Origin of the sequence: Microbacterium sp. NPDC076895 (assembly GCF_040687115.1) — a bacterium.
Classification (GTDB): Bacteria; Actinomycetota; Actinomycetes; order Actinomycetales; family Microbacteriaceae; genus Microbacterium.
The window spans coordinates 1-57,671 of sequence record NZ_JBFBMQ010000015.1; the positions used below are offsets into that span (position 1 = coordinate 1).

Genomic DNA, 57,671 nt, shown 5'->3' on the forward strand with positions numbered 1-57,671 from the left:
GCGGTTGAACTCAACAGCTCCACTTCACAACCGGAGGTCTTCGCCTTTCAACAGGTCAGGGCCGTGTCGCCGAAACAACGTCCCTGGACATCACAGCTAGGTGTCTCGCACGCCCCGCTCGGGCAGCCCGCTGCGAGGGTTCCTCCATCGAAACCGCCAGCGCTTTGGCTGTGCGCACAGTAGGCCGAGCCGACTACTAGGCTGTAGGGGCAGCCCGGGCACCGACGCGTGCTTGGACGGCTCCGCGAGGCGGCGAACCCGTCCCGGTGCCGACGACAGCCCCAGACAATGCAAGGAGGCGCCGTGGACGACGCGCAGACCCCGCAGCAGAAGGCCATCCTGACCGTCGGTGATCGGACCGCCGAATTCCCCGTGCTCCACGGCACAGACGGGGTGCCGAGCATCGACGTCGCAACACTCACCCGGCAGACCGGGTTCACGGCTTTGGACTACGGGTTCGTCAACACGGCATCGACGAAGTCGGCGATCACCTACATCGACGGGGATGCCGGCATCCTGCGCTACCGCGGGTATCCGATCGAGCAGCTCGCGACTCACAGCACGTACCTTGAGGTCGCATGGCTGCTCATCTACGGGGAGCTGCCCACCGCTGATGAGCTCGCGGAGTTCGATAACCGCATCCGTCGCCACACGCTGCTGCACGAGGACCTCAAGCGCTTCTTCGGCTCGCTGCCCCCGACGGCGCACCCGATGTCGGTGCTGTCCGCGGCGACTGCGGCCCTGTCCACCTATTACGAAGACGAGTCCGACCCCCACAACCCCGAGCACGTCGAGGTCAACACGATCCGGCTTCTCGCGAAGCTCCCGGTCATCGCCGCATACGCGCACAAGAAGAGCATCGGTCAGGCGTTCCTCTACCCCGACAACTCGATGAGCTTCGTCGACAACTTCCTCAAGCTCAACTTCGGCGTCCTGTCCGAGCTGTACGAGGTCAACCCCGTCATCTCCCGCGCACTCGAGCGGTTGCTGATCCTGCACGAGGACCACGAGCAGAACGCGTCGACCTCGACGGTGCGCCTGGTCGGCTCGACTGGCGCTAACCAGTTCTCGTCGATCTCGGCCGGCATCAACGCGCTCTACGGTCCACTGCACGGCGGCGCGAACGAGGCGGTCCTCTCGATGCTTGCCCGCATCCGCGACTCGGGCGAGAGCGTCGAGCGTTTCGTCGAGCGCGTCAAGAACAAAGAAGACGGCGTCAAGCTCATGGGCTTCGGCCACCGGGTCTACAAGAACTACGACCCGCGGGCCAAGCTCGTGAAGGAGTCAGCCGACGAGGTGCTCTCGGAGCTCGGTGTGCACGACCCGCTGTTGGATCTTGCCAAGCAGCTCGAAGAGATCGCCCTCAACGACGACTACTTCAAGGAGCGCCGCCTCTACCCGAACGTCGACTTCTACACCGGCGTCATGTACAAGGCGATGGGCTTCCCGACGCGCATGTTCACCGTGCTGTTCGCGATCGGTCGCCTTCCGGGGTGGCTCGCACATTGGCGAGAGATGAACGGCGACCCGCAGACCAAGATCGGCCGCCCGCAACAGCTGTACACGGGCGCACCCGAGCGCATGTACCCGGGCGTCTGAGACAGTTCCCGCGCCAGCTTGTGGCGGGGGAATCTGGCATTCTGAACGGATGCCGAAACTCCTCGTCCGCGTACCGTCCCCGCTCCTGGCTCAGGGGGAGCTGACACACCTCGACCGGGTCGAGGCTGATGCCGACCTCGCCGTGTCGCAGTGGCGCGAGTACGTCTCGGTGTACCGAGATCGGGGGTGGCAGATCGTCGACGTCGAGCCGGCGCCGGACCAGCCCGACGGTGTCTTCATCGAGGATGCCCTCGTCGTGTTCGACGACATCGTGGTGATCGGTCGGCCCGGCGCCGAATCTCGACGTGGCGAAATCGCAACGGCCCGGGCGGCGGCAGACACGCTCGGCCTCCCTGTCCACGAAATCGAGGCTCCCGGCACGCTCGACGGCGGTGACGTGCTCAAGATCGGGCGTACGGTCTATGTCGGGGCGTCATCCCGGACCAACGATGACGGCATCCGTCAACTGGAGGCTCTGCTGAGCCCCCGGGGATGGAAGATCGTCGCCGTGCCGGTGACTCGGGTCCTGCATCTGAAGAGCGCGGTGACGGCGCTTCCTGACGGCACGGTCATCGGCTACGAGCCGCTCGTCGACGATCCCTCAGCCTTCCCGCGGTTCCTCCCTGTACCCGAAGAGCACGGCACTGCGGTGGTCGTCCTCGATGAGGCGACGGTTCTGATGTCGGCGGATGCCCCGCAGACCGCCGCATTGCTCCGGTCGCGCGGACTGACGGTCATCCAGACGCCCGTGACCGAGTTCGAAAAACTCGAGGGGTGCGTCACGTGCCTCTCGGTTCGCGTTCGTCGCTGAATCGCGTCGTCGCGACCGTTTTCAGGCGTGCAGCGCCTCGTTGAGGGTCACCCCGACACCGGCGCGCCTCACTGCCTCGATCGCGCCCGTGAGGGAGTTGCGGCGGAACAGGATTCCGTCGCGTCCAGAGAGCTCACCGCCCTTGACGGTCGGGTGCGTGCCGTCGGCGCCGACTGGCTCGTCGGCAAGCACGATCTTCGACCCGGCGGTCACATACAGCCCTGCCTCGACGACGCAATCGTCTCCCAACGAAATGCCGATGCCGGCGTTCGCGCCCAGGAGCGTCCGCTCACCGATCGACACACGGTGGGCGCCACCGCCCGACAGTGTGCCCATGATCGAGGCCCCACCGCCGATGTCGCTGCCGTCACCGACGATCACGCCCTGCGAAATGCGCCCCTCGACCATGCTCTGACCGAGCGTCCCGGCGTTGAAGTTCACGAAGCCTTCGTGCATCACAGTGGTGCCCGGCGACAGATAGGCGCCCAGCCGCACGCGTGATGCGTCGGCGATGCGGACCCCGGCGGGCACGACGTAATCGGTCAGGCGCGGAAACTTGTCGAGACCCTGCACCTGGATGCCGGCGCGCTGCAGTCGCGGACGGCGCTGGTCGAGCCCCCGAGGGTCGACGGGGCCGGCATTGGTCCAGGCAACGTTCGGGAGCGCGCCGAAGATACCGTCGAGATTCAGATCGTTCGGAGCGACGAGTCGGTATGACAGCGCGTGGAGGCGGAGGTAGGCATCCGGAGTACCCGAGGGTGCCGCGTCGAGATCGATCTCGATCTCGACCTGCGCGATGCTGACGCCGCGCGTGTCATCCGCACCCACAGCCTCGGCCACAAGAGCTCGCGCAGCATCGTGAGCGTCCTGGTTGTCGGACAGCGCACCGGACTGGGGGGAGGGGTACCAGGTGTCCAAGACCATGCCGTCTGCCGCGACAGTCGCCGCCCCGATACCGCTGATCATCCGCTGTGCCGTCATCGTTCCAGGGTATCGACTCGCGCCCACTCGGGCGGTTCCTGTGACGCCTCGCCCATCGCACTATGGAGGGCCCTGGCTAGACTCGAGGGGTGCTGGACCTGACCTCGAATTCTGTCGATCTCACCCGCGCGATCTGCGACATCCCCAGCGTCTCTGGCGACGAAGGACATCTCGCAGACCTGATCGAGGAGGCAGTGCGTGCTCTGCCCCACCTCGAGGTCATCCGGGATGGCGACACGATCATCGCTCGTACGAACCTCGGAAGAGCTCGTAGGGTCGCGATCGCCGGACATATCGACACGGTGCCGATCAACCGAAACGTTCCCACCCGAACTGTCGACATCGACGGCGAAGAGTTCATCTGGGGGCGCGGCACCGTCGACATGAAGGCCGGCGTTGCTGTTCAGCTCAAGCTCGCCGCCGACCTCGTCGCCCCCAAGGCTGACATCACGTGGATCTGGTACGACCACGAGGAGGTCGCTGCAGCCCTCAACGCCCTCACTCGCATCGCCGCGACCCGTACTGACCTGCTCGCCGCAGACTTCGCCATTCTCGGAGAACCCTCCAACGGGCAGGTCGAGGGAGGCTGCAACGGCCACATGCGCGCGATTATCCGAACGCACGGTGTGCGCTCGCACAGTGCACGTTCGTGGATCGGGGAGAACGCCATCCACAAGGCGGCGCCGATTCTCGAGCGCCTGGCCTCCTACACGGCGCGTGAGGTTCCCGTGGATGGGCTCGTCTACCGTGAAGGCCTCAACGCCGTGCGGATCACCGGCGGTGTGGCAGGAAACGTCATTCCCGACCTCTGCGAGGTTGAGGTCAACTATCGCTTTGCTCCCTCGCGCAGCGGCGCCGAGGCTGAGGCTCACGTCCGAGAGGTCTTCGAGGGCTTCGAGGTCGAGGTCATCGATATGGCCGAAGGTGCCCGGCCGGGGCTAGACGATCCGCTGGCGCAAGAATTCGTGGCTGCTGTGGGCGGCACAGCTCAACCCAAGTACGGCTGGACCGATGTTGCCCGCTTCTCGGCCCTCGGCATCCCCGCCGTCAACTACGGTCCGGGGGACCCGCAGCTGGCCCACCACGACGAAGAGCGCGTTGCCGTCGCCCAGATCCGGGATGTCGAGCGCGGGCTGCGTGCGTGGCTGACCTGACGACATCGGCGCCGGCGCCGCTCTCCCGGCGGTCGATCCCGCCGGCGCTGACGATTGCGCTCATCTATCTCGCTGCGCGGGCCGTCACGTTCGGTTTCCTCATCCTGGCTGCCGCGCTCTCGGCCGAGGGAACGCGGTTCGGCGCTGGAGCAACCGTCCAAGACCTCGTGGTGGGCTGGGACGCCCAGTGGTACTGGTATCTGGCCGTCAACGGGTATCCGGCTGAGCTGCCGCTCACTGACGCCGGTGCAGTGGCCGAGAACCAGTGGGCATTCATGCCGATCTACGCCTACCTCGCTGCCGCGATGGCGCCGCTCGTGGGCGGGTGGTGGGGTGTCGCTGCCGTGGTGATCTCCCTGGTAGCCGGGTACGGGGCAACCTACGTGCTTTACCGGATGCTGCGGGGTCGGATCGGAGGAACGGCTGCTATCTGGGCCGCCGCCTTCTTTGCAGCCGGACCCTTGGCGGCGCTGTTCCAGGTGGGCTACGCGGAAGCTCTCTTTCTCTTGTGGCTCTTCTTGGCGCTGTGGGCAGTCACAGCACGGCGCTTCGTGTGGGTGTACCCGCTGGTGATCCTCATGGGCTACACGCGGCCCGGCGTTCTCGCCTTCGCCCTGTTCATGGGGCTCTTCGGCATCTGGCGCTTCTTCTCACGCCGGGCGGAGCCCCTTCGCACACGTGAGGTCGTACACATCGTCGCGCTGGGGTCGCTCGCCACCGTTGTCGGATTCTCGTGGCAGATCATCGCTGCGGTGGTCACCGGGAATCCGGGCGCATACCTTGCGACAGAACTCGCGTGGCGGCGCAACTGGCTCCCGGGCGATGAGGGACGCTTCCTCCCCTTCGATGCTTTCGTTCGCGGTGCAGCCTTCTGGGGAGAGGTCTGGGGCTGGGGGGCAGCAGGGGGCGTCATCCTGCTCGTGCTGATTCTGGCCGGGGTGACGGCGGCGCTCCTGTGGGCACCTCAGGTTCGGGCCATGGGACCCGAGATTCGCCTGTGGGCTGTCAGCTACCTCGTCTACTTGCTGGCGGTGTTTTTCCCCCAGTCCAGCATCTTCCGACTGCTGGTGCCGCTCTCGCCCCTGTGGGGTGCGTTCGCGGTACCGCGGTCCCTCGTCTGGCGCGTCGGCGTGCTCATCGCGTGCCTTGCCGGACAGTGGTGGTGGATTTACAACATGTATGCCCTCGGCAACCGCTTCTGGCAGATCCCCTAAGCTTGGTTGGTAGACCACGACGAAAGGGAGCCGCCATGGCAGCCATGAAGCCGCGAACCGGAGACGGACCGATGGAGGCCGTGAAGGAAGGCCGTCTCATCATCGTGCGAGTACCTCTTGAAGGCGGTGGCCGCCTTGTCGTCTCGGTGAACGACGCCGAGGCCAAGGAACTGTACGACGTGCTCGGCGGAGTTGTCGGAGCCGCGTAACGCGCGATCATCTCACGAACGAAGCGGCCGGTCAGGTGACCGGCCGCTTTCGTGTTTCCGCGTCTCCTAAACCGATGCGAGAGTCGTCAGCTGAAGGAGTCCTTCGCGCGCGGTGTTGAGTGCGCCGAGGACGGCGGGGGACTGCGCCACCTCTTGAATGAGCGAGCGGTAGGCGGTCGTGACCTCATCGCGCTTGACCGGATCGGCGACCGCGCCCCCCGCGAGGACCCGCGGGACCAGGACCGTGCCCCCCGGGCGCACGAGGCGCAGCCCGTGCTCCACATACTCGATGACGCCCTCGGGCTCGGCATCGACCAGAACGATGTCGTACGAGGCCTCGTTCATGCGAGGAAGTACTTCGGCCGCGCGGCCCGTGATGAATCGGGCGCGTGCCGGCGGGACCTTGGCCTGAGCGAACGCGTGACGTGCTGCCCCCAGATGCTCAGGCTCGACGTCGATGGTGGTGAGAGTCGCCTGCGGCGCTCCGCGCAGCAGCCAGAGCCCGGAGACTCCGCCGCCCGTGCCGATCTCAACGATGTTCAGCGCGCGTCCGACGGCGGCGATCGTGGCACACTGCACGCCGACCGCGGCGCTGATCGGTTCGGCGCCGAGTTCGAGTGCGGCCTCGCGAGCGCGGGCGATCGCATCGGGTTCGACCGTGACCTCTTCGACGAATCGATTGACCGCGTGATCTCCCATGCACTGCCCTTTCTCTGAGGGGCAAGCCTACGGGCGCGCGCCCGGAATCTCGCTGAGGCGCGAGGGGTAATCTTGACCCATGTTCAACGGGATCACGATCGAGAAGCTTTTGCTGATCGCTCTGATTGCCGGAATGATCATCGGCCCGCAGCGGCTGCCCCGCTACGCAGCGGCTCTCGGACAGTTCGTGCGCCGAGCTCGTGACTTCGCCCGCTCCGCCGGCTCCCGCGTCAAAGAAGAGATGGGTGAGGACTTCGACGACGTGGATTGGCGCACGCTCGATCCGCGCCAGTACGACCCGCGTCGCATCATCCGGGAGGCACTGCTGGATGACCCTCCGACGCCGCCCGTCAAGCCGCAGTCCGCGACGATGGCCGCGGCCGGAGCCGCTGCTGCTGCTGGAGCGACCACGACGTCGACGAAGGCACCGCCGCTGGCGGTGGGGGAGATTCCGCCGTTCGACGCGGAAGCTACCTGACCCGCATCGGGAGGGGGCGGCCCGACAGTCCGCGCCCGGAGGCCAAAACCGCCTCCGCAACAGCCTCGATCGCCACTGCGGCGGGGTCAGCGGCATCCGTCACGAGGTGCACGTCGCCGGCGTCGCCGGATGCCCGCACGCCCTGACTCAGCGGTATCGAGCCGAGGAGCGGGACGGGTTCAGCATCCGTCTGCAGGGCCTGGGCGACAAGCTCTCCGCCGCCGGAGCCGAACAGATCGAGCACCGTGCCGTCGGGAAGAGTGAGCGGCGCCATGTTCTCGACGACTCCCAGCACGCGCTGACCCGTCTGCCGGGCCACGAGACCCGAGCGGATCGCGACGTCGGCGGCGGCGCGCTGGGGCGTGGTCACCACGATGACCTCGGCGTGGGGCAGGAGCTGCCCGACAGAGATCGCGACATCGCCCGTTCCCGGTGGCATGTCCAGCAGCAGGATGTCGAGATCACCGAAGTGGACGTCGGTAAGGAACTGCTGCACGGTGCGGTGCAGCATCGGACCACGCCACGCCACGGCGCCAAGCGGCTCTTCCCCCGAACCGCGCCGCAGGAACATCCCGATCGAGATCACCTTCACCCCGTGCGCGACGGGAGGAAGCATGAGGTCATCGATCCGGGTCGGTTGCGGGGGTGCCCCGTCGGGTCCGACAAGACCCAGGATGCCGGGAATCGAGAATCCGTGGACGTCGGCGTCGATGAGCCCGACGCGAAGACCGCGCGCTGCCAGGGTCGTCGCCAGGAGCGCGGTCAGCGTCGACTTGCCGACACCGCCCTTACCGCTCGTAACCGCGATCACGCGGGTCAGGGAGTCAGGCCCGAACGGCATCGACCGGGCCGGGCGTCCGCCGCGCAGCATCTCGGTGAGGCGAGCCCGCTCGTCGGCATCCATGACCCCGACCGCGATCTCCGCTGACGCCACCCCGGGCACTGACAGGGCCGCGGCGCGAACATCGGATTCGATGCGCGCGGCGGCGGGGCATCCGGCGACGGTGAGGGCGATGTCGACCCACGCCGTGCCATCGTCAACGCGCGTGCCGCGTACCATCCCGAGCTCACCGATAGGGCGGCGCAACTCCGGATCGATCACGGCTCCGACGGCGCGCGTGACCTCGTCTGCGGCAGTCACCGCACGTCTCCGCTGGTCACACCGAACCACCTTCGCGAGGGAGAGTTGCGCCTGCGGAGGGCTCACCCTCGGTGTGGTGCGGCTCCGCGCGTTCGTCGAGCTTTCTCAGCAGCGACTTCAGCTCGGCGCGCAGCGTGTCACGGGTTACGACCTCGGAGGTGACCTCGGTGAGGGCAATGCGCAGGGCCACGATCTCGCGCGCGAGGTACTCGGTGTCGGCGAGGTTTCGTTCTGCGCGCTGACGGTCCTGCTCGATCTGCACGCGGTCGCGGTCATCCTGCCGGTTCTGGGCGAGCAGGATGAGGGGAGCGGCGTAGGAGGCCTGCAGCGAGAGCATGAGCGTCAGGGCCGTGAAGCCGTTGGCGGCGGAATCGAACCGCAGGTTCTCGGGAGCTGCGGTGTTCCACGCGATCCAGGCGACGCAGAACAGGGTGAGAGCCACCAGGAACCAGGGGGTGCCCATGTTGCGGGCGATCCACTCGGTTGCTCGTCCGAACCGATCCCGCGAGGGCTGGGGTGTGCGACTGCGAATCGGCATGCTCGACCGACCGCGGGGGGCGTCCAGCCCCCGGGGCGAGCGCGCCATCACAGCTTCACCGGCCCTGTCCAGGGAAACGACACCGGTCGCTGGTCGCTCGAGTGCGAGCGCCAGTCTTCAGGGAGCAGGTAGTCGAGCACATCGTCGACGCTGACGACACCGACCAGGCGGTGGACTTGGTCGACGACCGGCACAGATACCAGGTTGTACGAGGCGAGGATGCGGGCGACCTCGGCCGCCGTTGCGGTGGCTGCCAGCGGCTCGATGGTGTCATCGATGAGGGAGCCGAGCCGCTCGTGGGGCGGGTAGCGCAGCATCCGTTGGAAGTGCACGGTGCCAAGGAACCGGCCCGTCGGCGTTTCGTACGGGGGCAGGGTGATGAACACCGACGCCGCGAGCGCCGGATGCAGCTCGTGACGGCGGATGAGCGCGAGTGCCTCGGCGACCGTCGCTTCGGCCGAGAGCACGATCGGCTCGCTCGTCATGAGACCACCGGCGGTGTCGGGGCCGTACTTCAGGAGTTCCCGGACGTCCTCGGCTTCCTCGGGCTCCATGAGATCGAGCAGCGCCTCGCTGCGGCCTGCCGGGAGCTGTCCGAGCAGGTCGGCTGCGTCATCCGGTTCCATCGCGTCGAGGATGTCGGCGGCACGCTCATCACCCAGCTGCTCGAGAATGTGCGCCTGGTCGTCCTCGGGCATCTCCTCGAGTGCGTCGGCAAGACGGTCGTCGGGAAGTTCTTCGGCGACCTCGAGCAGGCGAGCGTCGGGAAGATCGAGCAGCGTGTTGGCGAGGTCGGCAGGCTTCAGCTCGCTCAGGGTCGCAACGAGCTGTTCGGCCGACGGCTCCTGCGTGGAATCGAGCTGCTCGGTGACCTCTTCCCAGCTGGCTAGCGTGGTCGGGCCCTTCGTGAACGGAGATGCGCTGGTGCGAGGACGACGCAGGAACAGCTGGCCGATGTCCCAGGCGCCGAGCCGGTCGCGCTCGATGGCGGCATCCTCGATGACTGCCTCGCCTGACCCGTCGCGGAAGTACACGCGGCGACCGAGGAGTTCAGCGAGGACCCGCACCTCGCCACCGCGCTGCTGGAACCTGCGGACGTTGATGAGGCCGGTGGTGATGACCTGCCCCGGGGCGATCGAGGTGACGCGCCCGATCGAGACGAACACGTTTCGCCGGCCGGGAATCTCGACCACGAGCCCGACGACGCGCGGCGGGTCATCGGCGCGGTAGACGACCACGACATCGCGGACCCGTCCGAGCCGGTCGCCGGCAGGGTCGAAGACGGCGCAGCCCGAGAGGCGCGCGACAAAGACCCGCTGCGTGTTCACCCGTCCAGCGTAGCCCCGCACCCGGGCATGCCCTCCTCTGGTTACGAGCGACGATTCGTGGCGACTCAGCGGATGGCAAGACCCGGCATGGGAGGATGGACGAATGAGCATGATGGGGGGCCAGTTCGCCCGCAACCTCGAGGACGTCGGACAGACCGTCGCGACCTTCGACAAGTACGAAGCCGCCCAGAAGGCGGTGTCCAAGCTCATCGCCGAAGACATTCCCGCGCGTGAGATCACGATCGTCGGTCAGGGCTTGCGTTCGATGGAGCGGGTCACCGGTCGCCTCGGCTACGCGACGGCTGCTCGCTCGGGCGCGATCAACGGACTTCTCCTGGGCATGCTGTTTTCTGCCGTCTTCGTGCTCGGGATGCCGAACGTGCCGATCCAGGCTTTCGTCGGTGTGCTGTTCGTCGGTATCGCGATCGGCATGCTGGCGAGCCTGCTGACCTTCGCCATCGTCCGCCGCCGTCGCGACTTCGCGTCGGTCATGCAGTTCGTCGCCGACCACTACGACATCGCCGTTGCCGGCAGCAGTGCAGGTCGGGCACGCCAGGTCTTGGGCCCGCAGGCTGCAGCGCAGGCAGCGCCGCGCACGCAGGTGGTAGCCCCGCCGCCCGAGCGGCCGGCTGCCCCTCAGGAACCGCCGCGCTACGGTCAGCGGATCGAGGACGTGACACCTCCAGGCGCCGCGGCCGAACCGGCGACTGACGCCTCACCTAATCCGGGCGCCCCCGACACTGAAGCCGACGAGGACGCGGCGACTCAGGGCGACGACAAGGCCTAGTCGCCCGCTCTCTGCGCTAGCGCGCGAGGCGCGCGATCCAGGCTTCGACCTCGTCGGCGGTGCGGGGGATCCCCGCAGACAGGTTCACCGGTCCGTCGGCGGTCATCAGGACGTCATCCTCGATCCGCACACCGATGCCGCGCAGTTCTTCGGGCACCGTGAGGTCGTCGATCTGGAAGTACAGCCCCGGCTCGATCGTGAACACCATTCCGGGCTGCAGGATGCCGTCGTAGTACATCTCGCGGCGAGCCTGAGCGCAGTCGTGAACGTCGATGCCGAGGTGGTGACTGGTTCCGTGCACCATGTACCGGCGGTGCTGGCCACCGGTGTCGACAGCGAGGGCCTCGTCAGCGGTCACGGGAAGAAGGCCCCACTCCGCGGTGCGGGCAGCGATGACCCCCATCGCGGCTTCGTGGATGGATCGGAACGTGACCCCGGGGCGGGCTGCAGCGAACGCGGCATCCGCGGCCTCCCGCACGGTCTCATAGACGCGCCGCTGCACCTCCGTGAACGTCCCGCTGACCGGCAGGGTTCGGGTGATGTCTGCGGTGTAGAGGCTGTCGAGCTCGACGCCCGCGTCGATCAGAATCAGATCTCCCGGCAGCACGGCGCCGTCGTTGCGGGTCCAATGCAGGTAGCAGGCGTGGGGTCCGGAGGCCGCGATCGTGTCGTATCCCTCTCCGTTGCCGTCGCTGCGCGCACGGAGGTGGAAGACGCCCTCGACAATCCGCTCTCCGCGAGGGTGCTCGATGATCCGGGGGAGGTCGGCGACGATGTCGTCGAACCCTGCCGCGGTCACGGCGACGGCTTCGCGCATCTGGGCGATCTCATCCTCATCTTTGATCAGCCGCATCTCCGAGACCGCGCGGGTGAGGTCGGCGTCGGTGTCCACGACGCGCTCCCCGTCGGCGGGGGCGAACGCGGCGATGTGGTCGGTGCGGATGCCGAGGTCTGCCGCAACACCCGCAAGCGCTGGACGGGGTCCGATCCAGAACTCCCCGATGGATGCGTCGGCGTAGAACTCCGCAGTCGTACGGTCGGCACGCTCGCGGAAGTACAGGACCGCCTCGTGTCCGCCCTCAGGAAGCGGATCCATCACAAGGATCGCGCCGGGTTCGGCATCCGAGCCCCACCCGGTCAGATGTGAGAAAGCCGAGTGCGCCCGGAACCGGTAGTCGGTGTCGTTCGAGCGCTGCTTGAGTTCACCGGCGGGAAAGACCAGCCGCTCGCCGGGGAAGGCGGCGGACAGCGCGGCGCGGCGTCGTGCCGCGAACACGGCCCGCGACCGGGCAGGGGGGAGTGTCTCGGGGCGCTCAGCCCAGCCCGTGGAGATCGTGTCGAGGAATCCCTGCGGGAACGGCTGCTTGCGGTTCGTCGTGCTGTTTTCGGTCGCCGCAGTCGTCGTCGTGGCTTCGCTGTCGCCGGTCGTGCTCATTCATCCAGTCTCGCACGAGTGCATCGCGCGGGTCAGGGGGCGGCGGGCTCCAGTTGCACCACGAGCGGCCGGTGATCGCTTCCGCTGCTGTCCACCGACGAGAGGACGAGCGATCCGGTCACCGTCCACGCGTCCGTTGTCATGACGTGGTCGATGGCGGTGCCGAATAGCGGCGGCCAGGCCGTGCTCCAGGTGCCCACGGCTCCTGTGCCGCTGGCTGCCGCGGCATCCCGGCAGCGTCCGAGTTCGCCGCCATCGACGCCGAGTCCACCGAAGTGGTCGAGCGTCGCGTTGAAGTCTCCGGCCATGATGACGTTGTCGGCGGCGCACTGGTCGCCGAGCCAGCGGAGGTCGGCGCGCCAGTCCTCCATGTAGTCCGCGCGGGGCGCGACGGCGTGTGCTGCCACGACGATCGGGCCGACCCCGGAGACGGGCATCGCGACGGCGCTTGGCACCGTGGATGTCGTGCTCGTGCCCTCCACCGACGACTCGATCACGGCGTAATCGCCGAGGTCGGGGGTGATGAGGAGGGTCGTCGATCCGGCATCCCACGGGGTCGACGGGTCCTTCGCGTGGTGTGCCCACATTGGATGCCCGAGCTCACGCATCTCGATAGCCACCTGCTCGCCCGTCTCGATGGTCGTCTCGGGAAGAGCGACGATGTCGGCATCCATCGCGACCGCGAGCCGCGCGATCTCATCGGCCGAAGTCGCTGGTCCCGCGGTGTTCCACGTCATGACGCGGATCGCCGTGTCGGTCTTCGCGGGAAGGCCCTCGGTGCCGATGCCGCGACCCAGCACGACTGCCCCGTTCGCGACGACACCGACCAGCGCGACGATCAGGACGGTGACCGCGAGCGGACGGATCGACCGAGCGAAGGACGCGAGCAGGGCGATGATGCCGACCGCCGCGAGAGCGAGCACGATCACGCCGCGGAAGGCGATGATCTGCGCGATCGGTGCGAGGCGCTCGACCCGGAAGAAGTCGGGTGCGGTGAGCACCGCGACCACGGCGATCCAGATCACCGCAACGAGGATCCCCAGAGCCCGACGCACGTCCGCGAGCCTATGACAGCGGTCTGGGAGATAGGTACGAGCCGCGCCGCGGTGAGCTGTGCGTGCGGCGCTAGGCTCAAACGGTGGACGACGAGCGGCTCTTCGAGGGACCCGCCGACCTGCATCTCCACTCGACGCAGTCGGATGGGACTGACGCGCCGGCTGACGTCATGCGCGCGGCGCATCGTCACGGCCTGCGCATTGCCGCCCTGACCGACCACGACACCGCCGCGGGCTGGGCGGAGGCCGCGGAGGCTGCGGCATCGCTCGGCATGATGTTCGTTCCGGGTATGGAAATGTCGGCGCGTGATGACTGGCGCAGCGTTCATGTGCTCGCGTACCTCTTCGACCCCGACGACGAGCAACTGCGGGCGATGACCGAGCGGGTGCGGACGTCCCGGCTTGAGCGTGCCCGGATGATCTCCGATCGCATCGCCCGCGACTTCGACCTCGAGTGGGAAGACATCCTCGCGCAGACCTCCGACGGTGCCACCGTGGGTCGCCCGCACATCGCGGACGCGCTCGTCGCTCGCGGACACGTGCAGGATCGCGACGAGGCTTTCCGCGGCATCCTCAGCCCCCGGAGCCCCTACTACGTCGCTCTGTTCGCCCCCGACCCGGTCACCGCGGTCCGGCTCATCGTCGCAGCCGGGGGAGTGCCGATCCTCGCCCACCCCGCCGGGCGCGCGGGCCCCTTCCCCACGCCGCTCGTGAACCGGATGCTGGATGCGGGGCTTGCCGGCTTCGAACTCGGCCACCGCGACAACACCGCTGCCGGCATCCGTCAGCTGGAGTCGCTGGTCGCCGAGCGCGACCTCATCGTGACCGGCTCGAGCGACTATCACGGCCTGGGCAAGCCGAATATGCCGGGCGAACACACGACAGCCCCCGCCATGGTCGAGCGCATCCTCGCCGCCGGGCACGGTAGTGCGCCGGTGTACCCGTAGGTCAGGGCCCCTGCTCCGGGCATAGACCTCACCGAGCTTCGCAGGATCGCGCGAAATCCGCAGTCACGGGCCGCAATCCTGCGAGGTTCGCGCGATTCTGCGAGGTTCGGATGCCGAACCTCTCGCGCACAGCGAAGCGCCCCCGCCTCGAGAAGAGACGGGGGCGCTTCGCGTGAGCGTCGGATCAGCCGAGGGCCTTGGCCTTCAGCTGGTCGTACTCGGCCTGCGAGATGGTGCCGGCGTCCAGGAGCGCCTTGGCGCGGGCGATCTCCTCGGCCGGGCTGTGCTTGGCCCCGCCACCGGCGACCGACTGGATGTAGGCATCCTGGGCCTGCTTGATCTGCTCGGCCTCTTTCATGGAGCGCTCGCTCATGCCGCGGCCGCGCGCGATGAGGTAGACCAGCGCCGTGATGAAGGGGAGGAAGAGCAGGAAGATGATCCAGACGGCCTTCCACCAACCGTTGAGCTTGTGGTCACGGAAGAGGTCGCCGATGATCGCGAACAGCACGAACAGGTACGCAACGAAGACGAAGATCCACAGGAACCACCAGATGATGTCCCAGAACGAGCCCCAGAATCCCTGGTACTCGTATCCCGTCGTCACAGCTTCAAGAAATCGCATGACAGCCTTTCGGGGTTTTCGCGGCGCCATGCCGCAGCCATCACCTTAGCGCTGTCGGGTGTCTCGTTTCGAGAGCAACGCCCGCGTCGTTGCGCGCGGATCAGGCTGCGTCGGGGCGAGGCCCCCGGCGCCGGCGGCGGCGACGTGGTGTCGTGGTGCCGTCGCGGTGCTCGGCGCCACCACCGTCGTGCGTGCCTGCGCCGTCGGCGGTGCGCGTCGGCGTTTCCGCTGAACCCTGCGACGCGCTCGAGCCCGACGCGCCTGACGATCCGCCGCGCGAGCGACGACGACGCGATCCGGACCGTCCGTTCGATGACGCGCCCTCCACCGTCGAGACGGTTTCGGTGCGCGGCGCGGTCACGATGCGACCCTTCGTGCCCTCGGGGATGGCGAGATCGGTGTAGAGGTGCGGGCTCGACGAGTACGTCTCGATCGGCTCGGGCTGACCGAACTCCAGCGCGCGATTGATGAGGGCCCATTTGTGCAGGTCGTCCCAGTCGACGAAGGTCACGGCGATACCGGTGCGCCCGGCGCGGCCAGTGCGGCCTGCCCGGTGCAGATAGGTCTTTTCGTCGTCGGGGATGGTGTGGTTGATCACGTGCGTCACGTCGTCGACGTCGATGCCGCGGGCTGCGACATCCGTGGCGATCAGCACATCCTTCTTGCCGGCCTTGAACGCTGCCATGGAGCGCTCGCGGGCCTCCTGGCTCATGTCGCCATGCACCGCCACCGCCGAGAATCCGCGGTCCTGCAGCTCGTCGACGAGCTTCTGCGCTGCCCGCTTGGTGCGGGTGAAGATGACAGTCTTGCCGCGGCCCTCTGCCTGGAGGATGCGGGCGATGACCTCGTCCTTGTCGAGCGAGTGCGCCCGGTAGACGAGGTGCCGGATGTTCGCCTGGGTGAGGCCCTCATCCGGGTCGGTTGCCCGGATGTGGATCGGGTTGCTCATGAACCGGCGCGCGAGAGTCACGATCTGGCCGGGCATCGTCGCCGAGAACAGCTGCGTGTGGCGGACGGCGGGCACGCGCTGGAAGATCTTCTCGATGTCGGGAAGGAACCCGAGATCCAGCATCTTGTCGGCCTCATCGAGCACGACTTCAGTCGCGTTCGAGAGATCCAGGAGGCGCTGGCCGGCGAGGTCGATGAGTCGACCCGGAGTGCCGACGACGATCTGCGCGCCGGCCTTCAGCTGCTCGATCTGACCCTCGTAGGCCTTGCCGCCGTAGATAGCGACGACCGAGGTCGACCGGTTCTTGGTCAGCATGTCGATGTCTTCGTAGACCTGGACGGCGAGTTCCCGGGTGGGGACCACGATGAGCGCCTTCACGCCGTGTTCGGGGTCGAGTCCGAGTCGCTGTACGACCGGGATGCCGAAACCGAAGGTCTTGCCGGTGCCGGTCTTTGCCTGGCCGATGATGTCCTGGCCGGGAAGACCCAAGGGAATGGTCTGTTCCTGGATGGGAAATGCATCCACGATGCCGCGCTCGGCGAGCGCATCGACGATGTCTTGATCTACGCCGAGGTCGGCGAAAGTCGTCACGATAAAAGCCTGTCTGGCAGCCTGCGCTGCCGCTGGTGTCGGATCCACGCCCTTCACTCAGCCGCAGGCGCGGGGCTCCGGGCCTACGCCGGAGACTGCCTCAGTCTACCGGCGAGCGCTGGATGACCCCTCGGAGCGGCCTCGCCCGGCGGGTCGCCCCGTGCTGGCCCTAGGCTGTGTGCGTGGTCGACTGGAAGTTTTGGCGAAAGAGCCGTCCGCTGGCCGCGACGCTGTCGTTGCGGTCTCGGGGCGACTTCGGCGACGCGCATCGCGTCGATTTCGAAGAGCTCGCTCCCGACATTGACGTCTTCCTCGGCCAGGCCGCCTATCTGCAGCTCGGGTTCTTCGAGACTCTGAGTGAGCTCATCGCTATGACGCCGTCGCTCGAGAAGAAGGAAGCGCTGTCGCGAGCTGCGGGGGCGGCACTGACCAAGCACGAGGCTCTCGTCGACGTCATCCGTGATCGAGGAGATGATCCCACCGCGCTGATGCTGCCCTTCCGGGAACCGCTCGATCAGTTCCGCCGCGCCACCCACGGCGTGCGCCCGCAGGAGACCATGCTGTCGGTCCACATCATCGCCGGCATGCTCGACGACTTCTACCTTGCGCTCGCTGCCAGCTACGGAGACACCGGGCGTCGCGTCGCGCGCATTCTCGGTGCGGATGCCGACCGTCAGGCGGTCGTCGAGATTCTCACCGAAACGATCGACAGCGACGACGAGTGGCGCTCACTGCTGGCTATGTGGGGACGTCGCCTAGTGGGGGACACGCTGTTGGTCGCGCGCTCGGCCCTGCGACCCAAGCAGCTTCAGGTGCAAGACGAGCAGAAGGTCGAGCCGGTGTTCACGCAGCTCATGGCAGCGCACTCCCGACGGATGGACGACCTCGGGCTTGCCGCGTAGTCCGCTCGGATCTGATCAGGCGACGAAGCCGACCCGGCGAGCCTCTTCGGTGCCGACCTCGACGTAGGCAAGTCCTGCGGTGGGAACGATATAGGCGTTGCCTCGCACGTCGGTGAAGGTGACGTGCGTCGCGCCGGAGTCCAGGGCCTGGGCAACGGACTGGCGCACGTCAGCGGCAGAATCGTTCGTCTCGAAGTTCAGCTCGCGACCCGAATTCGTGATGCCGATGCGAATCTCCACGTTCCTGCCTTTCTCATGCGCCCGTGCGACCGGTGCCGTAGGTGCATGGCAACTCTACGACACCGTGATGTCGTCGGGGCTGGGTAGCGTCGTCGTTATGGATCGCTCGCAGGCACAGGTCGTCGCGCTGCCGGCAGATGCGAGCGGACTGGTGATTGGCGCAGCGGGCACGGGCAAGACATCCGCGATTCTCGAGCGGGCGGCCCGGCTCCTTCGGGTCGGCGAGGTGCTCCCCGACGATCTGCTGATCCTGACGCCCACGCGCCAGAGCGCAACCGACCTGCGTGATCGGGTCACCGCCGACCTCGACATCGCAACGCCCGGCCCCTTGGCACGTTCGATCGCGTCGTTCGCCTTCCAGCTCGTGCGCTCGCGCGCCGTGGCGGCCGGCGATCCGCTTCCGCAGCTTCTCACCGCTCCTGATCAGGATGCCGTCATCGCCGATCTTCTCGAGGGCGATGAGGCTGACGCCGAGGAGGGGCCATCCCGGTGGCCGGAGTCGCTGGGCACAGCGGTGCGACGTTCTCGGGCTTTCCGTTCAGAACTGCGTGCTCTGTTCGCGCTCGCGACCGAACTGGGCCTTGCACCCGACGACCTCGAGCGGCTGGGGGCGGACCGTGCCAACGCGGTGTGGTCCGCGGCAGGCTCGTTCTGGCGCGAGTACCGGTACGTGCTCTCCCGCCTGCGCCCCGCCCATCGCGACCCCGCCGAGGTGCTTCGCGAAGCAACCGATGCGTTGTTGCTCGGCAGCGTCACCGCGGTGCCGCGCGTTCTCATGGTCGATGATGCGCAAGAACTTAGCTGGGGTGCGGTGGCGCTCGTAGAGGCGGCACGGGTTCGGGGCATTTCCGTTCTCGCTTTCGGGGATCCCGATGTCGGCTCCGGCGCATTCCGGGGCGCAGGCCCGGAAACCTTCGCGCGGCTGGCATCGATGTTTACCGACAGGTTCGTGCTGCGGCATCCGTACCGCGCCCGTCCCACCCTCGTGCGGGTTGCCCGCGCAGTCGCAGGATCGATCGGCGCCGCCGGCGCGGTCGAGCACCGCCTTGCTCCGGATGCCGAACTTCCTGCTGCGGAGGACGCAGCCGTGGGCGCCGCCGGTGAGATCACGGCGATGTGGGCGGCATCGCCGCACGAAGAGCTTGACGGGATCGCGCGGACACTTCGCTCCTGGCATGTCGCGGAGGGCCTACCGTGGGGCGAGCTCGCCGTCATTGCGCACGACACGCGCCAGGTCGCGAGGCTGACGGCTGAGCTGGCGGCACGCGAGGTTCCGACGCGCGCAGCCAGCGCGGCACGACCGCTCGGAGAAGAACCCGCGGTGCGGGGACTGCTGCACCTGGTGCGTCTCGGGATGATGGCCCCCGCCGAGCGACCTGCCGACGAGGTGGCTGCGGCGTTGACCTCGCCCTTTGGTGGCCTCGACGCCATCGGATTGCGGCGCTTGCGTGCTGTGCTGCGGGCACACGAATTCGAGGGGGAGAGCAGACGCGCGGCCTCCGAGCTGCTCGCCGAGGCGATGGCTGAGCCCGCCGCCCTGGTTCTGATCGACACGCCGCAGGCACGCACTGCTCATCGCCTCGCACAGACACTTGCGCAGATCCATGCCGGCGCCGCCCGTGGCGACTCGGCGCATGAGCTGCTCTGGATGGCGTGGGACAGGTCGCAGCTGGCGGGGCCGTGGCGGGAGCGGGCGCGCCTGGGCGGGGCGGAGGGAGCTGACGCTACCCGGTCATTGGATGCCTTGGTCGCACTGTTCGCGGCGGCCAAGCGATCCGCCGAGCGTGAGGACGAAGACCCCGCCAGGTTCTTTGCCGACATCCTCGGCAGCGAGGTGCCGGAGGACTCTCTCGCAGCCGCGCAGCGCCGGGGTGTCGTCGAGATTCTGACCCCGGCGGGCTCGTTGGGTCGGGAGTTCGAGGCGGTCGTGATCGCCGGCGTCCAGGATGGCATCTGGCCGAATACCCGGCTGCGCGGGAGCCTTCTCGATGGCTGGCGCCTCGCCGACGAGTCCGAAGTCTGGCGTCACGGCGGGACGACGCTAGCTCTTGACGTTCTCGACCGCCGGCGCAGCGTGCTGCATGAGGAGCTGCGATTGTTCGAGCGCGCACTCACGCGTGCTCGCTCGCGCCTCCTCGTGACCGCCGTGAACGACGAGGACCAGGCACCCAGCGCCCTGTTCTCGTACCTGCCGGAACCGCCGCCGCGCCGCTCGGATCGGCATCCGCTGACCCTCCGCGGTGCCGTTGCCAGCTTCCGCCGAACGCTCGTCGAGACGACAGACCCCGCTGTCGCGGAGCACGCCGCAACGCAGCTGGCCGCGCTGGCTCTGGCAGGGGTGCCCGGTGCCGACCCCGCGTCGTGGTATGGCGTGACCGCGCGCACGGGGGAGGGTGGCATCCATGATTTGCATCGCGCGCCTGTCTCTATCTCGCCGTCGCGCGTGGAGGCGTTCGAGGAGTGCGGGCTGGACTGGGCGATTCGGGAGCTCGGCGGTGACTCGCGAACCTTCTCGGCGGGCCTCGGTACGATCTTGCATGCTGCGATGGAGACCGCTCCCGACGGGACCTTCGAACTCCTCGATGCCATCGTTGAAGAGCGGTGGGGCGAGCTCGATTTCGAAGCCGACTGGCTTTCCAAACAAGAACGCCAGTGGGCTACGACTCTTACGCGCCGACTGGCGAGCTACCTGCGGGAATTCGCCGCGCGCGGGGGAGAAGTGGCCGGTGCTGAAGCGCGTTTTCGTATCGCGGTCGTCGCAGGCAGCGACGGGCCGTACGTTGAGGCGATCAGCGCACCGGGGTCGCCTCGCGAGGGAACCATCGCGATCATCAGCGGGTCGATCGATCGCGTCGAGCGGTGGCTCGAGGATGCCGACCCTCGCGTTGCCGTGATCGACCTCAAGACAGGGCGATCCGAGGCGCGCGTTTCGGATGACAAGGTGGCGACCGACGCGCAGTTGGCGGCCTATCAACTCGCCGTGGGAGCCGGGGCGGTGCCTGGGGCTGAGCAGAGCCAGCTCGTGGGAGCTCGACTGCTGGTGCTCTCGAAGACGCTCAAGGGCTCCGACTACCGGATGGCGCAACAACTGCCGCTGGACGCTGACACCCGGTCCGCACTGCTTCACCGCATCGTCGCGGATGCCGAGGCGATGGCTGCCGACAGCTTCACCGCGTACCCCGACGCGCATTGCAACGACGATCATTTCGCGGTGTGCCGCCTTCATACCGTCAAGCCGGTGAGTGCCCCGTGACCGCGCTCACATCAGGCGGCGCGCACCCTGCGGCCCGCCTGTCGTCACTGCAGATCGCTGAGCTTCTCGAGCTGCCCCCGCCCACCCAGCCGCAGCAGCGTGTGATCGAGGCGCCGCTGTCTCCCGTCCTCGTGGTGGCGGGCGCCGGAAGCGGCAAGACCGAAACGATGGCGGCGCGGGTCGTGTGGCTCGTGGTCAACGGCATCGTCCGCCGCGACGAGATCCTCGGCCTGACCTTCACACGCAAGGCCGCGGGCGAGCTTGCCGAGCGGATCGAGCGGCGGCTCGCCCGCATTGATGCTCTGACCCGCGCGGGCAGGATCGAGTCGGCGACCCAGATGGATGCCGAACACCTGCTTCTTCGCCCACGCGTGTCGACCTACAACGCGTTCGCAGACTCGCTCGTGCGCGAGCACAGCGCCAGGATCGGACGCGACCCCGATGCTGCGCTGCTGAGCCCCTCGGCATCCTGGCTGCTCGCGCGGCGCATTGTGATCTCCTCGCGCGATCCACGGCTCGCCGACCGTGAGGACCGGTTCGGCACTGTCGTCGACAGCCTGCAGCGGCTCTCCGGCGAGGTTCTGGATCACGGCGTCGACCTCGACGAGCTGGCGGCGTTCGGTGACCGTGTCGCTCGCACCATCGAGCCAGCCTGCAACCCGGCCTTGGCATCCCCCGGCGACATCGAGAAGTTCCACACGGCGATGAGCGCGCTTCCCCTCCTCGCCGGGCTTGTCCGTGACTACACGCGGGCAAAGGCTGCCCAGGGAACCGTCGACTACGCAGACCAGGTCTCGGGTGCCCTCCAGATCGTGACAGCTGCACCATCGGTTGCGGACGAGGTGCGAGGTCAGTACCGCGTTGTGCTGCTCGATGAGTATCAAGACACCTCGGTTCAGCAGACCCAACTGCTCGCCGAGTTGTTCGCCGACGGTGCGGTCATGGCGGTCGGCGACCCGCATCAGTCGATTTATGGCTGGCGGGGCGCCAGCGCAGACAACCTCGCGTCCTTCCCCGCAGCGTTCGCCCGCACCACCGCCTGCACGAACGTGGCCCTCATGACCAGCTGGCGCAACGACGCGCTCATTCTGGACGCCGCCAACGCGCTCATTGCCGACCACGGCGCTCGCGGCATCCAGATCCCGCCCCTTGAGCCTCGGCCGGGGGCGCCCGCCGGTCACGTGGGGCACGTGTATGCGAACACGATCGATGACGAAGCTGCAGAGGTCGCGGCTTTCTTCGCGCGGTTGCGCGCTGAGCATGAGGCAACACGCGGAGGTCGGGGCGGCGATGCTCATTCGGGTGCCATCCTCTTCCGCACCAAGCGCCACATGACGGTGTTCGCCGACGCGCTTGCAGAGCGGGGGATCCCACACCGCATCCTGGGTCTCGGTGGGCTGCTCTCCACGCCCGAGGTCGTTGACGTCGTCGCCGTGCTGCGCGTGTTGGATGATCCGCGTCAGGGGTCCGCGCTCATCCGCATCCTGTCGGGTCCGCGCTTCGGGGTCGGGCTGTCGGACCTGGCAGCCCTCCGCCGGCTCGCAGACACCCTTGCACGGCGCGGAGCCGATCTCACTCCGCTGGCACCGGAGGTACTCGCACGGATGCGGGACTCGGTCGGGCCCGACGAACAGGCATCAATTGTCGACGCGCTCGACAGGATCCGATCGCTGCGGCCCGGCAGCGCACTGCTCTCAGACTTTAGCCCCGAAGGCGTCGAGCGACTTCGGGGTGCATCTGGCATGTTCCACCGGCTGCGCGGTGTGCTCGGTGGTCCGATCCCCGAAGTGATCCGAGCGATAGAACGCGAGCTGCTGCTCGATATTGAACTCGCGGCGAACGAGACTCGCGGCCCGGCAGGTCTTGCCACAGCGCAGCTGCGATCGTTCCTCGACGAGATCCAAGGGTTCCTGGCCGTCGATGAGCGAGGGTCGCTCTCGAGCCTGCTCGCGTGGCTTGACCATGCCGAAGAGACCGACGAACTCATGCCGCGCACGGAGCCGCCCGAGCCGGGCGTCGTTCAGCTGCTCACCATCCACGGTGCAAAGGGATTGGAATGGGACGCCGTCGCGGTCGTGCGGATGGTGCAGGACGAACTGCCGGCGCGGCCCCGGTCGACGCAGGGATGGATGGGGTACGGCACGCTGCCCTATCGGTTCCGCGGTGATCGTGCCGCACTTCCGGCGCTCGCGTGGGAGGAGGCGACGGACCGAAAGGCGCTACGGACCGAGATCACGCAGTTCAAGGCATCCGTCAAAGATCACCTCGCCGCTGAGGAGCGACGGCTGGCCTACGTCGCAGTCACCCGGGCGCGCAGTGATCTGCTGTTGACTGGCTCGCGGTGGGGAGGGCAGCGTGACCAGCGCGCTCCCAGCGTCTTCCTCGATGAGATCGGCGCTGCCCTGGGGTGGGAATCCACCGGCTCGACTGACGACAGCGCGAATCCCTACGAGGACCGTCGTGGGCCCGCGGTGACCTGGCCCATGGACCCGCTCGGGACACGCGCCGACCGGGTCCATCGCGCGGCGCAGCGAGTGCGACACATTCTGGATCGGTGGCAGACAGAGCCCTCCGTCGAGCCGGACATCGATCCTGAGATCGTGCAGTTGCTGGCAGAACGCGACGAGCGTGCCGCGCTGCATCGTGCCGCCAGCGAGGGACCCCGCCGGGTCGCTGCCTCACGCTTCAAGGACTTCGTCGTCGATGCCGGCGCTGCGCTTGACGACTTCGTCCGCCCCATGCCGGAACGGCCGTACCGCGCGACGACCCTCGGGACGCGCTTCCATGCCTGGGTCGAGTCCCGATCGGGCAAGACGGGCCGCGGATCGTCCCTGGACGATGCGCTGTGGGAGCTCGACCTCGACGACGAGGGCATCGACCTCGGTGTGGCTTCCGGTGCGGCGGTGGCGGAATCGGAGGACGCGGCGTTGACCAGGCTCCAGGAGATATTCCTGCGCTCCGAATGGGCGGGGCTCGCTCCGATCGAGGTGGAGACAGAGATCGACATGTCGCTGCGCGGTGCCACGGGGGTGGAGCAGGTCATCTGCAAGCTCGATGCGGTCTACCGGCGTGAGGATCGCGGCGGAAGGATCGAAATCGTCGACTGGAAGACCGGTGCCCCGCCGCGATCGGAAGCCGACCGGAGCAACCGGATGCTGCAGCTCGCGCTGTATCGCCTCGCCTATCACAAGCGAACGGGCGTGCCCCTGGACGAGATCGATGTCGTGCTGTACTACGTCGCCGACGATCTCACGATCCGCTCCGACCGGGTCTACTCGGAACCGGAGCTTGCCCACCTCTGGAACGCCGCGCGCGCGGCGCGGGCCGGCTCGTCGGCGTCAGAACCATCCTCGGACCCGAACAGTGCCGACGAGGCAGTCGCCGGAAGGATGATGGGAGCCGTCACGAGATCGGACGTCACAGCACTCTCACGCTCGCTTTCGAGCACGGGCACGGCCTCGTCATCCGCTGCGGGCAAGTCACCATCGGGGTCGGGCGTGTCGGACGACTCGTTGAGTTGAGCGTCGTCCTCGGCGGGGAGCCACATCGCGAGTTCTTCGGGATCGTACGCGTCGGTGTGCATCGACGTGTCTGCGGGCTGCGCCTCGGTATCAGCGAGCGCTGCCGACGTGTCGGGAACGCTACCCAGCACCGCCATGGCATCGTCCATACCCGACGTCGTCCGAACAACCAGATCGTCGCCACCCACGGTGTCGGCCAGTGACGAGAGCAGTGCTTCGGCGTCGGCCACGATCGCGCGATCGTCAGCGTCGTGGCCGTGCACGAGCCACGCCGCGAACTCGAGCTCTGCGTGCAGGCGAGCACGAGAGCGCAGCAGGCCGTCTGGGGCTCGGCTGCTTGCGGCGATGTAGGCGTCCAGGACATCGCCGGCCGCGGCGGGTGCCGAAGCCAGCCACTGCAGGTCTACTGCCGGATCGCCGACCGCGACGGCGTGCCAATCGGCGACGCCGACCACGGTGGGAACCCCGCCAGGATCAGCGAGGAAGAAGCTGGAGGATGACGCGCCGCCGAGGACCACGGTCGGTTCGAAGCGCCAGAGGTCATCGTCGGCGATTGCTCGACGCCACCTCGACACCAGGGCGCGCGGCATCCTCTTGGTGTGCTCGGCCCGGTCGACGAGGCGCGATGCTTCGTCTCTGACCTGCTCCGCCGAACGAATGACCAAGCCCGCCTCGCGAGCCCACGACACGGGGAGGGCGTGTGTGGCGGCGAGAGCGTCGGCCAGTGCTGGGGCGACGCCGGGGCCGGCGGGGACCTCGCCGGGGTCGACGCGGTAGCCGGCGATGAAGCTTGTGATCACGGCGGTTTCGTCGGCAAGCGGAACTTCGCCCAGGAGTTCGGGTGCAGCGTATGGCAGCAAGGCGCGTACGCCGGGCGTGAGCGCGCGCAGAGCCCGTGCGTCGGCGCGGAGGTCGTCGGCAGCCTCGGGGTCCGTTGCAACACGGATGACGACCTGGGCGCCGGTGTCGAGGGTTGCTTGCACGGCATCCATCCGGCCCGCCGAGTGCTCGGTCAGCGGGGCGACGGCGACGATGTCGGCATCCGGCGCGACGGCCGAGACCGCCGCGGCTAGAGTGAACAGGGTGCGCGCCATGTGCCCAGGGTAGGTCTGGCAAGCGCCGCAGCCGTCGCGCCACGCCCTTGAGGGAGGTCCTCGTTCTCATGCGCTCCTTCGCCGTCCCGCCACTGGCCCGCGGCGGGTTCGACCGTGCTGAGCACCGCAGAACGGCGATCGGATCCGCGCCGGATGACGCAGCTCTCGTGCTTCCGGTGCACCGCGACAACGCTCCGGTGATCGCTCGCGATGGAGATGCGCCGGCCTTGCAGTGGTGGCCGAGCACCGACCCAGCGCTGGCAGGAGCCGATGGCGAGTACGCCTTCCTGGGCACCGGGTCCGATGGCACCGACCGCTGGGTTCTCGCGTTCCGCGAGATTCCGCGTGGCTTCGGTGACCGAGTTACGTGGGCGTCGCTGCGCGTCATCGGGGGAGAGCTCGTCGATGCCGACGGCGGGGCATTTGTAGCGGCGGTGAGCCTCGGGCGCTGGTTACTGGATTCGGCCTACTGCCCCCGCTGCGGATCCCTGAGCGCGCTGCAGTCCGGTGGGTGGTCGCGGCGCTGCTCCTCGTGCGAGCAGGACATCTTTCCCCGGACCGATCCCGCCGTCATCGTCGCTGTCACCGATCCCACCGGGGCCAGGCTGCTGCTGGGATCCCATGTCGCCTGGGGGATGGGCAGGTTCTCGTGTTTTGCCGGGTTCGTTGAGGCCGGCGAATCCCTCGAGGCCGCGGTCACGCGAGAGATTCTCGAGGAGGCCGGTGTCCACGTCGAGGACATGACGTACGTCGCATCGCAAGCATGGCCCTATCCGCGCTCGCTCATGGTCGGCTTCCACGCGGTGACGAGCACCGAGATCCCCGTCGCCGATGGCGAGGAGATCATCGAGGTCCGCTGGTTCGATCGCGCTGAGATCGGGGCAGCGCTGGGCGGCGATTCGGATGTCCAGCTTCCCGGGCTCAGCTCCATCGCGCGCACCCTCATTGAGCAGTGGTACCGGTCGGCGCAGCAGTGAACGCGCTCGAGGGTCTTGACGAGCAGCAGCGTGAGGCGGTGACGGCTCTGCGCGGGCCGGTGTGCGTGCTTGCCGGCGCCGGCACCGGCAAGACACGCGTGATCACCCGGCGGATCGCGCACGGCGTCGACACCGGCGCATACTCGCCGGGTCGTGTCATGGCGCTCACCTTCACCAGTAAGGCCGCTGGTGAGCTGCGGGGGAGGCTCCGGATGCTGGGCGTCGACGGCGTGGCAGCCCGTACCTTCCACAGCGCGGCGCTCGCCCAGCTCAACTACTTCTGGCCCACCCTCGCCGGTGATCGCCCGCCCGCGATCATCGACAACAAGGTGCGGGTTCTCGCGCACGCTGCCGATGGCATCGGACTGCAGCTCGATACACCGACTCTGCGCGACGTCGCCGCCGACATTGAGTGGCGCAAGGTCACGATGCGCACGATCGACGAGTACGCGCGCGTCCGCGCGGGCGCCACCGTTGGGAGACTGCCGGCCTCGAGCGCAGTTGAGCTTCACCGCGCCTACGAGGCGCTCAAGGACCAGCGCCGACAGATGGATTTCGAGGACGTGCTCCTGGCGTGCGCCGGGATGCTCGAGACTGAGACCCACGTGCTCGCGGCCGTCCGCGAGCAGTACCGGCACTTCACCGTCGATGAGTATCAGGACGTCTCGCCTCTGCAGCAGCACCTGCTCGAACTGTGGGTGGGGGATCGGCGCGACCTCTGCGTGGTCGGCGACGCGAGCCAGACCATCTATTCGTTCGCAGGCGCAGACCCGCGGTTTCTCATCGAGTTTCCACTGCGGTGGGACGATGCCCGAGTCGTCGAACTGCACCGCAACTATCGTTCGGATGCAGCGGTGCTGGCCGTGGCCAACGACCTCATGCGAGAACGCCCCGGGGCCGTGCACCTGACGGCCGCGGCGGCGAAGACAGCACCTGATTCCACGCCGACCGTGTCGACCTATCGCGACGAGGCTGACGAAGCCCGCGGCGTGGCTGTGCGCATCGCTGAGCAGCTCCGGGCGGGAGCAGATCCGGCATCCATCGCCGTCCTCTACCGCACCGGAGCGCAGTCTGCGGAGATCGCGGCAGCGCTGGCAGACGCCGGGATCGCCACGACAGTGCTGGGAGGCCGGCGGTTCTTCGACCTTCCCGAGGTTCGTCAGGCGGTGCTGGCGCTGCGCGGCGCGTCAGTCGCACCGCTTGAGCGAGGATTCGTCGACGCCGTTCGCGACATCCTGCGCTCTTTGGGCATGACCGACGAAGCGCCCCCCGCGGGAGGAGCCGTGCGTGAATCGTGGGAGGCGCGCGCGGCGATCCTGCGGCTTGCCGAAGAGGCACCGGCCGGAACGACCATGCGTTCGTTCACCGACGAGCTCATGTCCCGCGCACGGGCCCAGGATGAACCGACCCTTCGTGCCATCACGCTCGCGACCCTGCACGCAGCCAAGGGTCTGGAGTGGGACCACGTGTACCTGGTCGGTCTTGCCGAAGGGCTGCTGCCGATCGCATACGCCACGCACTTCGACCAGATCGACGAAGAGCGGCGCCTCGCCTACGTCGGCATCACGCGGGCACGGCGATCCCTGTCGCTGTCGTGGTCCGCGGGATCGCGGGGGCGCTCGCCGTCGCGTTTTCTGCAGGAGATCCGCACGAGCACTCGGGATGCTGCTCCCACCGCCGGCTCTCGGCGCCGTCAGTGAGCGTCAGACGCAGACTGAGCCCGCTACGTCCCGCCAGCAGCAGCCTTCCCGTGTGAAGTGCTGCCTCGGCGGCGAGGGATGCCGGACCCGCCGGATCGCCGCGTCCGACCAATTGCGCCGCCACCAGCGGCCATGCCGGATCCCGGTCGCGTTCGTGAGCTGCCACGCAGACCAAGCACGCGCTCTGGCCCGGCAGGACGAGCGGGCCGACATCTGCCTCACCAGCTCCCAGGACGATTCCGATGTGCGGGATGTCCTCGCCCATCCAGGTCGCAGCTCGCCGCGGATGCAGCCCGTGCGCGGCGACCATCACGACGGCATCCTGCTCCCGCGACGTGTCCAGCGATGCGTCGATCCCGAGGTCGTGCAGTCCGTCGCGGATGCGCGTTCCATACGGGGCCGCGGGATCGTTGACAACCTCCACTCCGACGCGCAAGGCGGTCCCGCTGCTGACGATGACGGGTCCCAGTCGGCCGAGCAGCGCGTCGATGTCGGCTGTAGAAACCCCGAGGGATCGGGCGAGCGCGCTCACGCCGACCTCCGGGATGCCTTTGACCAGCTCGCGGATCACCTGAAGTTGCCAGAGCGCCGGCTCGTCGAGCCGCACGCGATCACTCCTGCCGAACTGAAGCATCGTCGGGGTTCGCCACAGGGGCGGGTAGGCGGGGTCGATGCGTAGCATGTCCCGATTGTCCGGGGCGGGTGGGCCGCGGCGGTGGCGCTGTCCACAGAAATCTCCTGGCGCGGCAATGAGCGCTCCTGGGGAGGAGCGGTTGACGCGCGGGCGCAGAACGCGCCCCTCTTGCGGGCCTAGACGGGTTGCTCGTCGGGGCCGTCTTCGGCAGGACCGCCGTCTTCGCCTGAGAGCAGTCGGGCCAGCGCGTCGTCGAACTCGTCCGGTGCCGGTTCCTCACCACGGGCGCGCGCTTCGAGCCGCGCAATCAGTGCGCTCGGGTCGTCGATGTCGGCAGCCGTGGGGACCAGGTCGGGAGAGTCCCAGAGTTCGTCTCGCGCCTCGATGCCGACGGCATCCGTGATCGCGCGCCACATGCTCGCGGCTTCACGGATGCGGCGGGGACGAAGCTCGAGTCCGACCAATGTTCCGAGCGCCTGTTCAGCCGGTCCGCCGACGGCGCGGCGCCGGCGGACGGTCTCGGCGATTCGGTCGGCCGCAGGAAGGCGGGTTGTGGCTTGCGCCGTCACGACGTCAACCCAGCCCTCGATCGTCGCCAGCATCGTCTCCAGGCGGGCGAGGGCTGCCTGCTGCGACTCAGACCGTTCCGGCAACAGCGCTCCGCTCTCCAGTGCCTCGCGCAGTTCCTCGGGGTGCTGCGGATCGAACCGGCCCGCGAGCTCTTCGAGCGCTCCGGTATCGACACGGACTCCGCGTGCGAAGTCCGACACCTGCGAGAGCACGTGCAGTCGCAGCCATCGTGCGTGACGGAACAGCCGCGCGTGCGCGAGTTCACGGGTAGCGATGTAGAGCGCGAACTGGTCGTCGGGGATCTCGAGATCCCTCGCGAGCTGCGCATAGTTCTGCGGCACAACGGCGGCCTGGCCGTCGGGCAGCAACGGGATGCCGACATCGCCGCCGCTGACGACCTCCGTCGAGAGGTTTCCGACGACTGTTCCCAACTGTGCCGCGAACAGGGAACCGCCGATCGTGCGCATCACCCGCCCGGCCCCAGCGATCATCTGCTGCATCTCGGGAGGCGACTGCTCTTGGAGCGCTGCCGTGAAGGCATCCGCGATGCTCGTCGCCACCGGCTCAGCCAGCTCTTGCCACACCGGCAGGGTGGCTTCCACCCATCCGCCGCGGGTCATGGTCACTCCCGGACCCGGGAGGTCCGAGATCGTCGTGGCTTCACCGAGCCACAGGGATGCAAGGGTGAAGGCGTCGTCGGCTGCCGAGCGGTCGGCAGCGGTGATCCCCGCGCCGTCTTTGTTCGCGATGTGCAGCGCCTGCGTCGTGGCGGCATCCCAGGAGATCCCGCCCTCACCGGCGGAGGCCATTGCACCCTGGAGTTGTTGCATGGCCCGCTGGATCATCGCGGGGTCGAACCCCATCTTCTGCAGTTCGGCGAGCTGGTCGCCGTCCATGCCGGCCTGGCCGAACAGCTGCCGGAACAGCTCGGGTAGGTCGTCGTCGGGGTTCCGGTCGTCGTCAGCCACGGGTGCCGCCTTTCAGCCGGTTCTTGAGCTTGGCCTCTACGCTAGTCGCACGAATGATCGCACCCGCGGGCCCCACCTGAATCGCCTTACGCCGGTCGCGAACGACGGCCGAGAGGATGACGTGGCGCTGTTCGACGAGAACGTAACGGTGACGCCTGCGCGGCGGACGCCCATCAGTCGCCGCACGCGCGTGGGACTGTGGGCGCTGGTGGTCGCGCTGCTGGCTTTGCTGGCGATGTCGTTCCTGCCCACCGCGTACGTCATCGAGCTTCCCGGCCCGGTCTACAACACGCTCGGCAGCGTCACCACGAGCGACGGTGAGGAGGTTCCGCTCATCGAGGTTTCGGGTGCCGAGACCTATCCGACCTCCGGCGCCTTGGACCTGCTGACCGTGCAGATCGCGGGAAGCCCCGAGCGTCGGCCGTCGTGGTTCGATCTCGCTGTCGCGTGGTTCGACCCCTCCCGCGCTGTCGTGCCGATCGAGTCGGTCTTCCCTGAGGGGCAAACCAGCGAACAGCGCAGCGAGCAATCAGCCGCTCTCATGGTCGACTCCCAAGAGGAGGCCACGGCGGCAGCGCTGACCGAGCTGGGCTACGACGTCGGCAGGCAGGTGTCGGTCGTCTCTGTCGGTGAGGATGCCGCAGCAAACGGCATCCTGGAAGAAGGCGATGTCGTGCTGCGCGCCGACGGCGAGCCGGTGACTGATGCTTCGGCCCTGCGCGAGCAGGTGCAGCAGGGCGGTGGGGCTCCGCTGAGCCTCGACATCCTGCGCGATGGAGAGCCCCTGACGGTCGAGGTCACGCCGGCTGCCACCACCGTGGACGGCCAAACGATGTGGCTCATCGGAATCACCCTCATCACCGACTATGACTTTCCGATCGACGTCACGATCCAGCTGAACAACGTCGGTGGGCCGAGTGCGGGGATGATGTTCGCGCTGGGAATCATGGACACGCTGACCCCTGGCAACCTCAACGGCGGCCAGAACGTCGCGGGAACCGGCACGATCACTGCTGACGGGACAGTCGGGCCGATCGGCGGTATCCAGCAGAAGATGTGGGGTGCCTACCGAGCGGATGCCGACTACTTCCTCGCGCCCGTCGCCAACTGCTCGGAGGTCGTGGGAGAGATTCCCGGCGACCTGCAGGTGTTTTCGGTTCAGACCCTCGATGACGCGCTGACCGTTCTCGACACGATCAGTTCGGGCGGAGACCTGTCGCAGCTTCCGACCTGCGAGTGAGTGCCGGGCCGAACAGGCAGGGTCGCTCAGAGCGAACAGGATCAGGGCATCTGTACGGCGATCGCTCAGAAGCGGCCGCCTAGGATGAAACGGTGACCACGACCTCAGCGCCGAACAGGGCCACGCCTTCGCCGTCCCGCCGCATCCTCGCCATCTCCCTTGCGATCATCGCCGCGCTCGTTGTCGGCTTCTTCATCTTCGCGAGCCTCTACGCGGATTGGCTCTGGTACGACCAGCTCGGATTCCAGGAGGTTCTGGTCACGCAGTGGGTAGCCCGCGTGATCATGTTCGTCATCGGCTTCCTCGGGATGGCGGTTCCAGTCTGGGTCACGATTCAGCTCGCCTACCGGTTGCGACCGGTCTACGTGCGGCTGAGTTCGCAGCTGGATCGCTACCAAGAAGTCGTCGAGCCGCTGCGTCGCCTGGCGATGTGGGGGATTCCCGTCTTCTTCGGCTTCTTCGCGGGATTCGCGGCATCCACGCAATGGCAGACGACATGGATGTGGCTCAACGGCGTTGCCACCGATGTAACGGATCCGATCTTCAACCTCGACACCGGCTTCTACATGTTCGCGATGCCGTTCTACAGCGCGCTGCTCGGCTTCGTCTCGGCGGTCCTGCTGGTGAGCCTGCTGGTGACCGTGGTCGTGTCCTACCTCTACGGCTCGGTCCGGGTGGGCCAGCGCGAACTGCGCATCTCCAAGTCCGCTCGTATTCAGATTGCCGTGATCGCGGGACTCTACGTTCTGGTGCAGGGTGTGAGCCTGTGGCTCGATCGCTACCTGCTGATGGTCCAAAACGATGACCGCATCACCGGGCCTGCCTACACGAGCGTCAACGCTGTCATCCCGGGTCTGTCGATCCTGGCCATCAGTGCGATCGTCGTTGCGATCCTCTTCTTCGTCACCGCCATCATCGGCCGCTGGCGATACCCACTGGTTGCCACCGCGGTGCTCATTGTCGCGACCGTGGTGGTCGGTGTCGGCTACCCGTGGGTGGTCAACACGTTCCAGGTGACCCCGAACAAGATCAACTACGAGGCGCAGTACTACCAGTACAACATCGACGCCACGAAGGCCGCCTATGGTGTCAGCGGTCTCGAGCAGATGGAGTTCTCGGCAGCAACCGATGCCGAGGCCGGGCAGTTGCGTGAGGATGCTGCAACGACGGCTCAGATCCGCATCATGGACCCGACGATCATCCCTCCGACTGTGCGGCAGCTTGAGCAGTACCGTGCGTACTACCAGTTCCACAATCCGCTCGACGTCGACCGCTATGAGATCGACGGCCAGTCGCAGGACACTGTCGTCTCGGTGCGCGAACTCGACGTGAACCAGCTCGATACCGCCGCACAGACCTGGCAGAACACCAGCCTCATCTACACCCACGGTTACGGGCTCGTGGTCGCCAAGGGCAACGACCGCACCACCGAGGGTGAGCCGGTCTTCCTGGAGCGCGGCATCCCTGCCTCGGGGTTCCTCTCCGATCAGGAGGACTTCGAGCCCCGCGTCTACTTCGGTGAGATGTCGCCGCAGTACTCGATCGTCGGGGCCCCCGAGGGGACGGCGCCCATTGAGCTTGACTACCCGACCGGCTCCTCGGAGGGTTCCGGCGACGTCAAGACGACGTTCGAAGGAAACGGCGGCCCGAGCGTCGGGAGCGTCTTCAACCGTCTGATCTACGCGCTGAAGTTCCAGTCCGAGCAGATCCTCTTCTCTGACGACATCAACGAGGACTCGCAGATCCTGTACGACCGGGATCCGGCGACGCGTGTGCAGAAGGTCGCGCCGTACCTACAGCTGGACTCCGATCCGTACCCGAGCGTCGTCGACGGTCGCATCGTGTGGATCATCGACGGGTACACCCGCAGCGCAAACTACCCCTACTCGTCGACGGTGAGTCTGCAGGAAGCAATCTCGGACTCGAACACCGCTCAGCAGCGGTTCGGCCTCGACAACATCAACTACATCCGCAACTCGGTGAAGGCCACTGTCGACGCCTACGACGGTTCAGTGACCCTCTACGCGTGGGATGAGACAGACCCTGTGCTGCAGACCTGGCAGAAGGTCTACCCGTCGACGCTCAAGCCGATCTCTGACATGTCGGCAGACCTCATGAGCCACGTGCGGTACCCGACCGATCTGTTCAAGGTGCAGCGCGCGATCCTGGGTGTCTACCACGTGAACGATGCACAGTCGTTCTACCAGCGCGACAACGCGTGGGAGACCCCGAACGACCCGCAGAACGACTCCGAGCTCCAGCCGCCGTACTACCTGAGCATGCAGATGCCGGGGCAGACCGCGCCGTCGTACTCGATGTTCACGACGTTCATCCCGTCGTCCGAGGCAGGGAACGCCCGAAACGTGCTCATGGGCTATCTCGCGGTCGACTCCAACGCCGGGGATGAAGCGGGCACGACGCGAGATGATTACGGCAAGCTGCGCATGCTCGTGATCTCTGCTGACACGACGGTGCCCGGCCCCGGACAGGTTCAGAACACCTTCAACGCCGACCCGCTGATTTCGTCGCAGATCAACCTGCTGAAGCAGGGACAGTCCGACGTGCTGAACGGCAACCTGCTCACCCTTCCGGTGGGTGGTGGTTTGCTCTACGTCCAGCCGGTCTTCGTGCAGTCCTCGGGGGCGACGAAGCTCCCGACCCTGCAGAAGGTGCTCGTGTCGTTCGGTAACGACATCGCGTTCGAAGACACCCTGTCTGAGGCTCTCGATGCCCTGTTCGGTGGCGACGCCGGTGCCGCCGGTGGTGACAGCGATGTGACGCCCACACCGGGCGCCACGACGCAGCCGACGCCTGCGCCGACCCCGTCGGAAACGTCGACGCCGACCGAGCCCACAGACGCGTACCAGGCAGCGCTGCAGGATGCACAGCAGGCCATGTTGGATCGGGATGCGGCCCTGAAGGCCGGCGATCTGACGGCTTTCGCCGAGGCTGACGCGAGGCTCACGGCGGCGGTGGAGCAGCTCATCGCCCTGGGCGCGCAGTAGGCGCGCTCAGGCGGTGAGGATCCACCACCAGATCAGCAGCAGCGTCACGACGAAGCCGGCGAACTGGTTGATCCAGAGAAATCGGCGCCATCCGATGGTGGCACGTTCGGCGTCCGCGTCACGGATCGATCGGTACGGCCATACCGCGACGAGGTACGGGATGGCGGCGATCGCGGCCAGCGGTCCCGGCCACGCCGTGCCGAGCATGACGAGCCCAGAAAGGGCGTAGCAGACGAGGGCGAACCTGACCGTCCACCGCGCCCCTCGAGCCGTGGCGATCGACGAGATTCCCGCTTCCCGGTCTGCAACGACATCCTGAACCGCGCCGAAGGCGTGCGAGGCGACACCCCACAGGCCGAAGGCCAGGATGATGAGTCCGAGCTGCCAGGTCCAGGTCGCGCCGGCCAGGATCAGGCCGTAGACGGCGGGGGAGAAGAAGTGGATGCTGCTGGTGACGGAGTCGGCGAAGGGCCGCTCCTTCAAGCGCAGCGGCGGGGCGCTGTAGAACACCACGAAGAACAGGCTGAGGGCGAGGACCAGCCAAGACAGCGGTGAGCCGACAAGAGCCAGATAGACCACGAACGGGGTGCACGAGAGGCCGGCAGCCCACAGGGTGATGGGGTGCATCCGTCGATCGAGGACCGCGCCGTGCGCGCCGCCCTTGCGGGGATTGCGGAGGTCTGACTCGTAGTCGAACACATCATTGATCCCGTACATCGCGAGGTTGTACGGGATGAGGAAGAACAGGGTGCCGATGACGAGAGTCGCGTCGACGTGCCGCGTCGTCAGGAGGTAGGCGGCAGCAAACGGGTAGGCGGTGTTGATCCAGCTCACCGGCCGCGACGAGACGAACAGTTCGCGGATCACACGCCCGGGCCCGAGAGTCGACTCAGCGCTGCTCACGTGTGACCCCCGTGCGAGCTTTGGGTAGCAGGACATAAACGGCAGGCACGAGGTAGGCGGCGCAGATCGCGTACGAGAAGTCCTCGATTGGTGCGACCCCGATGCGGATGCCACTCGAGGTGCCCTCGGGATAGGCGACGAGCCCCGCGGAAATGATCACGTTGTCGAAGATCGCGGTGAGGATGACCAGAACGGCGGCGCTGATCGTCGATGCCAGCATCCGCCGTCTCATGCCCGGCTGTGTCGCCGACAGCAGCGTCACGACAAGAGTGAACAGCGCGAACGGAATGATGATGAGCGCGTACGTCATTGCTCACTCACCGCCCCGCCCGCGCTCGACCGCGCGGCGCGGGAGTCGATGTAGCGGAGCGCACCGGCGTAGATCACGAGCCCGAGATAGCACAGGAACGCGAGGAAGAAGGGCTCTTCCAGGGGAAGCTCGGGTGCGAGATCGATCCCGATGAACAGGCCGCTGTCGCCCTTGATGAACGCGCGGGTGAGGATGCCGACGGCATCCCACGCGAGAAAGAACATCACTCCGATCCCGACGGCAGCCAGCGTCCGGACGGGTGCCGCGAAGGCTGCCAAGCGCCAGCGCGCGTCGATCACCGCGATCCCTGCCGCAGACACCAGGATCGCCAGGAGATACAGACCCGGCATCTCAGACGGCCGCCGGCTCGGCAATCGGACCGGGGGAGCGGTCGCCGCGCAGGCGCTTGACGACGAGCTCGGCCGAGATCAGGCACATCGGCAGGCCGATTCCCGGCAGGGCTGAGGCCCCCGCGTAGGCGAGGGAGTCGACCTTCTTGGATGCATTCCGAGGGCGGAACACGGCACTCTGGCGCAACGTGTGGGCAAGGCCCAGTGCGTTGCCGCGCCAGGCGTGGAAGTCGTGTTCGAAATCTCCGGGTGCGATCGTGCGGCGAACGGTGATCCGTTCGGCAAGGTCCGGGATGTTGCACCACTGAGAGATCTGTGCGATCACGCGATCGGCGGCGGCTTCGATGCGTGGCGAGCCGCTGCGCTCGATACCGCCGTGTCCGAGGCTCGGGTCTGCGGGAATGGGAACCAGGACGAAGAGGTTCTCGCTGCCTTCGGGAGCCACTGTCGGGTCAGTCGCGGAGGGCTTGCAGACATAGATCGATGCCGGGTCGGGTATACGGGTGTGCTCCCCGAAGATGTCATCGAAGTTCGAGCGCCAGTCCTCGGTGAACAGCAGGGTGTGGTGGGCGAGTTGGGGTAGTTCGCCCTCGACTCCCAGGAGCAGGAGCAGCGCACCGGGGCTCGGCGTGCGCTTGTCCCACCACTTCTCGGGGTAGGTGCGTAGCGGCTCGGGAAGCAGCTGGGTTTCTGTGAAGTGCAGATCTGCCGACGAGACGACGAGGTCGGCATCCACACGGCGCCCGTCGGCGAGCGTGATTCCTGTCGCCTGTGCGCGCCCGCCGGCCGTGGGGGTTGTGACGATCGAGGTGACCTCGGCTCCGGTCTCGATGGACACGCCTGCGCCCCGCGCGACGCGCTCGACGGCACGGATGACTTCGTAGAGTCCGCCCTGCGGGTAGAGCACGCCGTCTGCAAGGTCGAGGTGGCTCATGAGGTGGTAGAGGCTCGGCACGCCGTAGGGGGACCCGCCGAGGAACACTGCCGGGTAGCCGAGGACCTGCTGGAGCCGCTTATCGCTGAAGCGGCGTTCGACGTGACGCGAGAGTGTCGTGGTCAGGAGCGGAGCGAGCTGCGGCACGCGGCGCAGCAGCGCCGGGTCGCGAAGACCCGCCGTCGTCTCGTACGTGTCGTACAGGAACCGGGTGACCGCAAGATCGTAGGCGTCCTTTGCCGAGTCGAGGTACTCGGCAAGCACAGCTCCCGCGCCCGGTTCGATGCTCTCGAACAGCTGCGTGGAGAGCTCTCGGCCCGAGCGGATGTCGATCGGATCGTTCGCGGTGCCCGCTGGCGGCTGGCTGTAGACGCGGTAGGCGGGGTCAAGGCGCACGAGGTTCAGCTGTTCGGCGGTACTCGTCCCCATCAGCCGGAAGAAGTGGTCGAACACCTCGGGCATCAGGTACCAGCTAGGTCCGGTGTCAAAGCGGAAACCGCCGGCCTCCCACACGCCGGCGCGGCCTCCGACCTGCTCGCGAGCCTCGAACAGGCTCACCGACCACCCTTCGCGGGCGAGGAGGGCTGCTGTTGCCAGGCCCGCGATGCCGCCCCCAATGACCACCGCGCTGCCTGCGTCGGTCGGTACCCCCTGGGTGTGGGCGCTAGCCGTCTCGCTCATGCTGACTCCTCATTCCTGGGCGGGTGGATAACGGGCGCGTGATTGATGCTCGCGGCCCTCACGCGCCGGTTCGGCGTGGCGAGGCCCCCACCAGGGCGCGGGCGATGAGCCCTGCCTTGACGATATCGGGCACGCGCACCCTCACGGCCGGTGTCGGGTCGGCCCGCAACCGGCGCGAGAGCTCGGCGAACAGGTCGTGTGCCGCGGTCACGGCGCGCCGACAGTCAGCCGGTAGTTGGGGGATCACCGCTGCTGCAGCGGCGAGGTCGGCATCGATCCTGTCGAGGATCGCCTCCCGGTCATGATCGCCCGTGGCGATGCCGAGGTAGTCGCGTCCGAGCGTCTCCTCGTCGTGGTCGAGGTCGCGCAGGAAATTGACGTCCTGGAAGGCTGCGCCCAGGCGTCGAGCGCCGTCGACGAGCTCGGGGCTCGGACCGGATGGCGAGGGCTGGCCCGCATTGACGAACACCTGCAGACACATGAGCCCGACCACCTCGGCCGATCCGTACACATAGGAGTCGTGGGAGGCGTCGTCGTGCGCGGCGACGGTCAGGTCGGTTCGCATCGACGCGAAGAAGGGGTCGATGAGGTCGGCGCCGATGACGCACTCGCGAGCAGTCCGCGCGAAGGCGTGCACGACAAGGTTGCTGCTGAAACGCCGGTCGATCGCTGCCATCGTCTCTTCTTGCAGTGCATCGAGGAGGCTAGCGGCTTGCGTGGCATCGAGGCCGGCCTCAATGGCGGGGCCGTCGACGATCTCATCGGCGACGCGCACGAGGGCGTAGATGTTGCGCACGTGTGTGCGGGCTCGCGACCCGAGGAGGCGCGTGGCCATGCCGAACGAGGTCGAGTATGCCGCGATCACGGCTGCCGCAGCGTCGTCGGCTGCAGTGTCGTACAGTGCGATGCCCGTCGGCTGATGACTCACGGAATGCGCTCCTCCACTGCCGCAGCGAGCGTATCGGCCAAGGTCACCGCGCGGGGCGGGAGCGTCGAACGGGCGGCGCGTCGGCGCACATCCGACAGGTTCTCGGCGATGAGCTGATGAAGCCGCTCACGGGCGCCGCTGGCTTCGAGCGCGGACTGGGCGTGACGGACCGCGATCGGACCGGTATGGGCGACAGCAAGGGTGCTGGTGACCAATGGCCACTGCGCGCTCTCGCGAGCGAGCGCAATGAGTGGTGTTCGCTTGGACTCGCGCAGGTCGCTACCGGCATCCTTACCCGCTTGCTCTGCCGTGCCGAACGCGCCGATGAGGTCGTCCACGAGCTGGAATGCGAGGCCCAGGGAGCCGCCGATACGTTCGAGGTCAGCGATCCAGGTCGAGGGTGCACCGGCGAGGATCGCCCCAGCGCACAAGGGGGCGGTGAACGAGTAGACGGCGGTCTTGTTATAGGTGGCTGCGAGGATCTCTGCCTGTTCGGCGAGGTCGGGGGTGACGCTGTTCTCGACGTCGGCGAGTTCTCCGGCGGCCGAGACGAAGACTGCATCATCGAGGAGGTCAAGCAGTCGGGTGCGTTGCCCATCGGGGACATCCGCCAGGGCCACCATCCGGGTAGCCTCGTGCAGCAGCAGGTCGCCGGCGAGGATCGCGGCAGCGTCCCCGAGCAGTGCCGCTCCTTTCGCGTCAGCTCCCTGCGCCTTCGCACGGATGCGGAATCGACCGGCGACGTTGGGCACGCCCCGCCGGGTCACGTCGTGATCGATGACATCGTCATGGATGACGAAGGCGCTGTGCAGTAGCTCGAAGGCCGCCGCAACCGACGACAGGGCGGGTGCGCGCTCAAGGTCGCCGCCGACCGCGAGGAAGGATGCCACGACGAGCTGGGGCCGCAGGCGCTTGCCGCCGGCGGTCGCGCTGCTCACGGCTGCCGTGAGCGCCGACATCGACTCTCCCTGTTTCGTCGCCCGTGCGGCAAGTCGCGCGAGGGCGTCGTCGATAGCGGTGTCGACGGCGATGCGGGCGGCGTCGGGAATCATGACGCTCTTCGCTGCAATTGCGGCGATTCGAAGAGGCGGAGTTGCTGTGACTGCAAGACGAGCCACGGGCTGAAGGCCCACGGAGTGGTGATCAGCGACGCGCCGAGCTCGTCAGGATCGACCCAGCGCGCCTCGGCGACCTCGAGCGGGTTCGGTGCCACCTCGTCCTCGGTGCGTGCGATGTATACGGGGCAAATCTCGTTCTCGACGATTCCGCCCGCATCGACCGCGCGGTAGCGGAAGAGGGGGAGCGCGAGCTCGATGTCTGTCAGACGGATGCCGAGCTCGAACTCGCCGCGACGCTGAACTGCCGACAGCAGCGGCTCTGCAGGTCGGGGATGGCCGCAGAACGAGTTGGTCCACACGCCCGGCCAGGTCTTCTTGTCGAGTGCTCGGCGAGTGACGAGCACCTGGCCATCGGCGTTGAGGACATGGCACGAAAAAGCAAGATGGAGGGCGGTTTCGGTGCCATGCACACTGCTCTTCGGGGCGGTGCCTACCGGGTTGCCGTCGTCGTCCAGCAAGACCACATGGTCGCCATCCGTCATTGTTCCTCCTCCTATATCGCTAGTTTAGCTAGCGATATCTCCCGTCTGATGATAACAAGGAGTGGAAAGGGGTGTCCATCATGACCACGCCGTGGAATCCTCAGACTCCGCACCAGCGGGCTGTGCTGGAGGTTTTGCTGAGCATCCGTGCGCTCAATGATGCCATGGACCGCATGAATGGCGGCATGAAAGACGACATGGACATGAACGCGACGGATCTCGCGGCCTTGCGCATGATGATCGTGCGAGAGCAGCGGGGCGACTCCGTGAGCCCGCATGAGGTCGCGAAGCACCTGCGGATATCGACGGCTTCGACGACCAAGCTGCTGGACCGGCTGGAGAGCGCTGGCTATATCGAGCGACACCCGCATCCCCGTGATCGCCGGGCGCGCATCCTGACGTTGACGGCGCACTCACGGGCGACCTTCTTCAAGCACTTCTCCGAGCACCTCGAGCAGATGCGTCGCGTGACGGAGCCGTATACGGAGGATGAGCTGAAGCTCATCGGGCGGTACTTGAGCGACGTGAGCCAGGCGATCGACCCGAGCTGAGCCCACCTCGGTGCGCTCCCGGAGTAATGCAGAAGGCCCCGGATCTTGTGGATCCGGGGCCTTCTCTTGGTTGCGGGGGCAGGATTTGAACCTACGACCTCTGGGTTATGAGCCCAGCGAGCTACCGAACTGCTCCACCCCGCGGCACAAGGATCGACTTTAGCACGGTTCCCGCAGCCTCGCACCTCGGGCGACCGAGCCGGGGTTGCCGGTTGCCTCGACTCGTCCACGCCGGGGAGGATGGCCGCATGATGGCAACCCCGGGCGAGATTTCGGCGGCATCATCCGGCGACGCCGCGTTCGACGGACGATCCGAGACGCCGAGCCAGCGCGCCGATCGCAACTGGGATGACGTGCTGCAGGAGTTGCGCGTGCTCCAGACCGGCACGCAGATCCTCACGGGATTTCTGCTGGCTGTCGCGTTCCAACCAGCGTTCGGCGATCTGACGGACCCACAGCGTGCCTTCTACCTCGTTCTCCTGGTGCTCGCGGCTCTCAGCGCGATCATCGCCTTGGCGCCGGTGGCGATGCACCGCAGCCTGTTCCGTAGGCTCGCCAAACCCGACGTCGTGATCTTCGGGCACCGCGCGCTCATTGGTGCTCTGGCGACGGTGGGTATCCTTCTGGTCGGGGTTGTCGCTTTCGTCTTCGACGTCGTTCTGGGGTTCGACCCAGCCTGGATCGCGGCAGCTGCCCTCGGCGCCACCGTTGTGATCCTGTGGCTCGTCGTGCCGGGGTATTTGCGCAGGCACCATTCGCGAAAGGCAGACCGCTCATGACCCGGATGCCGGCACCGGCCGTCGCCGTGGCGATCGCGCAGTTCGCGCCGTCTGCAGACAGCGATGCCAACGCGCGCCAGATTGATCGAATGGTCGACGTGGCAGCTGATCGGGGCGCGAAGCTCGTGGTGTTCCCCGAGTACTCCAGCTACTTCGTCGACCCGTTCGACCAGACGCTCGCTCGTCACGCGCAGGACGTGGATGGGCCGTTTGTTGCGGCATTGCATCAGGCAGCGCAGCGCACCGGCGCGGTGATCGTCGCTGGCCTGATCGAGACAGCCAGCAACCCCGGGAAGGTGCGCAACGCAGTCGTCGCCGTCGGTCCGGGCGGCCTCCTGGCTGTATACCGCAAGCTCCATCTCTACGATGCATTCGGGCAGCGGGAGTCTGATTGGGTCGAAGCGGGCGAGATCGCGCCGCCGCAGACCTTTGAGGTTGGCGGGCTGCGCTGGGGGCTCATGACGTGTTACGACCTGCGCTTCCCGGAGGTCGCACGAACTCTCGCGGATGCCGGAGTGGAAGGCATGGTGGTGCCCGCAGCCTGGGTCCGGGGACCGCTCAAAGAGTTTCAGTGGCAGACGCTGCTCGCGGCCCGCGCGATCGAGAACACGGTGTTCGTCGCGGCAGCCGACCACCCGCCGCCGCTGGGTGTTGGGGCCTCGGTGGTGCTCGACCCTCAGGGCGTGGCGATCGCAGGGGTTGGGACCGGTACCGACGTTGCGGTCGGCTACGTGGACCCGGATGCCGTGGATCGCGTCCGGCGTGTCAACCCGGCCCTCCGGCTGCGTCGGTTCGACGTGATCCCGCGCCCGTAAACGGTGTCGTCGGTGCGGCACCGAACGAGAGCATGACGACTGCATAGTCCGCTCCCGACTCAGCCATAGGATTCACACAGCATCCGGCGGCACCGTTGATGGTGCTTGGAAGGAGCATCCATGAGCACCGAGAACACCGCAGACCCCACCGACTCGCAGCGTCCCGCTGACGCCGCGGGAACAGACCTCCCCGAACAGGGCACCGACGCCTCCGCTTCGACCGCCGACGCCGCGGCGCCGACCGCCGACGCGACCGAGCAGGTCGCCGATGCGGTGGCGGCTCATGCTCCTGCACCGGCAGGGTCGACGCAGCCGACCGAACCGCTGCCGCCTGCCCCCGGGGCATCCTCTGCCGCAGGCGCGTCACCGGTGTGGGCTCCTCCCGCGGCTGGTACCCACCACCCGCAGTCCCCCTACGCGCAGGCGCCGTTCACCTCTCCGGGTACTGCCCCGCAGTACGCCTTCGCTCCCACCACGACGGCGGCGCCCCGCGCCAAGGTCGGCGCAGGCGCGGTTGCCGGGATCATCATTGCCGCAGCACTCGTGGGCGGTGCCGCAGGCCTTGGCGGTGCCTACGCCGGGGCCGCGTTGTTCGCCCCCGACACCGTGACGACGGCATCCGGACCCGCGAGTGTCACAGTCAATGACACGTCGTCTGTGACGCAGACGACGGGGATCGCGACCAAGGTTCTCCCGAGCGTTGTGACCATCGAGGCAACCTCCTCCAGCGGCGGTGGAACCGGGTCCGGCGTCGTGCTGACCTCTGACGGTTACGTCGTCACCAACACGCACGTCGTCACCCTCGACGGTGCGACCGGAGACGCGACGGTCCGGGTCACCACGTCAGACGGGCGCGTCTATGACGCTGATGTCGTCGGCACCGACCCCACCTACGACCTCGCCGTGATCAAGCTCGTGGGCGCCGAAGACCTGACGCCGATCGAGTTCGCGGACTCCTCGGATCTGAACGTCGGCGACCAGGCTGTCGCCATCGGCGCGCCGCTCGGGCTGTCGAACACGGTGACCACGGGTATCGTGAGCGCACTCAACCGGTCGATCCAGATCTCCTCGTCCGCTGCGCCCGACACCGAACAGAGCGACCCCAACTCCGAGGGCAACGGGACGCAAGGGCCGTTCTACTTCGACTTCGGTCAGGGTAACCAGGGCAGCACAGGGTCGAGCGAAACGATCTCGATCGCGGTAATCCAGACGGATGCCGCCATCAACCCCGGAAACTCGGGTGGTGCCCTGGTGGACTCCGACGGCAAGCTCATCGGCATCAACGTCGCCATCGCTTCCGCGGGCGGATCTTCGGGTCAGTCGGGCTCCATCGGCGTGGGCTTCTCGATCCCCTCGAACGTTGTCGAGCGCGTGACGCAAGAGATCATCGACACCGGTTCGGCGACGCATGGATTGCTCGGCGCGAGCGTGCAGAACGCGGCAGCCATCGCTGACTCGACGATCACGGGCGCGTACATCGCCGAGGTGACCGACGGTGGCGCGGCTCAGCGCGGTGGCCTGCAGGCAGGCGACATCGTGACGGGCTTCAACGGTGTGCCGATCTCGGACGCGACGGACCTCACCGCCCAGGTGCGTGCCGCGGCGGCTGGAAGCGATGCAACGGTGACCTTCGTTCGCGATGGTCAGACCCGCACGGTCGACGTGACGCTCGGCCAGCTCGGCTCGTGATCGCAGCCTGAGGTTCGATCTCCACAGACCCGACCGACGCCGCCCCGGACTATTCCGGGGCGGCGTCGGTCGCTTGCGTGTCGGAGTCTGTGTGGGGACGACGCGTGATGCTTCGAGCCGCACCACCGATCGCCGTCGTGCCTTTGGAGACACCGCTGCCGATCACTGACGCACCTCGGCTCACGCCGCTACCCACGGCAGAACCTGCTCTCCGCACGGCCGAAACCGCCGAGTGCTCCAGCCGCCGGGCGCCGGGAAGCGGCGCGGTCTCTGGGGGCAGAGCTTGCGGAGGAATGCCGAAGGCTCGGCGCGAGCCCGCGAGCACCCGGCGGCCGAGGATGTGATTGCCGGTGCCGCCGATAGCCGCACCGATACCGAACGGGAGGGCCTTTCCGATCCAGGAGGCTCCGCCCTTGGCGGCGAACTGGCGGACGAAGGTGGTCTTCAGGCGATCGACGAGAGGCCCCATCGCTGCCTTCGGGATCGTCTTGGTGACCATTTCGCCCCAGTAGGTCGAGCGCGTCGGCCCCCGCCCGGTCGCCTGGTTCGCCAGCTGGGAGACGAGGTCAATGCCTTCTTGTCCGAGCAACAGCATCAGCACGAGCGCGCGGGCGCGGTCGGGATCCGAGACGGGAATGCCGTGCACTTCGGCGACGGACTGCGCGAACAGTGTGGTCGCTTCCAAGAACCCGATGGTTTCGACGCCGCTCAGCGCAAGGGTGACGCCGGTGCCGATGCCGGGAATGACGGCCGTGGCGCCTACCGCCGCGCCGCCGGTGGTCACCGCGGCGAGGTATCGCCGCTCGAGGGTGCGGATGATCTCGGTGGAGGTTGCGTTCGGTTGGCGAAGACGGATGCTGCGCACATGAGCCAGCACGACCGGTCGCTGGATTGCCAGCACGCGATCAAGCGCTCGGATGAACATCGGGTGCTCGTCCGATCCTTCCGGAGGGAGCCCACCCGACCAGGGGGCGTCATCCGGCAGCGAATGGATCTGATGGACCTTGTCGGCCATGGCGTGATCCTAAGCGCTCCGGCTGGGCATCCGCCTGGCATGGAGTGTCATCGGGGGGTTGAAGCAGAGGTCGATTGATAGTTTGGAGCGGTGACTGAGGCGACGGATCTTCCCGACGAGTCCTCCGGCGAGTCCGGCAAGACACCGGGGGAGGGATCCGCTAAGAAGCCGGCGTCGCCCCGCACGCCGCGCGCACCGCGCAAAACGTCAACTTCTCGGACGCCCGCCTCGAAGGCGTCGGGCTCCAGCCCCCGCACGCCACGCAAGCCCGCAGCGACGCGACCTGCGACCCCGCGCAAGAGACCTGTTTCGGCAGCGAAGCCGCCGGAGCAACAGGATGCGGCATCCGCTGAGCCTGAGGTGACCGCGGTCGATGGCGTGCCGGTTGATCCCGCACTCGAGTCCGCGCTGGAGTCCATCGCAGCGAGCGAGACCCGCGATGAGGTCGACGAAGCCGTAGCGCCGGAGGTTGACGAAGCCGTGGCGCCGGAGGTCGACGAGGCCGTAGCCCCGGTGGTCGACGAGACCGAACCGGTGGAGGTCGCCGCGCCAGATGACTCAGCGACAGCTGAGGACCCGGCGCCCGCGCCAGCGCTGGTGCTGCGCGGCATCCGTAAGTCGTTCGGAGATCTGCAGGCGCTGGACGGGATCAGCCTCGAGGTTCCCGTCGGCACCTTCTACGGGATCGTGGGGCCGAACGGGGCGGGTAAGACGACGACCCTGTCGATCATCGCGGGTCTGCTTCGCGCCGACTCCGGCGAGATCACCATCGCTGGCGTGGATGCCGCGGCCAAGCCCCTGGCTGCGAAGCGGCTCATGGGCGTGCTTCCCGACCGATTCCGTACATTCGACCGGCTGACCGGTCGTCAGCTGCTCTACTACTACGGCGCACTGCGGGGCCTGCCACCAGCTGAGGTCGAGCGACGCACGATCGACCTTGCCCGCGCCTTCGACCTCACGGAATCACTCGGCCGAGTCGTTTCCGATTACTCCGCCGGTATGTCCAAGAAGATCATGCTCGCCGGCGCTCTCATCCATTCGCCCCGCGTGCTGGTGCTCGACGAGCCCTTTGAAGCCGTCGATCCGGTCTCGAGTGCGGCCATTCTCGACATTCTGCACGCCTACGTTGCGCACGGTGGAACCGTCATCCTCTCCAGCCACGGCATGGAGTTGGTCGAGCGGGTGTGCTCTCGCGTCGCGGTGATCGTCGCCGGCTCTCTGGTGGCCGAAGGAACGATCGATGAGGTGCGGGGCGAGTCCAGCCTCGAAGAGCGATTCGTCGAACTCGTCGGCGGGGCGGGCGAGTTGGAGGGCCTCGAGTGGTTGCACACGTTCTCCGACTGAGACTCGCGCTGCTGCTCGGTGCTTTCCGCGGAGATCCGCAGAAGGTCACTCGGGGTGTGGTCGGGGGGCTCCTGCTACTGGCGGCGACCGTTGCTGCCTGCTGGGCGCTCCTGGGTGTGCAGGAGTCATCGACCGCCGCTGTCGCGGCAATCACCGTTTTCTGCGGAGCAACGCTGACGCTGGCCTTCGCGTTGGCGCCCATCGTCGCCGCGGTCACCGATCCGCTCGATCCGCGCCGGTTCCGGGTCTTCGCGCTTGCTCCTGATCCTCTGGCGGGAGCGCTCGCGCTCGCCGGGCTGTTCAGCGTCCCCGTCCTCGGCCTGGTCGCGCTCGCCGTGTGCGCTGCTGTTGTCTGGGTAGCTGCGGGGGCTACCGTCATCTCGGCGATCATCGCCGCCATCTTCGGGGTGGCGACCTGCGTCCTGTTCGCCCGTGTCGCGCTCGGGGTTGCCGGCATCATCTTCGGTGATCGCCGGTCGAGAGAGCTCTCCGGGCTTCTGCTGGTCGCGGTTCTGGTGATCGTCGTGCCCGTGGGCGTCTTTCTCGCATCGCTCGACTGGCGTGGCACGGTTCCGGGCCCGTTGCAGCAGGTGGTCGACATCCTGAGTTTCACACCCATCGGCGCCGCGTGGGCCTTCCCCTTGCTGTTCACGCGGGGCGACGCATCCGGCCTTCTCGCCCTGATCATCGCCCTGGCAACTGTCGTCGCGCTGGGGTTTGCGTGGCTCGCGCTGGTGCGTCACTTCCTCTCGAGCATCGAGAAGCCGTTGACCACGCGCGAACGGGGGGGACTCGGGTGGTTCAGCGTCGTTCCCGGCACCCCCGGGGGAGCTGTCGCCGCCCGAAGCCTGGTGTACTGGCTGCGCGACCGGCGGTACCTCGTGAACACCCTCGTGATTCCTGTCGCCGCCGTGGCGACCGTGGTGCCCCTGTTGATCGCCGGCGTTCCCGCCAACGTCGCGGCGCTCGTTCCGATCCTGTTCGTCGCGCTCTTTTTCGGATGGCTGCCGCACAACGATCTCGCGTATGACTCGACGGCGATCTGGATGCACGTCGCGAGCGGCCTGCGAGGCCTTCCCGACCGCGTCGGGCGGCTTGTTCCGATCCTCGTCATCGCTATACCGGTTCTGGCCATCGGTATTCCGGTGTCTGTCGCCCTTCACGGACGGTGGGCGATCGCACCGGCCATCGTCGGCGTGTGCGCGTCACTGTTTTTCTCAGGCCTCGGCTTGTCGAGTATCGCCTCGGCTGCCTCGCCCTATCCCGTCACACCGCCGGGCGAGAGCCCGTTCCAGCAGCCGCAGCGCACCGGATCCAGTGGGGCGGTGTCGCAGGCCCTCGTCATGCTCGGGGCCCTGGCCGTGTCGGCGCCGAGCCTGTGGTGGACCTGGCTCGCCCTCACGCGCACGATCGAAGCGGCCTCGCTCGCGCTATGGGTCGGTGTTGCGACAGGGCTCGGAGTGCTCGTGCTCGGCGTGGCCATCGGGGCTGCCGTGTTCTCACGCCGCACCGGGCGGATCATGGAGTTCGCCGAGGCATCCTGACGGCGCTTCTCCGCCGCCGCTCGTGCAGGATGCGGGCAGGTGAGCCCGAGCCGGGGCCGGATGCCGGGACTACACTGACTGACCATGAGCACTCCGCTGGACAGCCCCGACCAGGGCGGACTTGCGACCCTCGATCGCGAGCTCGAAGAGCTCCTTCGCGAAGAGACCGTCGAACCCGGGGACCACGAGCGGTTCTCGCACTATGTCAAGAAGGACAAGATCCTCGAGTCGGCTCTCACTGGCAAGCCCGTGAAGGCGCTGTGCGGCAAGAAGTGGACGCCCGGCCGCGACCCCGAGAAGTTCCCGGTGTGCCCGACCTGCAAAGAGATCTACGAGCGGATGCAGCACTGATCCACCGCGCTCCAGCAGTCAGCCTGCGTGGTAGGTGGTCTCGAGGGCAGGCTCCGAGCGGCTGAGTGCCAGTGCCGCGAGCGGAAGCTCGGCGCGGACGCGTGCGTGGTGATCCCGAGCGACGCTGACCCCATGAGGGCCCTCGGCCGAGGCATCGATCTCGCCGTGAACCACGAGCGGAACCTGCAGGGCACGGGCATCCGCATGCGGCGCCGGCGTCTCGCGGTGCTCGAAACCTTCGGCGACGACGATGAGCTCTTCGCGGGCAATCCCGTCCTCAAGGATGCGAAAAGCCGTCTTTCGCCCGCCCTGCGAGGCTTTGGCTGTTGAGGTCTTCGCCACCGGAATCCACGCTCCGCCGGCATCCTGGCGTGCCACGAGCTTGTAGACCAGGCCCGCGGTCGGCGAGCCGGAGCCCGTCGCGAGCGCCGTGCCGACGCCGTAAGCATCCACCGGGGATGCCGCCAGTGCCGCGATCGCGAACTCGTCGAGGTCGCTCGTGACAGTGATGCGCGTACCCCGAGCACCGAGGGCATCGAGTTGTCGTCGAACCTGCGCAGCGACGATGGGGAGATCACCCGAGTCGATCCGCACCCCGCCGAGCCCGCTGCCGGCAACCTCGATGGCGGTAGCTACGCCCGTCTCGATGTCGTAGGTGTCAATGAGAAGCGTGGTCTGGTCGCCGAGGGCCCGCAGCTGTGCTGCGAATGCGTCGGCTTCGGTGTCGTGGAGCAGCGTCCAGCTGTGCGCTGCCGTGCCCATCGTGGGGATGCCCCACTGGCGCCCCGCCTCCAGGTTGCTCGTCGCGCTGAAGCCCGCGATGAAGGCGGCCCGCGCCGCAGCGACAGCTGACCATTCGCCGGTGCGTCGCGAGCCCATCTCGGCGAGGGGGCGGTCGCCGGCGGCAATGCTCATGCGTGCCGCGGCGGCAGCTACTGCGGAGTCGTAGTTCAGCACGCTGAGGGCAAGGGTTTCGAGGATGACGGCCTCGGCAAAGGTCCCTTCGATCGTCAGCAGCGGCGACCCCGGAAAGTAGAGCTCTCCTTCGCGGTAACCGTGAATCGACCCCGTGAAGCGGTACTCCTCGAGAAAACGCAGCGTCTGGGCATCCACGACTCGCTCGTCACGCAGGAAGCGCAGCTCGTCATCGCCGAACCGGAAGTCGCGCAGGAGGCTCAGGAGCCGCCCGGTGCCTGCCACGACACCGAACCGTCGGCCACCGGGCAGCCGTCGCGCGAAGACGTCGAACACGCACCGGCGCGAAGCGGTGCCGTCGTGCAGCGCCGCATCCAGCATCGTCAGTTCGTACCGGTCGGTGAGCAGTGCCGTGCTGACGGATGCTGTCATGCGCGCCAGCCTAGTGATCTGGCTGCCGCGACATCCATCTCGTGCAGCCGCGCGCGGGCGGGTGACGAGCGCTGGCGTAGGCTGGTGCACCGTGAACAACGCGCCGATCGGGATCTTCGACTCCGGTGTCGGCGGGCTCACTGTAGCGCGTGCCATTTCGGACCAGCTGCCCCGCGAGTCGTTGCTCTACATCGGCGATACCGCCCACTCGCCGTACGGCCCGAAGCCCATCGCCGATGTGCGCCGCTACTCGCTCGAGGTGCTCGACACGCTCGTCGCGCAGGGCGTGAAGATGCTCGTGATCGCCTGCAATACGGCATCCGCTGCGGTGCTGCGCGACGCTCGCGAACGCTACGACGTCCCCGTCGTCGAGGTGATCGGACCGGCAGTCCGGACGGCGATGTCGACGACCCGGTCGGGACGGATCGGCGTCATCGGCACCACCGGCACGATCGGCTCGCGCGCCTACCAGGACATGCTTGAGGTGAACGACCGGCTCGCGGTGTTCGCGCAGGCGTGCCCGCGTTTCGTCGACTTCGTCGAGGCTGGCGAGACCGATACTCCCGACGTGCTGGCTGTGGCCGAGGAGTACCTCGCGCCGCTTCGGCACGCCGCCGTGGACACTCTCGTGCTCGGCTGCACGCACTACCCGTTCCTCAAGGGTGCGATCAGCTACGTCATGGGACCGGATGTCTCGCTCGTCTCCAGCGACACCGAGACGGCGAACGATGTCTATCGGCAGCTCGTGAGCCGGGATCTGCTGGCGGGACCGGATGCCACGGCGACCCACACTTACGAAGCGACCGGCGACTCCGCTGACGAGTTCGTGCGACTTGCCCACCGGCTCATGGGTCGCGAGGTGCGAGACGTGCGCCTCGTGCAGACCGGAGCCATCGACCTGCGGCACTGACCTGCCGCACAGACCGACGCTCCGCCGAGGCGGAGCATCCGACCCGAAAGAGAACCCGCATGAGCGAGATCACCCGCGCCGATGGCCGCGCCGTCGACCAGTTGCGCCCCATCACGATCGAACGAGGCTGGTCGGCCCAGGCAGAAGGATCAGCGCTGATCAGCTTCGGTGGAACCCGCGTGCTGTGCACGGCATCCTTCACCAACGGTGTGCCGCGCTGGCTCACCGGCAAGGGCAAGGGCTGGGTCACCGCTGAATACGCGATGCTGCCGCGCGCGACCAACGATCGCAACGACCGCGAAAGCGTCAAGGGCAAGATCGGCGGGCGCACGCACGAGATTTCGCGCCTTATCGGCCGGGCTCTGCGGGCCGTCGTCGACACGAAGGCACTCGGCGAGAACACGATCGTGATCGACTGCGACGTGTTGCAGGCCGACGGGGGAACCCGAACCGCGGCAATCACCGGAGCCTACGTGGCGCTCGCCGATGCGATCGAGTGGGGCCGGCGTAAGAAGTTCATTGGCCAGAAGTCGCAGGTCCTGCTCGACTCGGTGGCTGCCGTCTCGGTTGGCATCATCGATGGTGAGCCGATGCTCGACCTCGCCTACGTCGAGGACGTTCGTGCCGAAACCGACATGAACGTCGTCGTGACCGGGCGCGGGCTGTTCGTGGAGGTGCAGGGCACCGCCGAGGGTGCGCCCTTCGACAAGCGGGAGCTCGATGCCCTCCTGGAACTGGGGCTGTCGGGATGCGCGACGCTGCGCGACATCCAGACCGAGACACTCGGTTCGGGTGAGTGACCGGATGCCGCAGCAGATCGTCCTGGCAACCCACAATCCCCACAAGGTAGCCGAGTTCGGCCGGATCGTCGCGGCGACCCGTCCCGATCTGCACGTCATCGGCTACGACGGGCCCGAGCCCGTCGAGGACGGCGTCAACTTCGCCGAGAACGCCCTGATCAAGGCCCGCGCCGCTGCCCGTCATACAGGGCTTGCGGCGCTCGCCGATGACTCCGGCATCGCTGTCAGCGTGATGGGCGGGGCGCCGGGGATCTTCTCGGCGTACTGGGCAGGACACAAGAAGGATGCCGCCGCGAACATGCATCTGTTGCTGGACCAGCTGTCCGACATCGCGGACCCTCATCGCAAGGCATCCTTCGTGTCGACCATCGCGCTTGTCGTCCCCGAACCGGGGTCGACGGCCTTCGCGATGGAGCACGTGGTCGAAGGTCGCTGGCACGGTCGCCTCGCCACCGAGCCTCGTGGCGACGGGGGGTTCGGCTACGACCCGATCTTTATTCCTGACGGCCAGGAACCGGGCGCAGAGCGCACTGTCGGACAGTGGAGCCCGGAGGAAAAGACCGCCGCATCGCACCGGGCCCAAGCGTTCATCGCCCTCGCGCCCCTGCTGTCGGCACTCTGACAGCCGGTACGGAAGCGAGAATCAGACTCGTTCCCGATTGGGCGTTAAGCCCCGCCTCGGTCCGCTCTCGCCCCTACGCTGGTTGGCGTGCATGATCACGCTCCCGGCATCCGTGGCGCGAGCAACCGTCGACTCCTGACGGCATCGCTCACGATCACCTCGGTCGTTCTCGTCGTCCAGGTCGTCGGGGCAATCCTGAGCGGATCGCTTGCGCTGCTCGCCGACTCGGTCCACATGCTCACGGACACGGCGGCCCTCGTGATCGCGCTGATTGCGAGTATCGTCGCGGCCCGGCCGGCCACCGACCGGCAGACCTACGGCTACCAGCGCGCCGAGGTGTTCGGCGCCCTGATCAACGCCGTCCTGCTGATCGGTCTGTCAGCGTGGATCGTCGTGGAGGCGATCCAGCGCCTGCTCGATCCGGGAGAGGCCGAGGTGCGCGGCGGCATCATGCTGATCGTCGCGGTCGTCGGGCTTCTTGCCAACGCCGCGGCGATGTGGCTGCTCTCTGCCGCGCAGCGTACGAGCATCAATGTCCGCGGCGCCTACCTCGAGGTGCTCGGCGACCTTCTCGGGTCGGCTTTGGTCATCGTCGCAGCGATCGTCGTGCTGCTGACCGGCTGGCAGGCAGCGGATGCCGTCGCGTCGCTGCTGATCGCGGCACTGATCGTGCCGCGCGCGGTGGGTCTGCTGCGCGAGGTCTTTCACGTCCTGTCGGAATCAGCACCGAAAGGAACCCATGTCGCCGAGATTCGCGAGCACATCCTCTCGGCTGAGGACGTCGTCGCGGTGCACGACATCCACGTATGGCAGCTGACACGCGGAGCTCCCGTCTTCACCGCTCACGTCGTCATCGACCCGGAGGCCATTGCCGCTGGGCGGTCGGGCGAGATCCTCTCGCGCCTGCAGACGTGTCTTGCCTCGCACTTCGACGTCGAGCACTCGACCTTTCAGCTCGAGCCCGCCGGCCACGTCGATTCGGGCGACGCGACGCACGCCTAGGGAGGCCTCTGCGTCCGGATCGCGTGCCGAACGCAGGAGTAACCCCCGTTCCGGCGGACCTACGGGGTCTGAGACGGAGTTGATCCTGCAATCGGTCCGGTCTTGTCGTGCAACAGCGCCTAGGGCGTGTCCTCCCGGACGACGGAGTCGGGGGAGCGGTCGGAGCGCAGCCCGCGCCAGCGAGCGTGGCGCAGGATGCCGCCGGGGGTGAACTCGGCAAACTCGACCTCGCCGACAAGGTCCGGGCTGACCCAGATCGCATCTCGCGCGTCGGCCGCCGGCACTCCGACGAACGGGTTCTCGTGCGTGCCCAGCGGCGCAAGAAGTCTTCCGAGGGTGGAGAGCGCGACATCCGAGAAGCCCGTCCCGACGCGCCCCGCGTACCGTAGGCCGTCCGGCCCCGGGATGCCGACCAGGAGCGATCCGATCGCCCCCGACCTGCCACCGTGCCCGGGCCGGATGCCGCCGATGACGACATCCTGGGTGCGGGTGAACTTGATCTTGAGCCAATCGGGCGAGCGTTCACCCGGCCGGTAGCGCGACCCGGGGTTCTTGACGACCACCCCCTCGAGGGCGGCCTCGTGTGCCGCGTCGAGCGTTGCTTCCAGATCGTCGAAGACGGGCGGGACCGCAACGCGTTCGCCCGCGCCGTCGGCAAGACGCTCCAGCAGGGCACGGCGATCACGCAGCGACAACGTCGTCGCATCCCGCCCGTCGATCTGGAGCAGATCGAACAGGTAGTACCTCACCGGCGTGCGCGCGGCCTCGCGGACGATCTCGGCCGGATTCGCGAGGTTCATACGCTTCTGCAGCAGCGGAAAGCTCGGTCTGCCTTTTTCATCCAGCGCGACGATCTCGCCGTCGACCACGCACGGCGCCTCGCCCAGCGCGGCATCCTGCAGGTCCGGATAGGTCGCTGTCAGATCGTTGCCGCTGCGGGCGCGGAGGGTGAGGGAGGTTCCATCCCAGGTTCCGACAGCACGGATGCCGTCCCACTTCATTTCCACCCAGGGCTCGCCGCCCCAGCGGGCGATCGCCCCTGCGGCAAGCCCCGACGTCGACAGGGTTGCAAGCATCGGGGCAACCCTGTCGTCACGCTTGGGGGACTCACGTGGTTCGGGAACCGCACGTGCCGCGGGCTTCTTCGCAGTGGGCGCGTCCTTCATCCGGTGGAGGAGCCACTGCGACTTCTCGCCCTCGCCGGCGGTACGGATGAGCGCGAACCGCGCGTCATCCATGGCTTCGCCGGGCGTGCCGTGGGTACGGAAGATGACCTCGTCGGCGCGCCACTTCTCGGTCTCGTAGGTGCCCGTGTCCCACACCGTCATGGTTCCGGCGCCGTACTCGCCCTTCGGGATCGTGCCGTGAAAGGTCAGGTACTCGATCGGGTGATCCTCGGTCATCACCGCGAGGTTGTTGCGGTCAGCAGTTTCGGGGATGCCGCGCGGAACCGCCCAGCTGACCAACACACCGTCTCGCTCCAGTCGCAGGTCGAAGTGCAGACGCGACGCATGATGTTCCTGCACGACAAAGCGCGGCAGATCACCGTCGCCGCGCACTGTCGGCCGGGCTCCGGCATCCGGAACCGGCTCCGGGGTTCGCGCCGCATCGCGCTTCTCGCGGTAGCGGTCCAACGAAGCGGCGCTCGACGCACCGAAGAACGGTGCGATCCCCGCTGCCGCGCGCTCGAGCACCTCCGAGAACAGCAGCTGGCGAAGGTCCGGATCCGCCAGTTCGTCCCACGTGCGGGGAGCTGCCACGGTCGGATGCTCGCGCCCTCGCAGGGAATACGGGCTGATCGTGGTCTTCTTGCCATTGTTCTGGCTCCAGTCCAAGAAGACCTTTCCGGCACGCACCGCCTTGGACATGGAGCTGACGACCAGATCCGGATGATCCGCCTCGAGCGCACGAGCCAACTCCCGCGCCAGGTTCGAGGCGCCGTCGCTCGTGAGGGTTCCAGGAAGCGGTGCGTACAGATGGATGCCTTTGCTGCCGCTGGTGACAGGGATGCTCTCCAGCGACATCCCGCGCAGAATCTCGCGCACGAGCCGAGCAACCTCGGCGCACTCGGCCAGACCCATACCGGGTCCCGGATCGAGGTCGAGGACCAGCCGATCCGGATTCGCCGGTGATCCGTCTGCGGCGAAGCGCCATTGGGGCACGTGGAGTTCGAGGCTCGCTACCTGCCCGAGCCAGACGAGCGCCGCCTGCGAATCGATGAGCGGGTACGTCTTCGTTCCGGAGGAGTGCTCGATGGGCATTCGGGGGAGCCACTCGGGAGCGCCGCGCTCGAGGTCTTTCGTGAAGAACGACATTCCCGGATGCTCTGCGTCGCCGACACCGTCGGGCCATCGCTTTCGCGTGACGGGGCGTCCCGCGAGAAGCGGCAGGATCGTGGGGGCGATGCGGCTGTAGTAATCGATGACCTCGCCTTTGGTGGTGCCCGTTGCCGGATACAGCACCTTGTCGAGGTTGGTGAGACGCAACCGGTGCCCCTGCACCTGCACAGTCTGCTCCCGACCAGCCATGGGCCCAGGCTAGCCCGCGGTCCCCGAGACGGGCCGGATGCTGGCACTGGGCGCCGCGAACGTGTGTACTGGGGTGATGAGGTCCATCTGGAAGGGCGCGTTGACGTTCGGACTGGTCAACGTTCCGGTGAAGGTCTATGCCGCCACCGAGGACCACGACGTGTCGTTGCATCAGGTCCATGCCGCCGACGGGGGCCGCATCCGTTATCAGCGCGTGTGCGAACTCGACGGCGAGGTCGTGCCGTACAGCGAGATCGACCGGGCCTACGACGACGGCGAGAAGACCGTGATCCTCACGAAGGACGACCTCGCGGCGCTTCCCTCCGAACGCAGTCGCGAGATCGAGGTCGTTGAGTTCGTCCCGAGCGAGCAGGTTGATGTCATTACGCTCGACAAGGCGTACTACCTCGAACCGGACTCGAAGTCTCCCAAGGCCTACGTACTGCTGCGCAAGACGCTGGAGCAGACCGACCGCACCGCGATCGTGCGGTTCTCGCTGCGGCAGAAGACACGGCTGGCGGCGCTCCGGGTGCGCGGCGACGTCCTCGTTCTGCAGACCCTGTTGTGGGCAGATGAGGTGCGGGAGGCAGCGTTCCCGTCGCTGAGCGAGTCAGTGAAGATCTCTGACAAAGAGCTCGAGCTGTCGGCATCCCTCGTCGAGAGCTTTTCGGGCGATTTCGACCCCGCCGACTTCGTCGACGAGTACCAGCAGGAGTTGCGGACCCTCATCGAGGCCAAGCTCGAGAAGGGGGATGCGCTCGATACGTCCGAGACGTTCGGCGAGCAGCCCGAAGAGCAGGGCGGCGAAGTCATCGACCTCATGGAGGCGCTACGTGCCAGCGTCGAACGCTCACGGGCCGCCCGCGAGAAGAAGTCCGGCTGATCAGGACGAACCGGGAAAGGCCGCGGCGAACAGCGCGTTCGCATCGGCCGTGAGGGCTTCCGTCTGGGAGCGTAGCTCGGCCGCTTGGGCTTCTTGCTCCGAGATGCCAGGCTCCCGTGCGGCCAGGTCGGCCGCCAATCCGTCGAGTTCGTCGGCGCGATAGCGCAGGTACTCTTCCCACGACGTCTGACGGCGCTCACCGCCGAAGGTCGTGAAGGTCACGACGTACGACCCGCGCTCGGCCTCCGGTGTCGCCTCGAACTGGGCGAGATCGCTGGTGTACCGGGCCAGAGCTTGGTCGTACCAGCTCTGGTCGGCGTTCCACTGCGCGCGTGCCTGCCCGGCCGCGGTCTCGGCCTCGGCCACCCGAGACCACGCGGCATCGACGTCGGCGCGAACGCCGTCGAGCACGGCGATCGACGCCGCATGCACCGCGACGAGAGCCGAGCGATCGGCAAAGGTCTCGGCATAGAGCGCCTCAAGCTCAGGTGTGAATCCGCCCTCGAGCTCGACCTGTGAGCCGAGGTAGGCGAAGAGCTCGTTTCCCCGACGTGATTCGTCTCCGCCCACGGATGCCTCGATCTGGGCGAGCACCGGATCGCCCTCGGGGATTCTCGCCGCTTCGGCGTTGACGAGCGCATCGACCTCGCGCTGCTGTTCCGGGCTCATGCGGCCATAGACCGCGTGCAGCAGTTCGTGCGCGGCGAATGTCACCGTGAAGCCCGTGAGGCGCTCGTCATCCGGCTCGAAGAGGTACATGCGGTCTGTGCTCGGCCGGTAGCAGCCGAGGGTCACCGCGCCGCCTTCGCCCTCGCCGCCCAGCGATGGCGAGGGGGACGGATCGGGCTCACCGCCGTGACCTCGTTCGCACAGCGTCAGGATCTCGTCGCCGACCAGCTCTGGTTCGGTGCGAAAAAACACCTCACGTCCGGACTCCGTCAGTGACATCTGATCGGCGAGTGCCGCGACCGCGGCTGACGGTTCGGGCACAGGCCCCCAGTCACCGGGCAGGTCGAGCGTCTGCGCAACCCACCCCTGCGCTGGCAGCAACCAGCTACGCAGAGGTTCGGGCAACGATTGAGCGAACATCACACTCGCGCCGAGCGCGATCGCAATGACGAGCGCGCCAAGCGCAACCCACCA

The 57,671-nt window shown here is 67.5% G+C and carries 49 protein-coding genes and 1 tRNA gene (1 of these 50 running past the window's edge); 27 read left to right on the forward strand and 23 right to left on the reverse strand.

Annotation, left to right across the window (positions count from 1 at the left end; genetic code table 11):
* The first annotated feature begins 303 nt into the window (after positions 1–303).
* Together AB0O89_RS12315 and ddaH are read left to right on the forward strand one after the other, a co-directional pair.
* Positions 304–1,599, forward strand: a complete 1,296-nt coding sequence (locus tag AB0O89_RS12315) for a citrate synthase (RefSeq protein ID WP_363497997.1) — start codon at positions 304–306, stop codon at positions 1,597–1,599.
* A gap of 49 nt (positions 1,600–1,648) precedes the next feature.
* Positions 1,649–2,410 (forward strand): dimethylargininase, encoded by a 762-nt coding sequence (ddaH, locus tag AB0O89_RS12320; RefSeq protein ID WP_363498000.1) that lies wholly within the window; start codon positions 1,649–1,651, stop codon positions 2,408–2,410.
* A gap of 21 nt (positions 2,411–2,431) precedes the next feature.
* Here the strand turns inward: ddaH and dapD are convergent, their stop codons facing one another.
* Positions 2,432–3,391 carry a 2,3,4,5-tetrahydropyridine-2,6-dicarboxylate N-succinyltransferase gene (dapD, locus tag AB0O89_RS12325; RefSeq protein ID WP_363498003.1) on the reverse strand — a complete coding sequence of 320 codons (960 nt, stop codon included), beginning with the start codon at positions 3,389–3,391 and terminating at the stop codon, positions 2,432–2,434.
* Between the two features lie 89 nt (positions 3,392–3,480).
* On the opposite strand from dapD, the gene dapE reads away from it, so the two are divergent.
* The 3 genes from dapE to AB0O89_RS12340 are packed head-to-tail and all read left to right on the forward strand — an operon-like array spanning position 3,481 to position 5,968.
* Positions 3,481–4,545, forward strand: coding sequence for a succinyl-diaminopimelate desuccinylase (dapE, locus tag AB0O89_RS12330; RefSeq protein ID WP_363498006.1), 1,065 nt, complete (start codon positions 3,481–3,483; stop codon positions 4,543–4,545).
* Positions 4,533–5,759: a hypothetical protein gene (locus AB0O89_RS12335; RefSeq protein WP_363498009.1), complete on the forward strand. Its 1,227-nt coding sequence runs from the start codon at positions 4,533–4,535 to the stop codon at positions 5,757–5,759. Before dapE ends, AB0O89_RS12335 begins: the two co-directional genes overlap by 13 nt.
* 35 nt (positions 5,760–5,794) lie before the next feature.
* Positions 5,795–5,968 carry a DUF3117 domain-containing protein gene (locus tag AB0O89_RS12340; protein WP_076490128.1) on the forward strand — a complete coding sequence of 58 codons (174 nt, stop codon included), beginning with the start codon at positions 5,795–5,797 and terminating at the stop codon, positions 5,966–5,968.
* Between the two features lie 66 nt (positions 5,969–6,034).
* On the opposite strand, the gene AB0O89_RS12345 is transcribed toward AB0O89_RS12340, so the two are convergent.
* On the reverse strand, positions 6,035–6,667 hold the full coding sequence (locus AB0O89_RS12345; protein ID WP_363498012.1) for a class I SAM-dependent methyltransferase: 633 nt from the start codon (positions 6,665–6,667) through the stop codon (positions 6,035–6,037).
* 79 nt (positions 6,668–6,746) lie between these two features.
* Here AB0O89_RS12345 and AB0O89_RS12350 point away from each other — a divergent pair, with 79 nt between their 5' ends.
* The gene (locus AB0O89_RS12350; RefSeq protein ID WP_363498015.1) at positions 6,747–7,145 is read left to right on the forward strand and encodes a Sec-independent protein translocase TatB; all 399 of its coding nucleotides are present in this window, start codon (positions 6,747–6,749) and stop codon (positions 7,143–7,145) included.
* Here the strand turns inward: AB0O89_RS12350 and AB0O89_RS12355 are convergent.
* From AB0O89_RS12355 to AB0O89_RS12365, 3 genes are read right to left on the reverse strand one after another with little or no spacing between them, the layout of a single operon-like run.
* Positions 7,138–8,286, reverse strand: coding sequence for a P-loop NTPase (locus tag AB0O89_RS12355; RefSeq protein WP_363498018.1), 1,149 nt, complete (start codon positions 8,284–8,286; stop codon positions 7,138–7,140). The genes AB0O89_RS12350 and AB0O89_RS12355 overlap by 8 nt on opposite strands.
* A 16-nt stretch (positions 8,287–8,302) precedes the next feature.
* On the reverse strand, positions 8,303–8,872 hold the full coding sequence (locus tag AB0O89_RS12360; protein WP_363498021.1) for a DUF1003 domain-containing protein: 570 nt from the start codon (positions 8,870–8,872) through the stop codon (positions 8,303–8,305).
* A complete protein-coding gene (locus AB0O89_RS12365; RefSeq protein ID WP_341579638.1) occupies positions 8,872–10,152 on the reverse strand; it encodes a CBS domain-containing protein in 1,281 nt (426 codons plus the stop codon). Before AB0O89_RS12365 ends, AB0O89_RS12360 begins: the two co-directional genes overlap by 1 nt.
* 103 nt (positions 10,153–10,255) lie before the next feature.
* Between AB0O89_RS12365 and AB0O89_RS12370 the strand changes: the two genes are divergently transcribed.
* Entirely contained in the window at positions 10,256–10,939 is a 684-nt protein-coding gene (locus AB0O89_RS12370) for a general stress protein (RefSeq protein WP_363498026.1), read from the forward strand.
* 16 nt (positions 10,940–10,955) lie between these two features.
* On the opposite strand, the gene AB0O89_RS12375 is transcribed toward AB0O89_RS12370, so the two are convergent.
* Together AB0O89_RS12375 and AB0O89_RS12380 are read right to left on the reverse strand one after the other, a co-directional pair.
* Positions 10,956–12,374: an aminopeptidase P family protein gene (locus AB0O89_RS12375; RefSeq protein WP_363498029.1), complete on the reverse strand. Its 1,419-nt coding sequence runs from the start codon at positions 12,372–12,374 to the stop codon at positions 10,956–10,958.
* A 32-nt stretch (positions 12,375–12,406) separates the two neighbouring features.
* Positions 12,407–13,429, reverse strand: coding sequence for an endonuclease/exonuclease/phosphatase family protein (locus tag AB0O89_RS12380; protein WP_363498032.1), 1,023 nt, complete (start codon positions 13,427–13,429; stop codon positions 12,407–12,409).
* Between the two features lie 83 nt (positions 13,430–13,512).
* On the opposite strand from AB0O89_RS12380, the gene AB0O89_RS12385 reads away from it, so the two are divergent.
* A complete protein-coding gene (locus AB0O89_RS12385; protein ID WP_363498035.1) occupies positions 13,513–14,376 on the forward strand; it encodes a PHP domain-containing protein in 864 nt (287 codons plus the stop codon).
* Positions 14,377–14,560: 184 nt separating this feature from the next.
* Here the strand turns inward: AB0O89_RS12385 and AB0O89_RS12390 are convergent, their stop codons facing one another.
* Positions 14,561–14,998, reverse strand: a complete 438-nt coding sequence (locus AB0O89_RS12390; RefSeq protein WP_292735855.1) for an SHOCT domain-containing protein — start codon at positions 14,996–14,998, stop codon at positions 14,561–14,563.
* A 100-nt stretch (positions 14,999–15,098) separates the two neighbouring features.
* Entirely contained in the window at positions 15,099–16,538 is a 1,440-nt protein-coding gene (locus AB0O89_RS12395) for a DEAD/DEAH box helicase (protein WP_363498038.1), read from the reverse strand.
* Positions 16,539–16,720: 182 nt separating this feature from the next.
* Between AB0O89_RS12395 and AB0O89_RS12400 the strand changes: the two genes are divergently transcribed.
* Positions 16,721–17,440 (forward strand): ferritin-like fold-containing protein, encoded by a 720-nt coding sequence (locus AB0O89_RS12400; RefSeq protein WP_363498041.1) that lies wholly within the window; start codon positions 16,721–16,723, stop codon positions 17,438–17,440.
* Positions 17,441–17,455: 15 nt separating this feature from the next.
* Here AB0O89_RS12400 and AB0O89_RS12405 read toward each other — a convergent pair whose 3' ends face one another.
* On the reverse strand, positions 17,456–17,680 hold the full coding sequence (locus AB0O89_RS12405) for a DUF3107 domain-containing protein (protein WP_195691794.1): 225 nt from the start codon (positions 17,678–17,680) through the stop codon (positions 17,456–17,458).
* A gap of 97 nt (positions 17,681–17,777) precedes the next feature.
* Between AB0O89_RS12405 and AB0O89_RS12410 the strand changes: the two genes are divergently transcribed.
* The 4 genes from AB0O89_RS12410 to AB0O89_RS12425 all read left to right on the forward strand — a co-directional run bounded on the left by AB0O89_RS12410 (position 17,778) and on the right by AB0O89_RS12425 (position 28,225).
* Entirely contained in the window at positions 17,778–20,933 is a 3,156-nt protein-coding gene (locus AB0O89_RS12410) for an ATP-dependent DNA helicase (RefSeq protein WP_363498044.1), read from the forward strand.
* Positions 20,930–24,454 (forward strand): ATP-dependent DNA helicase, encoded by a 3,525-nt coding sequence (locus AB0O89_RS12415; protein WP_363498047.1) that lies wholly within the window; start codon positions 20,930–20,932, stop codon positions 24,452–24,454. Before AB0O89_RS12410 ends, AB0O89_RS12415 begins: the two co-directional genes overlap by 4 nt.
* Positions 24,455–25,616: 1,162 nt before the next feature.
* Entirely contained in the window at positions 25,617–26,525 is a 909-nt protein-coding gene (nudC, locus tag AB0O89_RS12420; RefSeq protein WP_363498050.1) for an NAD(+) diphosphatase, read from the forward strand.
* On the forward strand, positions 26,501–28,225 hold the full coding sequence (locus tag AB0O89_RS12425) for an ATP-dependent helicase (protein ID WP_363498053.1): 1,725 nt from the start codon (positions 26,501–26,503) through the stop codon (positions 28,223–28,225). The genes nudC and AB0O89_RS12425 overlap by 25 nt, the downstream gene beginning before the upstream one ends.
* A gap of 810 nt (positions 28,226–29,035) precedes the next feature.
* On the opposite strand, the gene AB0O89_RS12430 is transcribed toward AB0O89_RS12425, so the two are convergent.
* Positions 29,036–30,397 carry a zinc-dependent metalloprotease gene (locus AB0O89_RS12430; RefSeq protein ID WP_363498056.1) on the reverse strand — a complete coding sequence of 454 codons (1,362 nt, stop codon included), beginning with the start codon at positions 30,395–30,397 and terminating at the stop codon, positions 29,036–29,038.
* Positions 30,398–30,518: 121 nt separating this feature from the next.
* Here AB0O89_RS12430 and AB0O89_RS12435 point away from each other — a divergent pair, with 121 nt between their 5' ends.
* Both AB0O89_RS12435 and AB0O89_RS12440 read left to right on the forward strand, forming a co-directional pair.
* Entirely contained in the window at positions 30,519–31,637 is a 1,119-nt protein-coding gene (locus AB0O89_RS12435; protein ID WP_363498059.1) for a S16 family serine protease, read from the forward strand.
* 92 nt (positions 31,638–31,729) lie between these two features.
* Positions 31,730–34,642 carry a UPF0182 family protein gene (locus tag AB0O89_RS12440; RefSeq protein WP_363498062.1) on the forward strand — a complete coding sequence of 971 codons (2,913 nt, stop codon included), beginning with the start codon at positions 31,730–31,732 and terminating at the stop codon, positions 34,640–34,642.
* A gap of 6 nt (positions 34,643–34,648) precedes the next feature.
* Here AB0O89_RS12440 and AB0O89_RS12445 read toward each other — a convergent pair whose 3' ends face one another.
* Genes AB0O89_RS12445 through idi form a run of 7 tightly spaced genes read right to left on the reverse strand, consistent with a single transcriptional unit; the run spans position 34,649 to position 40,348 of the window.
* Positions 34,649–35,545 (reverse strand): prenyltransferase, encoded by an 897-nt coding sequence (locus tag AB0O89_RS12445; RefSeq protein ID WP_363498065.1) that lies wholly within the window; start codon positions 35,543–35,545, stop codon positions 34,649–34,651.
* Positions 35,532–35,855 carry a lycopene cyclase domain-containing protein gene (locus AB0O89_RS12450; protein ID WP_363498068.1) on the reverse strand — a complete coding sequence of 108 codons (324 nt, stop codon included), beginning with the start codon at positions 35,853–35,855 and terminating at the stop codon, positions 35,532–35,534. Before AB0O89_RS12450 ends, AB0O89_RS12445 begins: the two co-directional genes overlap by 14 nt.
* The gene (locus AB0O89_RS12455; protein WP_363498070.1) at positions 35,852–36,205 is read right to left on the reverse strand and encodes a lycopene cyclase domain-containing protein; all 354 of its coding nucleotides are present in this window, start codon (positions 36,203–36,205) and stop codon (positions 35,852–35,854) included. The genes AB0O89_RS12450 and AB0O89_RS12455 overlap by 4 nt, the downstream gene beginning before the upstream one ends.
* Position 36,206: 1 nt before the next feature.
* Entirely contained in the window at positions 36,207–37,820 is a 1,614-nt protein-coding gene (gene crtI / locus AB0O89_RS12460; protein ID WP_363498071.1) for a phytoene desaturase family protein, read from the reverse strand.
* A 58-nt stretch (positions 37,821–37,878) separates the two neighbouring features.
* Positions 37,879–38,748, reverse strand: a complete 870-nt coding sequence (locus AB0O89_RS12465; RefSeq protein WP_363498074.1) for a squalene/phytoene synthase family protein — start codon at positions 38,746–38,748, stop codon at positions 37,879–37,881.
* A complete protein-coding gene (locus AB0O89_RS12470) occupies positions 38,745–39,800 on the reverse strand; it encodes a polyprenyl synthetase family protein (RefSeq protein ID WP_363498077.1) in 1,056 nt (351 codons plus the stop codon). Before AB0O89_RS12470 ends, AB0O89_RS12465 begins: the two co-directional genes overlap by 4 nt.
* Positions 39,797–40,348, reverse strand: a complete 552-nt coding sequence (idi, locus tag AB0O89_RS12475) for an isopentenyl-diphosphate Delta-isomerase (RefSeq protein WP_363498080.1) — start codon at positions 40,346–40,348, stop codon at positions 39,797–39,799. The genes AB0O89_RS12470 and idi overlap by 4 nt, the downstream gene beginning before the upstream one ends.
* Before the next feature lie 80 nt (positions 40,349–40,428).
* Between idi and AB0O89_RS12480 the strand changes: the two genes are divergently transcribed.
* On the forward strand, positions 40,429–40,899 hold the full coding sequence (locus AB0O89_RS12480) for a MarR family transcriptional regulator (RefSeq protein ID WP_363498084.1): 471 nt from the start codon (positions 40,429–40,431) through the stop codon (positions 40,897–40,899).
* A 67-nt stretch (positions 40,900–40,966) separates the two neighbouring features.
* Here the strand turns inward: AB0O89_RS12480 and AB0O89_RS12485 are convergent.
* Positions 40,967–41,043: transfer RNA gene (locus AB0O89_RS12485), tRNA-Met, on the reverse strand.
* Positions 41,044–41,147: 104 nt separating this feature from the next.
* On the opposite strand from AB0O89_RS12485, the gene AB0O89_RS12490 reads away from it, so the two are divergent.
* From AB0O89_RS12490 to AB0O89_RS12500, 3 genes are all read left to right on the forward strand, one after another.
* Positions 41,148–41,678, forward strand: a complete 531-nt coding sequence (locus tag AB0O89_RS12490; RefSeq protein ID WP_300590332.1) for a DUF6328 family protein — start codon at positions 41,148–41,150, stop codon at positions 41,676–41,678.
* Between the two features lie 5 nt (positions 41,679–41,683).
* On the forward strand, positions 41,684–42,493 hold the full coding sequence (locus AB0O89_RS12495) for a carbon-nitrogen hydrolase family protein (protein WP_363498188.1): 810 nt from the start codon (positions 41,684–41,686) through the stop codon (positions 42,491–42,493).
* A 120-nt stretch (positions 42,494–42,613) separates the two neighbouring features.
* The gene (locus AB0O89_RS12500; protein WP_363498087.1) at positions 42,614–44,182 is read left to right on the forward strand and encodes a trypsin-like peptidase domain-containing protein; all 1,569 of its coding nucleotides are present in this window, start codon (positions 42,614–42,616) and stop codon (positions 44,180–44,182) included.
* Positions 44,183–44,231: 49 nt separating this feature from the next.
* Here the strand turns inward: AB0O89_RS12500 and AB0O89_RS12505 are convergent, their stop codons facing one another.
* A complete protein-coding gene (locus AB0O89_RS12505; RefSeq protein ID WP_363498090.1) occupies positions 44,232–45,197 on the reverse strand; it encodes a hypothetical protein in 966 nt (321 codons plus the stop codon).
* 90 nt (positions 45,198–45,287) lie between these two features.
* On the opposite strand from AB0O89_RS12505, the gene AB0O89_RS12510 reads away from it, so the two are divergent.
* The 3 genes from AB0O89_RS12510 to AB0O89_RS12520 all read left to right on the forward strand — a co-directional run bounded on the left by AB0O89_RS12510 (position 45,288) and on the right by AB0O89_RS12520 (position 48,436).
* Positions 45,288–46,541, forward strand: a complete 1,254-nt coding sequence (locus AB0O89_RS12510; protein ID WP_363498093.1) for an ATP-binding cassette domain-containing protein — start codon at positions 45,288–45,290, stop codon at positions 46,539–46,541.
* Positions 46,517–48,085 carry a hypothetical protein gene (locus tag AB0O89_RS12515; RefSeq protein WP_363498096.1) on the forward strand — a complete coding sequence of 523 codons (1,569 nt, stop codon included), beginning with the start codon at positions 46,517–46,519 and terminating at the stop codon, positions 48,083–48,085. Before AB0O89_RS12510 ends, AB0O89_RS12515 begins: the two co-directional genes overlap by 25 nt.
* Before the next feature lie 84 nt (positions 48,086–48,169).
* Positions 48,170–48,436: a DUF3039 domain-containing protein gene (locus tag AB0O89_RS12520; protein WP_292708570.1), complete on the forward strand. Its 267-nt coding sequence runs from the start codon at positions 48,170–48,172 to the stop codon at positions 48,434–48,436.
* Between the two features lie 18 nt (positions 48,437–48,454).
* On the opposite strand, the gene AB0O89_RS12525 is transcribed toward AB0O89_RS12520, so the two are convergent.
* On the reverse strand, positions 48,455–49,783 hold the full coding sequence (locus AB0O89_RS12525) for a nicotinate phosphoribosyltransferase (RefSeq protein ID WP_363498099.1): 1,329 nt from the start codon (positions 49,781–49,783) through the stop codon (positions 48,455–48,457).
* A 91-nt stretch (positions 49,784–49,874) separates the two neighbouring features.
* Between AB0O89_RS12525 and murI the strand changes: the two genes are divergently transcribed.
* The 4 genes from murI (at position 49,875) to AB0O89_RS12545 (ending at position 53,117) form a co-directional block, all read left to right on the forward strand.
* A complete protein-coding gene (gene murI, locus AB0O89_RS12530; RefSeq protein ID WP_363498102.1) occupies positions 49,875–50,693 on the forward strand; it encodes a glutamate racemase in 819 nt (272 codons plus the stop codon).
* 59 nt (positions 50,694–50,752) lie between these two features.
* Positions 50,753–51,493 carry a ribonuclease PH gene (rph, locus tag AB0O89_RS12535; protein ID WP_363498105.1) on the forward strand — a complete coding sequence of 247 codons (741 nt, stop codon included), beginning with the start codon at positions 50,753–50,755 and terminating at the stop codon, positions 51,491–51,493.
* 4 nt (positions 51,494–51,497) lie between these two features.
* Complete coding sequence (locus AB0O89_RS12540) at positions 51,498–52,115, forward strand: non-canonical purine NTP pyrophosphatase (protein ID WP_363498191.1); 618 nt, start codon at positions 51,498–51,500, stop codon at positions 52,113–52,115.
* A gap of 87 nt (positions 52,116–52,202) precedes the next feature.
* Complete coding sequence (locus tag AB0O89_RS12545; protein ID WP_363498108.1) at positions 52,203–53,117, forward strand: cation diffusion facilitator family transporter; 915 nt, start codon at positions 52,203–52,205, stop codon at positions 53,115–53,117.
* A 119-nt stretch (positions 53,118–53,236) separates the two neighbouring features.
* Here the strand turns inward: AB0O89_RS12545 and AB0O89_RS12550 are convergent, their stop codons facing one another.
* The gene (locus tag AB0O89_RS12550; protein WP_363498111.1) at positions 53,237–55,645 is read right to left on the reverse strand and encodes an ATP-dependent DNA ligase; all 2,409 of its coding nucleotides are present in this window, start codon (positions 55,643–55,645) and stop codon (positions 53,237–53,239) included.
* 76 nt (positions 55,646–55,721) lie between these two features.
* Between AB0O89_RS12550 and AB0O89_RS12555 the strand changes: the two genes are divergently transcribed.
* Positions 55,722–56,528, forward strand: a complete 807-nt coding sequence (locus AB0O89_RS12555) for a Ku protein (protein WP_363498114.1) — start codon at positions 55,722–55,724, stop codon at positions 56,526–56,528.
* Here the strand turns inward: AB0O89_RS12555 and AB0O89_RS12560 are convergent, their stop codons facing one another.
* Positions 56,529–57,671 carry the 3' portion of a hypothetical protein gene (locus AB0O89_RS12560; RefSeq protein ID WP_363498117.1) on the reverse strand. Its footprint extends 78 nt past the window's final position, so the window shows 1,143 of its 1,221 coding nt (coding positions 79–1,221); its start codon lies beyond the right edge, outside the window; it ends in the stop codon at positions 56,529–56,531. It lies immediately after the preceding gene.

Bases quoted from the DNA above. Each gene is read 5' to 3' on its own strand.
- ddaH (WP_363498000.1), top strand. From the start codon at position 1,649: ATGCCGAAACTCCTCGTCCGCGTACCGTCCCCGCTCCTGGCTCAGGGG.
- dapD (WP_363498003.1), bottom strand. From the start codon at position 3,391: ATGACGGCACAGCGGATGATCAGCGGTATCGGGGCGGCGACTGTCGCG.
- AB0O89_RS12340 (WP_076490128.1), top strand. From the start codon at position 5,795: ATGGCAGCCATGAAGCCGCGAACCGGAGACGGACCGATGGAGGCCGTG.
- AB0O89_RS12345 (WP_363498012.1), bottom strand. From the start codon at position 6,667: ATGGGAGATCACGCGGTCAATCGATTCGTCGAAGAGGTCACGGTCGAA.
- AB0O89_RS12350 (WP_363498015.1), top strand. From the start codon at position 6,747: ATGTTCAACGGGATCACGATCGAGAAGCTTTTGCTGATCGCTCTGATT.
- AB0O89_RS12360 (WP_363498021.1), bottom strand. From the start codon at position 8,872: ATGGCGCGCTCGCCCCGGGGGCTGGACGCCCCCCGCGGTCGGTCGAGC.
- AB0O89_RS12370 (WP_363498026.1), top strand. From the start codon at position 10,256: ATGAGCATGATGGGGGGCCAGTTCGCCCGCAACCTCGAGGACGTCGGA.
- AB0O89_RS12375 (WP_363498029.1), bottom strand. From the start codon at position 12,374: ATGAGCACGACCGGCGACAGCGAAGCCACGACGACGACTGCGGCGACC.
- AB0O89_RS12390 (WP_292735855.1), bottom strand. From the start codon at position 14,998: ATGCGATTTCTTGAAGCTGTGACGACGGGATACGAGTACCAGGGATTC.
- AB0O89_RS12410 (WP_363498044.1), top strand. From the start codon at position 17,778: ATGGATCGCTCGCAGGCACAGGTCGTCGCGCTGCCGGCAGATGCGAGC.
- nudC (WP_363498050.1), top strand. From the start codon at position 25,617: ATGCGCTCCTTCGCCGTCCCGCCACTGGCCCGCGGCGGGTTCGACCGT.
- AB0O89_RS12450 (WP_363498068.1), bottom strand. From the start codon at position 35,855: ATGACGTACGCGCTCATCATCATTCCGTTCGCGCTGTTCACTCTTGTC.
- AB0O89_RS12455 (WP_363498070.1), bottom strand. From the start codon at position 36,205: ATGCCGGGTCTGTATCTCCTGGCGATCCTGGTGTCTGCGGCAGGGATC.
- crtI (WP_363498071.1), bottom strand. From the start codon at position 37,820: ATGAGCGAGACGGCTAGCGCCCACACCCAGGGGGTACCGACCGACGCA.
- AB0O89_RS12470 (WP_363498077.1), bottom strand. From the start codon at position 39,800: ATGATTCCCGACGCCGCCCGCATCGCCGTCGACACCGCTATCGACGAC.
- idi (WP_363498080.1), bottom strand. From the start codon at position 40,348: ATGACGGATGGCGACCATGTGGTCTTGCTGGACGACGACGGCAACCCG.
- AB0O89_RS12480 (WP_363498084.1), top strand. From the start codon at position 40,429: ATGACCACGCCGTGGAATCCTCAGACTCCGCACCAGCGGGCTGTGCTG.
- AB0O89_RS12490 (WP_300590332.1), top strand. From the start codon at position 41,148: ATGATGGCAACCCCGGGCGAGATTTCGGCGGCATCATCCGGCGACGCC.
- AB0O89_RS12495 (WP_363498188.1), top strand. From the start codon at position 41,684: ATGCCGGCACCGGCCGTCGCCGTGGCGATCGCGCAGTTCGCGCCGTCT.
- AB0O89_RS12500 (WP_363498087.1), top strand. From the start codon at position 42,614: ATGAGCACCGAGAACACCGCAGACCCCACCGACTCGCAGCGTCCCGCT.
- AB0O89_RS12505 (WP_363498090.1), bottom strand. From the start codon at position 45,197: ATGGCCGACAAGGTCCATCAGATCCATTCGCTGCCGGATGACGCCCCC.
- AB0O89_RS12520 (WP_292708570.1), top strand. From the start codon at position 48,170: ATGAGCACTCCGCTGGACAGCCCCGACCAGGGCGGACTTGCGACCCTC.
- AB0O89_RS12525 (WP_363498099.1), bottom strand. From the start codon at position 49,783: ATGACAGCATCCGTCAGCACGGCACTGCTCACCGACCGGTACGAACTG.
- rph (WP_363498105.1), top strand. From the start codon at position 50,753: ATGAGCGAGATCACCCGCGCCGATGGCCGCGCCGTCGACCAGTTGCGC.
- AB0O89_RS12540 (WP_363498191.1), top strand. From the start codon at position 51,498: ATGCCGCAGCAGATCGTCCTGGCAACCCACAATCCCCACAAGGTAGCC.
- AB0O89_RS12550 (WP_363498111.1), bottom strand. From the start codon at position 55,645: ATGGCTGGTCGGGAGCAGACTGTGCAGGTGCAGGGGCACCGGTTGCGT.
- AB0O89_RS12555 (WP_363498114.1), top strand. From the start codon at position 55,722: ATGAGGTCCATCTGGAAGGGCGCGTTGACGTTCGGACTGGTCAACGTT.